This is a genomic window from Nocardia sp. NPDC050378, assembly GCF_040655675.1.
GTDB lineage: Bacteria > Actinomycetota > Actinomycetes > Mycobacteriales > Mycobacteriaceae > Nocardia > Nocardia coubleae.
Map to the genome: position 1 here is coordinate 287,435 of NZ_JBFAKI010000003.1, position 56,783 is coordinate 344,217.

55 protein-coding genes and 1 pseudogene (1 of these 56 cut by a window edge) are annotated in these 56,783 nt (G+C 67.5%); 36 read left to right on the forward strand and 20 right to left on the reverse strand.

The annotated features are described in order from the left end of the window. The first annotated feature begins 292 nt into the window (after window positions 1–292). The 13 genes from rpsJ (at window position 293) to AB0I35_RS09010 (ending at window position 6,231) form a co-directional block, all read left to right on the forward strand. Window positions 293–598, forward strand: coding sequence for a 30S ribosomal protein S10 (gene rpsJ, locus AB0I35_RS08950; protein WP_003938093.1), 306 nt, complete (start codon window positions 293–295; stop codon window positions 596–598). A 14-nt stretch (window positions 599–612) separates the two neighbouring features. Further along, entirely contained in the window at window positions 613–1,278 is a 666-nt protein-coding gene (gene rplC / locus AB0I35_RS08955) for a 50S ribosomal protein L3 (protein WP_067491154.1), read from the forward strand. Continuing rightward, window positions 1,275–1,964, forward strand: a complete 690-nt coding sequence (rplD, locus tag AB0I35_RS08960) for a 50S ribosomal protein L4 (RefSeq protein ID WP_225281835.1) — start codon at window positions 1,275–1,277, stop codon at window positions 1,962–1,964. Before rplC ends, rplD begins: the two co-directional genes overlap by 4 nt. Further along, window positions 1,961–2,266: a 50S ribosomal protein L23 gene (gene rplW, locus AB0I35_RS08965; protein ID WP_019045018.1), complete on the forward strand. Its 306-nt coding sequence runs from the start codon at window positions 1,961–1,963 to the stop codon at window positions 2,264–2,266. Before rplD ends, rplW begins: the two co-directional genes overlap by 4 nt. 33 nt (window positions 2,267–2,299) lie before the next feature. Beyond that, complete coding sequence (rplB, locus tag AB0I35_RS08970; RefSeq protein ID WP_067491152.1) at window positions 2,300–3,136, forward strand: 50S ribosomal protein L2; 837 nt, start codon at window positions 2,300–2,302, stop codon at window positions 3,134–3,136. 15 nt (window positions 3,137–3,151) lie between these two features. Next, window positions 3,152–3,433 carry a 30S ribosomal protein S19 gene (gene rpsS, locus AB0I35_RS08975; RefSeq protein ID WP_067491151.1) on the forward strand — a complete coding sequence of 94 codons (282 nt, stop codon included), beginning with the start codon at window positions 3,152–3,154 and terminating at the stop codon, window positions 3,431–3,433. After that, on the forward strand, window positions 3,430–3,831 hold the full coding sequence (rplV, locus tag AB0I35_RS08980) for a 50S ribosomal protein L22 (protein ID WP_357395247.1): 402 nt from the start codon (window positions 3,430–3,432) through the stop codon (window positions 3,829–3,831). Before rpsS ends, rplV begins: the two co-directional genes overlap by 4 nt. Further along, the gene (gene rpsC, locus AB0I35_RS08985; RefSeq protein WP_357395248.1) at window positions 3,832–4,626 is read left to right on the forward strand and encodes a 30S ribosomal protein S3; all 795 of its coding nucleotides are present in this window, start codon (window positions 3,832–3,834) and stop codon (window positions 4,624–4,626) included. A 3-nt stretch (window positions 4,627–4,629) separates the two neighbouring features. Then, window positions 4,630–5,046: a 50S ribosomal protein L16 gene (gene rplP, locus AB0I35_RS08990; protein ID WP_067491147.1), complete on the forward strand. Its 417-nt coding sequence runs from the start codon at window positions 4,630–4,632 to the stop codon at window positions 5,044–5,046. Beyond that, a complete protein-coding gene (gene rpmC / locus AB0I35_RS08995) occupies window positions 5,046–5,285 on the forward strand; it encodes a 50S ribosomal protein L29 (RefSeq protein WP_019045024.1) in 240 nt (79 codons plus the stop codon). The genes rplP and rpmC overlap by 1 nt, the downstream gene beginning before the upstream one ends. Next, window positions 5,282–5,551: a 30S ribosomal protein S17 gene (gene rpsQ / locus AB0I35_RS09000; RefSeq protein ID WP_067491145.1), complete on the forward strand. Its 270-nt coding sequence runs from the start codon at window positions 5,282–5,284 to the stop codon at window positions 5,549–5,551. Before rpmC ends, rpsQ begins: the two co-directional genes overlap by 4 nt. Before the next feature lie 111 nt (window positions 5,552–5,662). Continuing rightward, the gene (locus tag AB0I35_RS09005) at window positions 5,663–5,857 is read left to right on the forward strand and encodes a ribbon-helix-helix protein, CopG family (RefSeq protein WP_357395249.1); all 195 of its coding nucleotides are present in this window, start codon (window positions 5,663–5,665) and stop codon (window positions 5,855–5,857) included. Beyond that, window positions 5,854–6,231: a type II toxin-antitoxin system death-on-curing family toxin gene (locus AB0I35_RS09010; protein WP_357395250.1), complete on the forward strand. Its 378-nt coding sequence runs from the start codon at window positions 5,854–5,856 to the stop codon at window positions 6,229–6,231. Before AB0I35_RS09005 ends, AB0I35_RS09010 begins: the two co-directional genes overlap by 4 nt. A gap of 1 nt (window position 6,232) precedes the next feature. On the opposite strand, the gene AB0I35_RS09015 is transcribed toward AB0I35_RS09010, so the two are convergent. The 6 genes from AB0I35_RS09015 to AB0I35_RS09040 all read right to left on the reverse strand — a co-directional run bounded on the left by AB0I35_RS09015 (window position 6,233) and on the right by AB0I35_RS09040 (window position 11,966). Next, window positions 6,233–8,425 carry a hypothetical protein gene (locus tag AB0I35_RS09015; protein WP_357395251.1) on the reverse strand — a complete coding sequence of 731 codons (2,193 nt, stop codon included), beginning with the start codon at window positions 8,423–8,425 and terminating at the stop codon, window positions 6,233–6,235. Window positions 8,426–8,547: 122 nt separating this feature from the next. Then, window positions 8,548–9,384: an SDR family oxidoreductase gene (locus tag AB0I35_RS09020; RefSeq protein WP_357395252.1), complete on the reverse strand. Its 837-nt coding sequence runs from the start codon at window positions 9,382–9,384 to the stop codon at window positions 8,548–8,550. A 10-nt stretch (window positions 9,385–9,394) separates the two neighbouring features. Beyond that, window positions 9,395–10,123: a CPBP family intramembrane glutamic endopeptidase gene (locus AB0I35_RS09025; RefSeq protein WP_357395253.1), complete on the reverse strand. Its 729-nt coding sequence runs from the start codon at window positions 10,121–10,123 to the stop codon at window positions 9,395–9,397. Between the two features lie 46 nt (window positions 10,124–10,169). Next, window positions 10,170–11,111 (reverse strand): RluA family pseudouridine synthase, encoded by a 942-nt coding sequence (locus tag AB0I35_RS09030; protein WP_357395254.1) that lies wholly within the window; start codon window positions 11,109–11,111, stop codon window positions 10,170–10,172. A 49-nt stretch (window positions 11,112–11,160) separates the two neighbouring features. Continuing rightward, a complete protein-coding gene (locus tag AB0I35_RS09035; RefSeq protein ID WP_357395255.1) occupies window positions 11,161–11,739 on the reverse strand; it encodes a putative glycolipid-binding domain-containing protein in 579 nt (192 codons plus the stop codon). A gap of 35 nt (window positions 11,740–11,774) precedes the next feature. Continuing rightward, complete coding sequence (locus tag AB0I35_RS09040; protein WP_067491136.1) at window positions 11,775–11,966, reverse strand: hypothetical protein; 192 nt, start codon at window positions 11,964–11,966, stop codon at window positions 11,775–11,777. Window positions 11,967–12,147: 181 nt separating this feature from the next. Here AB0I35_RS09040 and AB0I35_RS09045 point away from each other — a divergent pair, with 181 nt between their 5' ends. Together AB0I35_RS09045 and AB0I35_RS09050 are read left to right on the forward strand one after the other, a co-directional pair. Next, window positions 12,148–13,986 carry an ABC transporter ATP-binding protein gene (locus AB0I35_RS09045; protein WP_357395256.1) on the forward strand — a complete coding sequence of 613 codons (1,839 nt, stop codon included), beginning with the start codon at window positions 12,148–12,150 and terminating at the stop codon, window positions 13,984–13,986. Further along, window positions 13,983–15,719: an ABC transporter ATP-binding protein gene (locus AB0I35_RS09050; protein ID WP_357395257.1), complete on the forward strand. Its 1,737-nt coding sequence runs from the start codon at window positions 13,983–13,985 to the stop codon at window positions 15,717–15,719. The genes AB0I35_RS09045 and AB0I35_RS09050 overlap by 4 nt, the downstream gene beginning before the upstream one ends. Window positions 15,720–15,733: 14 nt before the next feature. Here AB0I35_RS09050 and AB0I35_RS09055 read toward each other — a convergent pair whose 3' ends face one another. Continuing rightward, window positions 15,734–17,062, reverse strand: a complete 1,329-nt coding sequence (locus tag AB0I35_RS09055; protein ID WP_357395258.1) for a hypothetical protein — start codon at window positions 17,060–17,062, stop codon at window positions 15,734–15,736. A 125-nt stretch (window positions 17,063–17,187) separates the two neighbouring features. Beyond that, the gene (locus AB0I35_RS09060; protein ID WP_357395259.1) at window positions 17,188–17,895 is read right to left on the reverse strand and encodes a siderophore-interacting protein; all 708 of its coding nucleotides are present in this window, start codon (window positions 17,893–17,895) and stop codon (window positions 17,188–17,190) included. 105 nt (window positions 17,896–18,000) lie between these two features. On the opposite strand from AB0I35_RS09060, the gene AB0I35_RS09065 reads away from it, so the two are divergent. Next, window positions 18,001–19,275: a SidA/IucD/PvdA family monooxygenase gene (locus AB0I35_RS09065; protein WP_357395470.1), complete on the forward strand. Its 1,275-nt coding sequence runs from the start codon at window positions 18,001–18,003 to the stop codon at window positions 19,273–19,275. A gap of 174 nt (window positions 19,276–19,449) precedes the next feature. Here the strand turns inward: AB0I35_RS09065 and AB0I35_RS09070 are convergent, their stop codons facing one another. After that, window positions 19,450–20,133 (reverse strand): GNAT family N-acetyltransferase, encoded by a 684-nt coding sequence (locus AB0I35_RS09070; RefSeq protein ID WP_357395261.1) that lies wholly within the window; start codon window positions 20,131–20,133, stop codon window positions 19,450–19,452. A gap of 233 nt (window positions 20,134–20,366) precedes the next feature. Here AB0I35_RS09070 and AB0I35_RS09075 point away from each other — a divergent pair, with 233 nt between their 5' ends. The 7 genes from AB0I35_RS09075 to AB0I35_RS09105 all read left to right on the forward strand — a co-directional run bounded on the left by AB0I35_RS09075 (window position 20,367) and on the right by AB0I35_RS09105 (window position 37,344). Then, complete coding sequence (locus AB0I35_RS09075) at window positions 20,367–21,119, forward strand: alpha/beta fold hydrolase (protein ID WP_357395262.1); 753 nt, start codon at window positions 20,367–20,369, stop codon at window positions 21,117–21,119. Beyond that, window positions 21,116–22,429, forward strand: a complete 1,314-nt coding sequence (locus AB0I35_RS09080) for a polyketide synthase (protein ID WP_357395263.1) — start codon at window positions 21,116–21,118, stop codon at window positions 22,427–22,429. The genes AB0I35_RS09075 and AB0I35_RS09080 overlap by 4 nt, the downstream gene beginning before the upstream one ends. Further along, entirely contained in the window at window positions 22,422–25,709 is a 3,288-nt protein-coding gene (nbtC, locus tag AB0I35_RS09085; protein WP_357395264.1) for a nocobactin polyketide synthase NbtC, read from the forward strand. The genes AB0I35_RS09080 and nbtC overlap by 8 nt, the downstream gene beginning before the upstream one ends. 13 nt (window positions 25,710–25,722) lie before the next feature. Then, on the forward strand, window positions 25,723–30,978 hold the full coding sequence (locus AB0I35_RS09090) for an amino acid adenylation domain-containing protein (protein ID WP_357395265.1): 5,256 nt from the start codon (window positions 25,723–25,725) through the stop codon (window positions 30,976–30,978). Window positions 30,979–31,134: 156 nt separating this feature from the next. Continuing rightward, window positions 31,135–35,784, forward strand: a complete 4,650-nt coding sequence (locus AB0I35_RS09095) for an amino acid adenylation domain-containing protein (RefSeq protein ID WP_357395266.1) — start codon at window positions 31,135–31,137, stop codon at window positions 35,782–35,784. Between the two features lie 248 nt (window positions 35,785–36,032). Further along, entirely contained in the window at window positions 36,033–36,365 is a 333-nt protein-coding gene (locus AB0I35_RS09100; protein WP_357395267.1) for a VOC family protein, read from the forward strand. A 274-nt stretch (window positions 36,366–36,639) separates the two neighbouring features. Further along, window positions 36,640–37,344, forward strand: coding sequence for a histidine phosphatase family protein (locus AB0I35_RS09105; RefSeq protein WP_357395268.1), 705 nt, complete (start codon window positions 36,640–36,642; stop codon window positions 37,342–37,344). Between the two features lie 51 nt (window positions 37,345–37,395). Here the strand turns inward: AB0I35_RS09105 and AB0I35_RS09110 are convergent. The 9 genes and pseudogenes from AB0I35_RS09110 to AB0I35_RS09150 form a co-directional block, all read right to left on the reverse strand. Beyond that, a pseudogene (locus AB0I35_RS09110) lies at window positions 37,396–37,662 on the reverse strand (ESX secretion-associated protein EspG); the annotation flags it as partial. A gap of 165 nt (window positions 37,663–37,827) precedes the next feature. After that, window positions 37,828–39,207, reverse strand: a complete 1,380-nt coding sequence (locus AB0I35_RS09115; protein ID WP_357395270.1) for a hypothetical protein — start codon at window positions 39,205–39,207, stop codon at window positions 37,828–37,830. Then, the gene (locus tag AB0I35_RS09120) at window positions 39,207–39,611 is read right to left on the reverse strand and encodes a hypothetical protein (protein WP_357395271.1); all 405 of its coding nucleotides are present in this window, start codon (window positions 39,609–39,611) and stop codon (window positions 39,207–39,209) included. Before AB0I35_RS09120 ends, AB0I35_RS09115 begins: the two co-directional genes overlap by 1 nt. 1 nt (window position 39,612) lies before the next feature. Further along, on the reverse strand, window positions 39,613–40,161 hold the full coding sequence (locus AB0I35_RS09125; RefSeq protein ID WP_357395471.1) for a DUF3558 domain-containing protein: 549 nt from the start codon (window positions 40,159–40,161) through the stop codon (window positions 39,613–39,615). Between the two features lie 174 nt (window positions 40,162–40,335). Continuing rightward, a complete protein-coding gene (locus AB0I35_RS09130) occupies window positions 40,336–41,763 on the reverse strand; it encodes an ATP-binding protein (protein ID WP_357395272.1) in 1,428 nt (475 codons plus the stop codon). A 221-nt stretch (window positions 41,764–41,984) separates the two neighbouring features. Further along, window positions 41,985–43,334, reverse strand: coding sequence for a SagB family peptide dehydrogenase (locus AB0I35_RS09135; protein ID WP_357395273.1), 1,350 nt, complete (start codon window positions 43,332–43,334; stop codon window positions 41,985–41,987). Between the two features lie 27 nt (window positions 43,335–43,361). Continuing rightward, a complete protein-coding gene (locus tag AB0I35_RS09140; RefSeq protein ID WP_357395274.1) occupies window positions 43,362–44,339 on the reverse strand; it encodes an ABC transporter substrate-binding protein in 978 nt (325 codons plus the stop codon). 75 nt (window positions 44,340–44,414) lie between these two features. After that, entirely contained in the window at window positions 44,415–46,451 is a 2,037-nt protein-coding gene (locus AB0I35_RS09145; RefSeq protein ID WP_357395276.1) for a M13 family metallopeptidase, read from the reverse strand. 97 nt (window positions 46,452–46,548) lie between these two features. Beyond that, entirely contained in the window at window positions 46,549–46,968 is a 420-nt protein-coding gene (locus AB0I35_RS09150; RefSeq protein ID WP_357395277.1) for a hypothetical protein, read from the reverse strand. Window positions 46,969–47,268: 300 nt separating this feature from the next. On the opposite strand from AB0I35_RS09150, the gene rplN reads away from it, so the two are divergent. Genes rplN through AB0I35_RS09170 form a run of 4 tightly spaced genes read left to right on the forward strand, consistent with a single transcriptional unit; the run spans window position 47,269 to window position 48,711 of the window. After that, on the forward strand, window positions 47,269–47,637 hold the full coding sequence (gene rplN / locus AB0I35_RS09155; protein WP_019045060.1) for a 50S ribosomal protein L14: 369 nt from the start codon (window positions 47,269–47,271) through the stop codon (window positions 47,635–47,637). Window position 47,638: 1 nt separating this feature from the next. Next, window positions 47,639–47,956, forward strand: a complete 318-nt coding sequence (gene rplX, locus AB0I35_RS09160) for a 50S ribosomal protein L24 (protein WP_067491085.1) — start codon at window positions 47,639–47,641, stop codon at window positions 47,954–47,956. Window position 47,957: 1 nt separating this feature from the next. Then, a complete protein-coding gene (gene rplE, locus AB0I35_RS09165; protein WP_067491083.1) occupies window positions 47,958–48,521 on the forward strand; it encodes a 50S ribosomal protein L5 in 564 nt (187 codons plus the stop codon). Window positions 48,522–48,525: 4 nt separating this feature from the next. Beyond that, window positions 48,526–48,711 (forward strand): type Z 30S ribosomal protein S14, encoded by a 186-nt coding sequence (locus AB0I35_RS09170; protein ID WP_040731429.1) that lies wholly within the window; start codon window positions 48,526–48,528, stop codon window positions 48,709–48,711. Window positions 48,712–48,808: 97 nt separating this feature from the next. On the opposite strand, the gene AB0I35_RS09175 is transcribed toward AB0I35_RS09170, so the two are convergent. Both AB0I35_RS09175 and AB0I35_RS09180 read right to left on the reverse strand, forming a co-directional pair. Further along, window positions 48,809–49,462, reverse strand: a complete 654-nt coding sequence (locus tag AB0I35_RS09175) for a Uma2 family endonuclease (RefSeq protein ID WP_357395278.1) — start codon at window positions 49,460–49,462, stop codon at window positions 48,809–48,811. Between the two features lie 20 nt (window positions 49,463–49,482). Beyond that, on the reverse strand, window positions 49,483–51,054 hold the full coding sequence (locus AB0I35_RS09180) for an alpha/beta hydrolase (RefSeq protein WP_357395279.1): 1,572 nt from the start codon (window positions 51,052–51,054) through the stop codon (window positions 49,483–49,485). 395 nt (window positions 51,055–51,449) lie between these two features. Here AB0I35_RS09180 and AB0I35_RS09185 point away from each other — a divergent pair, with 395 nt between their 5' ends. The 9 genes from AB0I35_RS09185 to AB0I35_RS09225 all read left to right on the forward strand — a co-directional run. Continuing rightward, complete coding sequence (locus AB0I35_RS09185) at window positions 51,450–52,088, forward strand: YoaK family protein (RefSeq protein WP_357395280.1); 639 nt, start codon at window positions 51,450–51,452, stop codon at window positions 52,086–52,088. 240 nt (window positions 52,089–52,328) lie between these two features. Then, a complete protein-coding gene (gene rpsH / locus AB0I35_RS09190; protein ID WP_067491077.1) occupies window positions 52,329–52,727 on the forward strand; it encodes a 30S ribosomal protein S8 in 399 nt (132 codons plus the stop codon). A gap of 15 nt (window positions 52,728–52,742) precedes the next feature. After that, on the forward strand, window positions 52,743–53,282 hold the full coding sequence (gene rplF, locus AB0I35_RS09195; RefSeq protein WP_067491075.1) for a 50S ribosomal protein L6: 540 nt from the start codon (window positions 52,743–52,745) through the stop codon (window positions 53,280–53,282). A 2-nt stretch (window positions 53,283–53,284) separates the two neighbouring features. Further along, the gene (gene rplR / locus AB0I35_RS09200; RefSeq protein ID WP_067491072.1) at window positions 53,285–53,692 is read left to right on the forward strand and encodes a 50S ribosomal protein L18; all 408 of its coding nucleotides are present in this window, start codon (window positions 53,285–53,287) and stop codon (window positions 53,690–53,692) included. Window positions 53,693–53,723: 31 nt separating this feature from the next. Next, window positions 53,724–54,377: a 30S ribosomal protein S5 gene (gene rpsE, locus AB0I35_RS09205; RefSeq protein WP_067491070.1), complete on the forward strand. Its 654-nt coding sequence runs from the start codon at window positions 53,724–53,726 to the stop codon at window positions 54,375–54,377. Window position 54,378: 1 nt separating this feature from the next. Next, entirely contained in the window at window positions 54,379–54,558 is a 180-nt protein-coding gene (gene rpmD / locus AB0I35_RS09210) for a 50S ribosomal protein L30 (protein ID WP_067491217.1), read from the forward strand. A 1-nt stretch (window position 54,559) separates the two neighbouring features. After that, on the forward strand, window positions 54,560–55,003 hold the full coding sequence (rplO, locus tag AB0I35_RS09215; RefSeq protein WP_067491068.1) for a 50S ribosomal protein L15: 444 nt from the start codon (window positions 54,560–54,562) through the stop codon (window positions 55,001–55,003). Between the two features lie 166 nt (window positions 55,004–55,169). Further along, window positions 55,170–56,492 (forward strand): preprotein translocase subunit SecY, encoded by a 1,323-nt coding sequence (gene secY, locus AB0I35_RS09220; RefSeq protein WP_067491066.1) that lies wholly within the window; start codon window positions 55,170–55,172, stop codon window positions 56,490–56,492. Further along, window positions 56,489–56,783 carry the 5' portion of an adenylate kinase gene (locus tag AB0I35_RS09225; protein WP_067491064.1) on the forward strand. It continues 251 nt past the right edge of the window, so only the first 295 of its 546 coding nucleotides appear in the window; its start codon is at window positions 56,489–56,491; its stop codon lies off the right edge, out of view. The genes secY and AB0I35_RS09225 overlap by 4 nt, the downstream gene beginning before the upstream one ends.

Genomic DNA, 56,783 nt, shown 5'->3' on the forward strand with positions numbered 1-56,783 from the left:
GCCTTGCGCAGGATCGTCGCCCCCCCGGGGCCGACGGGTCGAGCAGGGCAGGCAGCAGTTGTGTATCCCACCGGTTCGCCGGTGTGGATACGTTCGGGACCACGTTGTAGCAAAAAGGGCGACACGCCCGACCGCGTGGACCGGAGAACCATGACAGATGAACAGCGGCGAGGACTGGGCGGTGCCCGGTGGCGATCTCGAAACCTCACGTGTGTTCGGGCTGTGCAAATGAGGGTGGTGCGGGAGCTTGCTCCTGTGACCACGAAGGAAAGCGGAGAAAAGGACACTTAGCGTGGCGGGACAAAAGATCCGCATCAGGCTCAAGGCCTATGACCACGAGGCGATCGATGCGTCTGCGCGCAAGATCGTGGAGACGGTGACCCGCACCGGCGCCCGTGTGGTCGGGCCTGTGCCGTTGCCCACCGAGAAGAACGTGTACTGCGTCATCCGTTCGCCGCACAAGTACAAGGACTCGCGCGAACACTTCGAGATGCGTACGCACAAGCGCCTCATCGACATCCTCGACCCGACGCCGAAGACGGTCGACGCGCTCATGCGCATCGACCTGCCGGCCAGCGTCGACGTCAACATTCAGTGACGGGGACTCGAGATATGACTGACAACAAGAACCGGCCCGCAGCCGGCATCCTGGGCACCAAGCTCGGCATGACCCAGGTCTTCGACGAGAAGAACCGCGTCGTCCCGGTCACCGTCATCAAGGCGGGCCCGAACGTGGTCACCCAGATCCGCACCGTGGAGCGCGACGGCTACTCGGCCGTCCAGATCGCTTTCGGCGCCATCGACCCGCGCAAGGTGAACAAGCCGGTTTCCGGCCAGTTCGCCAAGGCCGGGGTCACCCCGCGCCGCCACGTCACCGAGATCCGCGTCGCGGATGCCTCCACCTTCGAGGTCGGCCAGGAGCTTTCCGCCGACGTCTTCGAAGAGGGCACCTACGTCGACGTGACCGGAATCAGCAAGGGCAAGGGCTTCGCAGGCACCATGAAGCGTCACGGCTTCAAGGGCCAGGGCGCCTCGCACGGTGCGCAGGCTGTGCACCGTCGCCCGGGTTCCATCGGTGGCTGTGCCACTCCCGGCCGCGTGTTCAAGGGCATGCGCATGTCGGGCCGTATGGGTAACGACCGCGTGACCACGCAGAACCTGTCGGTTCACAAGGTCGACGCCGAGAACGGCCTGCTCCTGGTCAAGGGTGCTATCCCCGGCCGCAAGGGCAACGTCGTGATCGTCAAGAGCGCCGTGAAGGGTGGTGCGCACGCATGACCAGCTCCGCAGTTAACACGGAGAAGAAGGCCGCTAATCTCACGCTGACCGTTAAGGCTGCAGGCGGCAAGACCGAAGGCACCGTCGACCTCCCCGCGGAGATCTTCGACGTGACCGCCAACGTCGCGCTGATGCACCAGGTCGTCATCGCGCAGCTGGCCGCCGCTCGCCAGGGCACCCACGCCACGAAGACTCGTGGCCAGGTCTCCGGTGGCGGCAAGAAGCCTTACCGCCAGAAGGGCACCGGCCGCGCCCGCCAGGGTTCGACCCGTGCGCCGCAGTTCGCCGGCGGTGGCACCGTCCACGGCCCGCAGCCGCGTGACTACAGCCAGCGGACCCCCAAGAAGATGAAGGCCGCCGCCCTGCGCGGTGCCCTGTCCGACCGGGCCCGCAACGAGCGCATCCACGTGATCACCGAACTGGTCTCGGGTCAGACCCCGTCGACCAAGGCCGCGAAGAGCTTCCTGTCCGAGCTGTCGGACCGCAAGAAGTTCCTCGTCGTGGTCGGTCGCGAGGACGTCGCCGCGTGGAAGAGCGTGGCGAACCTGCAGAACGTGCTGCCGATCGCCCCGGACCAGCTCAACACCTACGACGTCCTCAACAGCGACGAACTGGTGTTCAGCGTCGAGGCCCTGAACGCGTTCGTTCACGGTCCCGCCGAGGCGGCCCAGGAGGAGAGCAAGTGAGCACCATCGCCGACCCCCGCGACATCCTGCTCGCACCGGTCATCTCGGAGAAGTCCTACGGACTGATCGAGGAAGGTACCTACACCTTCCTGGTGCACCCGGATTCGAACAAGACGCAGATCAAGATCGCCGTCGAGAAGGTTTTCGGCGTCAAGGTCACCAGCGTCAATACCGCCAACCGTCAGGGCAAGCGCAAGCGGACCCGCTTCGGTTACGGCAAGCGCAAGGACACCAAGCGCGCGCTCGTGACCATCTCGGCCGACAGCAAGCCCATCGAGATCTTCGGAGGACCGGTCGCGTAAGCGGCTGGCGATCCAGAAAGCAGAGAAGAACTCATGGCAATCCGTAAATACAAGCCGACTACACCGGGCCGTCGTGGCTCGAGTGTCTCGGACTTCGCCGAGATCACCCGGTCGACGCCGGAGAAGTCGCTGCTGCGCCCGCTCACCAAGTCCGGTGGTCGTAACGCGCACGGTCGCATCACCACGCGTCACCGCGGTGGCGGTCACAAGCGTGCCTACCGTGTCATCGACTTCCGTCGACTGGACAAGGACGGCATCCCGGCCAAGGTCGCGCACATCGAGTACGACCCCAACCGCACCGCCAACATCGCACTGCTGCACTTCGCCGACGGCGAGAAGCGCTACATCATCGCGCCGAAGGGCATCAAGCAGGGCAGCCCGATCGAGTCCGGCCCCACGGCCGACATCAAGCCGGGTAACAACCTGCCGCTGCGCAACATCCCGACCGGTACCACGATCCACAACGTGGAGCTGCGTCCGGGCGGCGGCGCCAAGATGGCCCGTGCCGCAGGCATGAGCATCCAGCTGCTGGGCAAGGAAGGGCCGTACGCGACCCTGCGTATGCCCTCCGGTGAAATCCGTCGCGTCGACGTGCGCTGCCGCGCCACCGTCGGCGAGGTCGGCAACGCCGAGCAGTCGAACATCAACTGGGGCAAGGCCGGCCGTATGCGCTGGAAGGGCCGCCGTCCTACCGTCCGTGGTGTCGTCATGAACCCGGTCGACCACCCGCACGGTGGTGGTGAGGGTAAGACCTCCGGTGGTCGCCACCCGGTCTCCCCGTGGGGCCAGCCTGAGGGCCGTACCCGCAAGCCGAACCGCCCGAGCGACAAGCTCATCGTCCGCCGTCGCAAGACCGGCAAGAAGCGCTAAAGGAGGAGGTAAGAAATGCCACGCAGCCTCAAGAAGGGCCCGTTCGTCGACGACCACCTCCTGAAGAAGGTGGACGTCCAGAACGAAAAAGGCACCAAGCAGGTCATCAAGACCTGGTCGCGTCGCTCGACCATCATCCCCGATTTCATCGGTCACACTTTCGCCGTCCACGACGGTCGCAAGCACGTCCCGGTGTTCGTCTCGGACAACATGGTCGGCCACAAGCTCGGTGAGTTCGCGCCGACCAGGACGTTCAAGAGCCACGTCAAGGACGACCGGAAGAGCAAGCGGCGATGACAGAAACTGTTCAGAACCCGACTGCCCGCGCTACCGCTAAGCACGTGCGGGTCACCCCGATGAAGGCGCGTCGCGTCGTGGACATGGTCCGCGGCCAGCGCGTCGAGGACGCCCTGGCGATCCTGAAGTTCGCGCCTCAGGCCGCGAGCGAGCCGGTCGCCAAGGTCGTGGCCTCGGCCGCGGCGAACGCCGAGAACAACCTCGGCCTCAACCCGGCCACCCTGGTCATCTCGACCGCGTTCGTCGACGAGGGTGCCACCATGAAGCGTTTCCAGCCGCGGGCCCAGGGCCGCGCGTTCCGGATTCGCAAGCGCACCAGCCACATCACCATCGAGGTCGAGAGCGTGCCCACTGCCGGCGCTGCCACTCGTAGCCGCCGGAAGGGAGGGGCAAAGTAAATGGGACAGAAAATCAACCCCCATGGCTTCCGCCTCGGTATCACCACCGACTGGAAGTCGCGTTGGTACGCGGACAAGCAGTACGCGGAATACGTGAAGGAAGACGTTCAGATCCGCAAGCTCCTCGCCACTGGCATGGAGCGGGCCGGCATCTCGAAGGTCGAGATCGAGCGCACCCGTGATCGCGTCCGTGTGGATATCCACACCGCGCGTCCCGGCATCGTGATCGGTCGCCGTGGCGCGGAGGCCGACCGCATCCGCGCCGAGCTGGAGAAGCTCACCAAGAAGCAGGTTCAGCTGAACATCCTCGAGGTCAAGAACCCCGAATCGGATGCGCAGCTGGTTGCTCAGGGTGTCGCCGAGCAGCTGTCCAACCGTGTGGCGTTCCGTCGCGCGATGCGTAAGGCCATTCAGTCGGCCATGCGTTCGCCGAACGTCAAGGGCATCCGTGTGCAGTGCTCGGGCCGCCTCGGTGGCGCCGAAATGTCGCGCTCGGAGTTCTACCGTGAGGGTCGCGTCCCGCTGCACACGCTGCGCGCGGACATCGACTACGGCCTCTACGAGGCCAAGACCACCTTCGGTCGCATCGGCGTGAAGGTCTGGATCTACAAGGGTGACATCGTCGGTGGTCGTCGTGAACTGACCGCCGCCGCTACTGCTCCGGAGCGCCCGCGTCGCGAGCGTCCGAGCCGCCCGCGTCGGTCCGGCGCCACCGGCACCACCGCGACCAGCACCGAGGTCGGGCGCGCCGCCACCGCAGTGGCGGAGGCTCCGGCAGAGAGTCAGGAGGGCTGACGCATGCTGATGCCCCGTAGGGTCAAGCACCGCAAGCAGCACCACCCCAGTCGCTCCGGCATGTCCAAGGGCGGCACCGCGGTGGCGTTCGGTGACTACGGCATCCAGGCTCTCGAGCCTGCCTACGTCACCAACCGTCAGATCGAGTCGGCGCGTATCGCGATGACCCGCCACATCAAGCGTGGCGGCAAGATCTGGATCAACATCTACCCCGACCGCCCGCTCACCAAGAAGCCTGCCGAGACCCGCATGGGTTCCGGTAAGGGTTCGCCGGAGTGGTGGGTCGCGAACGTGAAGCCCGGTCGGGTCATGTTCGAGATGTCTTACCCCAACGAGGAGACCGCTCGCGAGGCCCTGCGCCGCGCGATGCACAAGCTCCCCATGAAGTGCAGGATCGTGACCAGGGAGGAGCAGTTCTGATGGCTACCGGAACACCGGCCGCAGAGCTCCGCGAGCTCAACGAAGAAGAGCTCGTGGCCAAACTGCGCGAGTCGAAGGAAGAGCTGTTCAACCTGCGCTTCCAGATGGCGACGGGTCAGCTCGACAACAACCGTCGTCTGCGCGTCGTCCGCCACGAGATCGCGCGCATTTACACGGTCATGCGTGAGCGCGAGCTCGGCCTGGCCACGGCGCCCGCGGGCAAGGGAGATGCGGCATGAGCGAGAAGAAGGAAGAGCGCGGCAGCCGCAAGGTTCGTAGCGGCTACGTCGTCTCGGACAAGATGAACAAGACGATCGTCGTGGAGCTGGAAGACCGTCACCGGCACCCGCTCTACGGCAAGATCATTCGCACCACCTCCAAGGTGAAGGCGCATGACGAGAACGAGATCGCCGGTGTCGGCGACCGCGTTCAGCTGATGGAGACCCGTCCGCTGTCGGCCACCAAGCGCTGGCGTCTGGTCGAGGTCCTGGAGAAGGCCAAGTAAGGTCCCTCCTCGATCCATCGAGATCGTTGCCACGAAGGCCCGTTTCCCTCTGGGGAAGCGGGCCTTCGTCGTGGCGTTGGTCGAGTGATACCTGGCTGATACCATCGGATCATGGCGATGACACTGCGTCTCAACGGGGACGACGACCGGCGGTTGACCGAGTTGGCCGAACGCCTCGGACGAAGCAAACAGGACCTGGCTCAAGAGGCTGTTCACATGTATGTGACTCGGCAGGCGGAGGCATTCGGGTCTTTGATCGACTCGATCATGGACGAGCACGCCGAGCTGATGCGACGGCTTGCGTGATCTACCTCGATCTCGCTGAGGTCGTTGCCATTGCCCGTGCGGTGAACAAGACGCCGCACGCGGTTCGCGATATCGGCCTGCTGGCAGGTGCTGTCGAGCGTCCGAAGGCGACTGTCTTCGGCCAGGAAGCCTATCCCGGGCTGTTCCTCAAGGCAGCGGCTCTGCTGCATTCGATCGCCCGGAATCACGCGCTGATCGACGGCGACAAACGCACTGCGTTCGTCGCATCTGTCGCGATGCTCCGATTGAACGGATACCGTGTTCGTCCCCTCCCTGACGAGCAGGAGGAGTTGATGAACCGTATCGCGACCGGCGATGCCGAGGTTGCCGAGATAGCGCAGAGCTTGGAGTCGTGGTCCGACGGGATCGGGTAACTCAGCCGGTGAAGGCGTAGGGGTGGCGGATCTTTCGGGCGAATTCGACGACGTTGGTGACGGTTTTGCCGGGGACGCCTACCTCGGCGCCGATGCTGCGGGCTGACCAGGACTGGTCGGTGAGTTCGAGGATTTCCTCGATTTGTTCGAGGGTCAGGCGCAGGGGGCTGTGGTTGGCGATGCGGCGGGCGAGGGCGCGGACCTCGGTGTCGTCGTAGTCGAACTCGTCGACAGGGTGGTCTTCGAGGAGGTCGTCCTCTGGGGCGGATTCCTGCGCGGTGAGCGGTTCGTCGGCATCTGAGGTGTCCGTTGGCAGTGCGACCGGCGCAGTGGGCTCGGGTTCTTCGGCGGACGTCTCGGTCGGTGCGACCGGCTCAGATGTTCGGGCCGACGGTTCGACCCGTGCGATCGACTCGGATTTGCGGGTAGACGGGGTGGCCGGCGCGACGGTCTCGGTGACTGGGGTGGCCGGTGCCGTGGGCTCGGTGACTGCGGTGGCCGACGCGATCGGCTCGGTGACTGCGGTGACCGGTGCGACGGGCTTGGCGACCCGGGCGGGTTCGGGCTCCAGCAGCAGTTGCTCGGCGGGTTCCGTGGCGAAGGTGAGCTGTTCGGGCTCGTCGGCGGTGGCCGGTGAATTGTGTTGCGCTACCACCGGAGTGGGGGCAGACGTATCGCCGTTGTGGTCACGGGCGACGGTGCCGGCGTGCGCCGTCGCCTCGAGAACGGGGTCGGTGCCGGTCGCTTCGCCGGGGGTGGGCTGGGCGGCGGCGGTGACGGGTATTCGCCGCAACGAGGGAGTGGCGCCGTTGGTGTCGGCGTGGCCGTTGCGGCGGTGGTCGGCCGCGGCCCGGTGGATGAGTTCGAGAGTGCCTGGGGCGGCCGACTTTTCGGCGGAGGGGCGGCGGGTGATGTGCGGGCGCTTGGGGTTCGGGCGCTCGCCCAGCGCGGCGTCGTCAGATCCGGCGACCAGATCGTCCTCATCGCTACGCGGAACTTCGATATCGGGTGTGGCGTCGTTCCCGGTATTGCCGCCGCGTGCGAAGTCGCCGCCGATAGCGGCTTCGTTGTCCAGACCGGCGTTGCTGTCGAGGTTGGCGTTATCGACCTGCCCGGTCTCATTGCTGTGTGTGGCGCGGTCGGCCTGCAGGGCATGGTGGTTGACCCGTGCGCTGTCGCCGGCCCGAGTATCGAGGGAGGCGCCGACACCGTGTTGGGCGCGGACCGCGTGAACGGAATCCTCACCGACAACCGTCGCGACCGACTCAGCACGGACGGAATCAGCTGCCGGCCCGACGTGGTCGGAGACCGCGTCGGTGAGCGTCGCCGTGTCGACGGCGGACAAGCGCGCGCCATTGTCGATCGTCGGCAGCGGGTCCGGCTGAGCGACAGCAGAATCCACTCGTTCGGAGGGGGAGTAGCTCCCCGGCAGCTCGACCGAAGCCCCCTCGATCAACATCGCGTACCGCGCCGAGACCCAGGCGTGCAACCAGATCACGACACCGACCATCACGGGCGCGATGGAGAACTCGGCTGCCCGCCCCCACGCGCCGGAGGCCAGGTGGGGTCCGGCGTTGAGGGCGACGGTGGTGCCGAGGAGGGCGAGTTCGAACACGATGACCTTGCCGCGTTCGAGTTCACGTCCCCAGCGGGCGGCGGTGGTCGCGGCGATCATGATGACGATGATCGGGATGGAGATCATCGCTTCGATGCCGAAACTGAGCCAGTACAGCGGGTCGCTCATGTCCCCGCTCGGCACGAGGTTGTGCTGCACATTCACCCCGGCCCACACCATGCCGAGCAGCACCACACCGATCAGTGCGCGTGACGACCACTCGGCGCGCCGGTAGAGCTGAGCGAGCCGCGCGTCGGCACTCGATACGCGGCGGCGCGCGGCCAGTGCTTTGCGGTGCCAGCGGGCGTCGGCTTCGTCGGTACGCCGGATCAAAGCGCCGGTGCGACGGTCACGTTTGTCGGCGGCGAGTTCGTCGGCGACAGCGCGACGCCGCTGTTTGCGGCGCTGGGCCCGAATCCATTCGGCGAGTTCGCGTTCGGCGCGGATCTCCGCTTCCGAGAGGGCGTCGTAGAGTGCCGTGTCGTGCTGGAGCGGCAGCTTGCCCCTGGCGGTGGCGACCTGTTTGGCGAGGGCCGTGATCTCGGTATCGGCAGGGTCGATCGACCGATCGTCGGACATCTCGCGCCTTCCGCGTCACTCGAACATATGGACTATCGAACATATGTGTGATTGCAGAGAGCGTAAACGCCGACCGTTCCCGGGTCAACGATCATGGTGTGAAAATGGCGCGGAGAAAGCCCTCAAACCCCGGAATCGCCGTCGAGTAAGCGCTTTTCGTAAGTGGCCCGTGCGGACGAACCACTAACGGCCGCAAGCTGATTCGGGACAGTTCGCCGCAATATCAGATCCCGGGCCCACTGGGGAAGCACTCCGGCCCATCGCAGCATCGGCCCGAGCGATCCCGGTACCGTCACCTCGAAGCGTGGCCGCTGGATCACCTCGACAACGGCCCGCGCCACATCGACGGGCTGCAACAGCGGCGCCGCACCGGTGGACGTGCCCTTCGCGAGTTCGGTGTCGACGACCCCCGGCATGATCGCGCTCAATCGCACACCGCTGCCGCGCAGTTCCTCCCGCACGCCCGTCAGGTACCCGAGCACACCGTGTTTGGTCGCCGCGTAGGTCGCCTCCCCGGCGGGTGAGACCTTCGATGCCACCGAGGCGATGGTGACGATATGTCCCCGCCCCCGTGCGCGCATGGCGGGTGCCGCCAGCCGCACGCCCCGGATCACCCCGTGCAGATTCACCGCGAGCATCCGCGCGGTGGCACTGTCGGGTTCGTCGTCGAACGCCCCGACCCACATCACCCCGGCATTGTTGACCAGCACGTCCACCGGCCCGAGCAGCGCCTCGGTGACGGCGAGGAAGTCGTGGAACGACCGCTCCGAGGTCACATCGAGCTCGCACCCGTGCACCGTCCCCGGCAACTCGGCCGCCGCTGCCCGGGCCGCGTCACCGGACAGGTCCCCGATACACACCAAGGCCCCCGCGGCACCCAGTTCCCGGGCAATCTCCCGCCCGATCCCGGCCGCCCCACCGGTCACCGCTACTACCAATCCGACAAGCGCACGTTTCACCGGACCGATGCTAGGCCAGCGCGGTGTGCCAGACGAGGGCTGCGGCGAGGGCGCCTGCTCCGTTGAGGGACCAGTGCAGGGCGATGGGGGCGAGGAGGCTGCCGCTGCGGCGGCGGAGCCAGGTGAAGACGACGCCCGCGGCGGCGGTGGCGGCGACGGCGAGGGTGATGCCGATGATCTGGCCCGCGAGGCCGCCGCCGACGATGCCGGACAGGCCGGTGTTGCTCGCGGTGAGACCGAGGGAGGAGGCGATGTGCCAGAGGCCGAAGAGCAGTGAGCCCGCCGCGAACAGGCCGCGTACCCCGAGCACCCGTTCGAGGGTGCCGTGCAGGACGCCGCGGAAGGCGAGTTCCTCGGGGATCACGGTCTGCAACGGGATGACGATCATCGACGCGATCAGTGCGCCGGAGATGGTCGCGTACCGGTCGGCGAGGAAGAAAGGCCTGGTGATCGGCAGCAATGCCCCGATCGCGACAGCCGTGAGCACGATTCCCACCGCGCCGAGCGCGTATACCGTGCCACGTCGCCAGTGCCTGGGTGACAGTCCGAGTTCGGCCCAGCCGAGCCCGCGTTTGCGCATCAGGGCGAGCAGCAGAAAGGCCGCGACGGGCACGGTGACGATGTTGGCCCAGGCGGTGGTGAAGTGGGCGATCAGATTGGTTCCGGCGAGCACCACCACCACGACGGCGATATCGATATAGGCGTGCAGTCCGGGTCGGGGATCGGCGGAGACGGGCACCCGGTCGAGTGTACGGATTTATTACAGAAGGGAAACGGTCCGTGAGCTACTCGACAGCCGATCCGGACCAACCCGGCAAATCGTGCCACGCCTGCAGAGTTCGCCGCGATTCGAAGCGCCGGGGCACCCGACTGATCGGGTCGGTGAATTCGAGGGTGGCCGCGAGCAATTGCAATGGCCGGGTGTAGTCGTCGACGGATTTGTCGGTGACGACCGGATAGAAATCGTCGCCGAGGATCGGCACACCGAGGCTGTTCATATGCAGCCGCAGTTGATGGGTGCGCCCGGTGTGCGGCCGCAATCGGTACCGCCCGAGTCCGTCGCGGTGCTCCACGAGCTCCACCTGAGTTTCGGCATTGGGCACGCCGGGCACTTCCTGCGCGGCGAGCACATGTTTTTCCTTGATGATGCGGCTGCGCACGACCCGCGGCAGCTCCAATGCGGGATCGTAAGGCGCGATCGCCTCGTATTCCTTGCGCACGGTCCGGTGCCCGAACATCGTCTGATACGCCCCGCGCACGGCCGGATTCACCACGAACAGGATCAGCCCGGCGGTCACCCGGTCGAGGCGGTGCGCCGGGATCAGGTCGGGCAGGTCGAGTTCGCGCCGCAACCGGACCAGCGCGGTCTGCAGGATGTGCTGACCGCGCGGAATGGTCGCGAGGAAGTGCGGTTTGTCGACGACGAGGATGTCGTCGTCGCGGTGCACGATGCCGATCTCGAACGGCACCTCCCGCTCCACGGGCAGGTCACGATGGAACCAGACCGCACCGCCCGCGACGTACGGCGCGTCGGGCGCGAGCGGCCCGTCCAGGTCGACGATCTCGCCGGCGCGCAGCATCTCGTCGATGCGCGCCGGATCCACGCGCGGCAACCGCTCGACGAGGTGGTCGCGCACGGTCGCCCAGTGCCCGTCCTCCGGGAGCCGGAGCCGGGCTGGGTCGAGGCCGTGCCGCTTGGGCAGCGGCGGCTGCTGCCTGCGTCGCATACCGACAGTCTCGCCGCCGCACGACCCGGCCCCGCCACAGACCCCCGGTTCAGACCGTGCGTCGGGCCAGACCCGGGTAGTCGACGATCAACCCCGCATCGTCGTAGGACAGGGTGGCGCGGTAGTCGAAATCCGACGAGGTGTAGTCGAAGCGTGGCCCGTCGTCGCCGTCGGTGGCCCGGCGGTAGTGCTGCGGCAGCCGCACTGTCTTCAGGTCGGCGGCGCGGATGTAGACCGCGGGCGCGTCGGCGGAGTCGCCGACGTCGAGTGCCAGCCTGCGCACCGGGAGCGAGTTGGTGAACACCGATGCCTCGAGGTCGACGTCGAGGCACCCGTCCAGTTCGGGTGCGGTGGCGCCGTCGACCTGCCAGCGTCCGAGCCCGTCGGATTGCACGGTGAGCGTGCGCCTGCCGTCGGGGTAGCGTCCGGTGATCTGCGCCGAACGGGTATGCCAGCTGCCGTCGAGCCGCAGCCGGTAGTCGATCACCCAGACGGCGCCGTCCTCGGTTCCGGTGGCGCACCCTTCGACGAGCACGCCACGATCACCGTCGCGGAAATACGTCACTTCGAAACCGGTTCGCGCCTGGTGCTGTATCCAGGCGGCCGATGAGGGCAGGTGAGTGAACACGAAGGGGGCATGCCCCGAAATTCGGGTATCAATCCTCAGCCGGCGCGTTGATCCAGAACCATCAATTTCGCCTCGACGAGAATCTGGCGCGCACGCCGCCGCACCCGGCACAGGTCGACGCTGCATTCGAGGTGTATCTGCATGGCCCGATGCGCTTGTTCGGGTGTCATATTCCCGGGGTCGGTCCGGCAGTCCGCAATTGCCGAAATAATTGACGTGACAAACATTTTCGTACTCCCACCGCGTCGATGGATAACAAGGTAGGGAGCAAATTACGCCCGATTTCGCGCGATATCGCCGGGGTTGACTGGCAGTTCACGCAACCTTCCCCACCCGGCCACAACCACTCAACTTAGGCTAACCTACATCGGCAGAGCTTGCTGTGGACAGGTCGAGAGGGCAGAACGTATGACGGTGCAGGTAGCGCCGCCGCCGGGGGTGGAGTCGGGCAACCGGCTGTCCAAGGCGGCCGCGAAAGCGCAGAAGCAACGAGAAGCGCAGGCGCGCAAGGACATCCTGGCCCCGGTGGCCGGCATGCTCACGGCGGCGAGCCTGATCGTCGCGGTGGCTTCGGTGTGCAGCGTGGTCCCTTTCCTGCTGATCGTGCAGGCGTGCCGGGAGCTGCTCACGAGTCCCGTCGACACCGACCGGGTGTGGTGGCTGTTCGGCGCGGCCGTCGCGGTGCTCGTCCTGCGGGCGCTGCTGCAGGCCGTCGCGCTCACCTGGTCGCACGCGGCCGACGCCGGTTACCAGCTCACCCTGCGCCGCCTGCTCGCGGCCAAACTCACCCGGGTGCCGCTCGGCTGGTTCGGTGAGCGCAGCTCCGGCGAGGTGAAGACCTACCTGCGCGACGATGTGGAGGCACTGCACTATCTGGTCGCGCACGCGCGACTCGAGTTCGTCGGCGCGCTGGTGGTTCCGCTGGTCACCCTCGGGTACCTGTTCACCGTCGACTGGCGGCTCACCCTGGTGCTGCTGATCCCGCTGATCGCCTACTTCGTGCTGTTCGGCCGGATCATGGACCGCGACGGTCGCGACCGGCTCGCCGTCTACACCCGCTGGGAGCGGCGCACGGCCGAGGCGACCATCGAGTTCGTCGACGGCATCCAGGTGGTTCGCGCGTTCGGTCAGGCGGGCAAGGCGCACAGCGAGTTCCAGGCCGCCGTCGACGGTCAGGTGAATGCCGCGCACCGGTTGAAGATGCCGATCATCCGGGTGCAGTCGGCCTCCGACATCGTCGTCACGCCGGTGTTCGTGATGCTCGTCGTCGTGCTCGCCGGGCTGGCGTTCATCGGCGCTGGCTGGGTGGAACCGCTCGACCTGCTGCCGTTCCTGCTGGTCGGGCTCGGTATCGGCAGTTCGCTGCTCGGCCTCGGTTACGGGTCGCAGGCGTTGCGGGCCGGTGGCGCGGCGGCGCTGCGGCTGCACGAACTGCGCCAGACGCCGGAACTCGAGATCGCCGAGTCGACCGGTGAAGTACCGGTGGAGCGCGGTGTCGTCCGCTTCGAAGGTGTCGAATTCGGTTACCGCACAGGGCACAACGTGCTGCGCGGCATCGATCTGGAACTGACGCCGGGCACCATCACCGCGCTGGTCGGCCCGAGCGGTTCGGGCAAATCCACTCTCGCCAAACTGCTGCCGCGTTTCTACGACGTCGGTGCGGGACGGATCACCATCGACGGTCGCGATATCCGCGAGTTCAGCAGCGAAGCGCTGTATCGCACGGTCGGTTTCGTGTTCCAGGACGTCCGCCTGATCCGTGGTTCGATCCGCGAGAATCTCCTGCTCGCCCGACCCGGTGCCGACGACGCGGCCATCGAACGAGCCGCCCGCGCTGCCCAGATCCACGACCGCATCGTCGCGCTGCCACGCGGGTACGACTCCAAGATCGGTGTGGACGCCACCCTGTCCGGGGGTGAGGCACAACGTCTTTCGATCGCCCGCGCCCTGCTGGCCGACACCCCGGTCCTCGTCCTCGACGAGGCGACAGCCTTCGCCGACCCCGAGTCGGAGGCCGCCGTGCAGGACGCACTCGCCGCGCTGGTGGCGGGCCGCACCGTGCTCGTCATCGCGCACCGCCTGCACACCATCACCGGTGTCGACCGGATTCTGGTGCTGGACAACGGAACTCTCGTCGAACAGGGCACCCACGACGAACTGCGCTCCACGGGCGGGCTGTATCAGCGCCTGTGGGACATCAACGAGGCCGCGCTCGGCACGCTCGCCCTGGTGGAGGAAACAAGATGATCCGCAAGGTTTTCCGCCTCGTCCCCGGCGAGTTCGCGCCGCTGATCCCGCGCCTGCTCGCCGCCATCGTGCTGCAGGCCGTGTGCCAGGCGATCGCGTACCTGTTGCTCGTCCCGTTGCTCGAGGCCCTGTTCGCCGACGACCTGAGCGGCGCATGGACGTGGGCGCTCGGCATGACTGCCGCCGTGGTCGGCGTGGTGGTGTTCGGCTACCTGCAGGCCGTCATCGGTCTGCGCATCGGCCTCGGTATGCAGCGCGGACTGCAGACACGTCTGGGCGACAAGCTCAACGAACTGCCGCTCGGCTGGTTCGAAGGCCGTGAGGCGGGCCCGCTGTCGCGGGTGATGGTCGAGCAGGTGCGCGAGATGCAGGGCCTGATCGCCTATCTGCTCACCAAGGTGCTCACCGGTGTGATCGTTCCGCTGGTCGTCGCGCTCGGCATGTTGTTCATCGATTGGCGCATCGGTGTCGCGATGCTGCTGGCGGCGCCGGTGCTGTACCTGGTCAACGCGGTCGCCAACCGTGCCTACACCGGTGCCGACGCACGGCTGCACGAGGCGGCGGCCGAAGCCGATTCGCGGGTGGTCGAATTCGCACAGGCGCAACCGGTGCTCCGTGCGTTCGGCGCGGTCGGCACCGGCAACAAGGCGCTGGAGGCGGCGCTGGTCCGCCAGCGTGGCGCGGTGCGCAAGATGATGGTGGCCACGGTGCCCGGCCTGATCGTGTTCGCCCTGTTCGTGCAGGCGGTGTTCCTCGTGCTCGCCTACCTCGCGGTGGTGCAGGTGACCGACGGGGCCATCTCGGCCGCCGCCGCCATCGCCCTGATCGCGGTGAGTTCGCGGTTCATCGAGCCGGTGAACCAGGCCGCCCAACTCGGCGCCGCGCTGCGCTCGGCCGCTTCGGCCGCCGACCGCATCACCGAACTGCTTGCCGAACCGACCCTGCCGATGCCGACCGAGCCGGTCACGCCCGGTGCGCCCGCCGTCGTCTTCGACAAGGTGAGCTTCGGCTACCGCCCCGGCGAACCCGTGCTCAGCGACCTGACCTTCACTGTCCCGGCGGGCACGACCACCGCGATCGTCGGGCCGAGCGGCGCGGGCAAGACCACCCTGCTGCGCCTGGCCGCCCGCTTCTACGACGTGGATTCCGGCGCGGTCTCGGTGGGCGAACACGATGTGCGCGAACAACCTTCGAACACGCTGCTCGATCAGCTCGCCCTGGTCTTCCAGAACGTCTACCTGTTCAACCGCTCGGTGGCCGACAACATCCGCATCGGCAAGCCCGACGCGAGCCAGGACGAGGTGCTGCGCGCCGCACGTGCGGCGCGGGTCGACGAGATCGTCGACCGGCTGCCCGACGGCTTCGACACCATGGTCGGTGAGGGCGGCGCGTCGCTCTCGGGCGGTGAGCGTCAGCGGGTGTCGATCGCCCGCGCCTTGCTCAAGGACGCCCCGATCGTGCTGCTCGACGAGGCGACCAGCGCGCTCGACCCGCACAGCGAGGCCGTCGTGGTGCGCGGCATCCACGAACTGGCAAGAGACAAGACCGTTCTCGTGGTAGCGCACCGCTTGGCGACCATCGCCCACGCCGATCAGATCTTGTTCCTCGACGGCGGTCGCATCGTCGAACAGGGCACGCACGCGGAACTGCTGGCGCTCGACGGCCGGTACGCGGCGTTCTGGAACGAACGCGAGCGGGCCTCCGGTTGGCGGCTCGAGCCTGCGCCCGCCTGAACACCACCGGGTGGCTACCGCGCGGTGACACCCGGATGGCGCGCGGCCACCTGGGCGATCTCGGCGTGGCTGCCGAGCAGGAACGGCGTGAGGATGTCGTTGCAGAGGCGCTGGGTGTCGGTGGGTCCGCGCGACCCACCGACGAACAGCGATGCCACGAAACGCACCGGGGCGGAGACGAAGTGCGGTGCGTCGGTGAAACTGATGTGGTCGGCCTCGCCGATCTCGTAGCGGAACGAGGGTGCGCGCAGCCGTCGCAGCAGGTCGGCATTGCCGTCGAGGTAGCGGTCCGAGTGGCCGGTGATCTCGCGGTCGCTTTCCAGAATCAGCACCGGTCGGTCGATCGTGCGCTGGGGCAGGTCGTCGTAGGGGGTGCCGTCGAGATTGGCGGCGGCGGTGAGTCTTCGGTCCTCGGCGAGGGCGGACAAGGCCGCCGCGCCGCCGAAGGAGTGGCCGATGGCGGTGATGCGGGTCGGGTCGAGCCGGTCGGTGAGTGGGCCGAGGTCGGTGCCCCCGCTGATCTGGTCGAGGACGAACCGCAGGTCGGCCGTGCGGATCTCCTGACGTTCCGCCATGAAGCGCGGATCGTCGACGGGCATGGTCTCCACGGTGTGGGCGATGGTGCCGTCGGCGAGCTTTGTGACGGCCGCCTCGTAAGGGTGGTCCACGGCGACGACGATGAAACCCCGGCTGGCGAGGTCGGCGAGCAGCCCGGAGTAGAAGGCCCGAGGCGCGCCGTAACCGGGGGAGAACAGCACGACCGGCCAGCGCTGCTGTGCCTGCGACACCGGAACCTCGGCGTAGGCGTGGGTATCGATGCGGTCGTAGGCGCCCATGATCAGGCTCGGAACCATGGCGACCTGCGGCGGTAGATGGTCCTGGCCGTCGAGGTAGACCCAGCGCCGCCCGGAGGCGGACTCGGCCGGATACCACGCCTGCACAACCACATTGCGACGGTCGTCGGCATCGGTGCGTGGCTCGGGTCGCGCCTGGTCCACCCAGCGGAAGATCTCCGAACCGACGGCGTAGGGCCCGGTCGGTTCCGGCAGTTCGGGCACCGGCGGCACCAGCCACACCATCGCCGAGACCGCGGCGAGCACTCCGATGCCGATGCGTCCCAGCTTTTCCCGGCCGCTGGTCGCGACGAACACGAGCATCGCGACGAGCAGCAGGTACAGCGGCCACCACTGCCGATAGGGCTCGAGCAGCCACAGCACGGCGTGGCCGGTGATCAGCACCGGCACGGCGACAACGCCCACTCGCCTGCCGCGTCGCGGCGAGACGACCAGCAGGATCGCCACGGCCACGGGCGCGGCCAGCATCACGGCATCGATCACGGACACGGCGGCGCTCGTTTCGATCGGGCCGGGGCCACAATTCCCCGGCGTGCTCGAACCAGCGTGCCGCACGAGAACGTGCGACCGCATCAGCCGACGGGCGCACGCTCCTCATCCCGCAGGATGATCTCCTACTTCCAGTAGGCCTGGTACTTGATGGCGGTCTTGGGCAGCGCGTGCTGGCCCTTGAGCGTCTTCACGATCGAACGGGTGGTGTGCCCGTCGCAGGCCACCCACGCGAAAGCATCGGCGGGGCAGGTCATCTCGGTGGCGGCCTCGCGCAGCAGGCGACCGTCGTCGATGCGCTGCACCCAGGTGACCGTGTGGTGCGGCTTGTTGTGCACGGGGATCGTCTGATCGGATTCGTACTGCCATTCCAGCCACACTCGCGCGGGGGTGTCGCCGATGGCGTCCAGTAGCGAGTTGATAGCCGGAAGCGAGGCGGTGTCGCCGAAGACGACATACTCGCTGGGGGTCTGCTCGGGCAGCTGGAAGTCGGAGCCGAGGACGCTGGCGTCGAGCGGGTCGCCGGGCTTGGCGCGGCGCGCCCAATTGGCGGCGGGTCCGTCGTGCAGCGCGAAGTCGATGCAGACGGTGTCCTCGGCCGGGTTCTGGTTCACCAGGGTGTAGCCGCGGTGGTGCAGTTTGTCACTGTGCTCGTCGGGAATCCACAGGCGGATCCACTGCGTGGGGTGCACCGGGTTGTCGGCCAGCAGCCCGCCCGCGGTGAAACTGATCCGCACGAATTTGTCCGTGATCTGCTCGTTGGCAGTCACCGTGAGGCGGTAGTCCGAGCCACCCCAAGCCTTGACCATCAGGCCGTTGAATCCCTTACCCATGGACGTTAGGTTAGCCTAACGACACTTACTTGTCTGCCCCCGGTAGATAAATAAGGTAAGCCTATGCAACCATGGGCCGTGCTTGAGAGAGTGGAGAACGAACCGGTGCAAACCCTGCTGGTGGTCGGTGCGGGGCCGAAAGCCCTTGCGGTAGCGGCTAAATCGCATGTCCTGCGCTCACTCGGCCTGCCCGCGCCGCGCGTGGTCGTCGTCGAGGCGCACGCGGTGGGTGGCAACTGGTTGCCCACGGGTGGCTGGACCGACGGGCAGCACCGGCTCGGCACCAGCCCCGAGAAGGACATCGGGTTCCCCTACCACTCCACCTGGGCCCGCGGTCGCAATCGCGAGATCGATCGGGCCATGTCGGCATACAGCTGGACCTCGTTCCTCATCGAGCACGGCACCTACGCCGAGTGGATCGACCGTGGCAGGCCGAGCCCGCAGCACCACGTGTGGGCGAAATACCTGCAGTGGGTGGCCAAGTCCATCGACCTCGAGCTGGTGATCGGACGCGTCGAGCAGATCCGCCACGACGACCGCTGGCAGGTCCGCGTCGTCGACGCCGACGGCGCGGCCACCGAGCTGAGCGCCGACGGCCTGATGATCACCGGCCCCGGCCGCAGCAGCCGCGCGCTGGCCGAGCACCCGCGCGTGCTGAGCATCGCGAAGTTCTGGGATCTGGCGGGCAAGCGCAGTCTGCCCGCCGCCTCGCGGGCCGCGGTGATCGGCGGCGGCGAGACCGCGGGCTCGGCACTCGACGAACTCGTGCGCCACGAGATGCTCACCATCTCGGTGATCTCGCCCATGGCGACCATCTACACCCGTGGCGAAAGCTATTTCGAGAACTCGCTGTTCAGCGACCCGGTGAAGTGGAACGCGCTGAGCATCCAGGAGCGTCGCGACGTGATCCGGCGCACCGATCGCGGTGTGTTCTCGGTGCGCGTGCAGGAAAGCCTGCTCGGCGACAGTCGGGTTCACCATCTGCAGGGCAGGGTCACCAAGGTGGTGCCGGCCGGTGATTCGCTCGCGCTCACGCTGACCAACGAGTTGCGTGCCGATCAGGTGCACAACTTCGACCTCGTCGTCGACGCGACCGGTGGCCAGCCGCTGTGGTTCCTGGAGATGTTCGATCAGCAGACCGCCGATCAGCTGGAACTGGCGGTGGGCGGTCCGCTCACGCAGAACCGCATCGAATCGTCGATCGGCTACGACCTGGCCGTCAACGGGCTGGCGAGCAAGCTGTATCTGCCGAACATGGCCGCCATGGCGCAGGGCCCCGGCTTCCCGAACCTCAGTTGCCTGGGTGAGCTGTCCGACCGAGTGCTGCGCACGGTCCCGGCGCGCAGCCACGTTTCCGTAGCGCAAGCAGTCTCACGCTGACCCGTGCGGTGAGTCGCTCGCCCGCCTCCCCGCGAAATCGGGCCGGACTCAGGTGCGGGGGGACCTGCGTCGGCGGCCAGGCCAGGTAATGGATCACGGCAGCCCGTTCCCGGCGAGTTACCCATGTTCTCGCGAAACAAGTGGGTAACTCGCCGCTCGGGCGTCCACGAGCAATCAGTAGGGGACCGGGAGATCTGCGGGGGTGCGCGGGACCGTGTAGAGGAAGATGCGGCGGTCCGGGCGGACGTCGAACTCGCCGATGCTCTGCCAGCCCGACTTCTCGAGGCTGCGCCGGATCGGCTCGTTGCGATGATCGGGATCGCCCATCATGCGCCGGCAGTCGGGATTGGCCGCGAACACGGCGGCGGGCAGGATCGAGATCCAGGCCGACATGATGCCCTTGCCGATCACGGCGGTCTCGGCGGTGGCGATGTGGAAGGCGATGTCACCGGCGTCGGCGTGGTAGAGCTTGCCGATCTCGTCCTTGGCGGCGCGGTAGAACTCGATGTAGGCGACATCGACCACGCCTTTCTCCGGCTGACCGATCACCGCGAAGTCGAGGCTGAGAATGCAGGGGCGTGAATAGGTTCCGGCCAGCTGGGTGCGGAAATTCTCGCGACGGCGCTGCGCGTCCCAGTCCTGTTCCCAGGACTCGAGCAGGTGCGGGCGGGCCATCCACTCTTCGAGCATGTCGGGGTCGGTACCGTCGGGATCGGCCATCCGCAGAGAGAAGGGCGCCTCGAACACCGGCAGGTTCGGCGCGGGGGCGGCGGCTACGTCGGCGGGCAGGTCTGTCTGCTCGCGGGGTAGCGCGGTGGGGGTCCCGGCGGGGTTCATCTGCTGGGTGCTCCATTCCATCGTTACCTTGGTCACCTCGATTGGTAAGGCTAGCCTATACTAATGGGTTGATGCTACTGTTGCCCGACCGATCGCCCGGTGGTTGCCGGAGCGCGCCCGGAGCTGGTTCGGGCTCGGCGGCAACAACATTCGCCCCGGTCCCGGACGACTGCGCCGGGTAGGCCCGTGTCCGGGCCCGGCGAGAGATAGTGCGAAACGGCCGCAGCTGGACGCGGTCGGTGAGGGAGAGCGACATGGCAAGAGAACTCGGCTGGATCAGGCAATTCCAGGCCCCCCGGACCGACTCCCTACCGCCACTGATCGTCTTCCCGCACGCGGGCGCGGGCGCATCGGCCTACCGGGTGTTCGCCAAGCGTATGGCGCAGGACTTCGACACCGTGATCGTGCAATACCCCGGCCGCCAGGACCGCCTGCGCGAACCGGCCGCCGAGACACTGCCCGAACTGGCCCGCGGCGCCTTCGAGGCCTTCCGCGACTCCGCACGCAACACCGGCGCCCCGATCACCGTGTTCGGCCACAGCATGGGTTCCATCGTGGCCTTCGAATTCACCCGGCTCGCCGAGGCCGCCGGGTTGTCCGTGCGTTTGCTGGTGGTTTCCGCGGCCGCCGCACCGCAGCGGATCGCCGAGCTACCTGGTCATCCGACCGAGGACGAGGAATTGCTCGACCACATGGCCGCCCTCAACGGAACCGGCGCCGATGTGATGGCCAGTCGCGAGGTGATGCGCATGGCGCTGCCCGTGCTCAAGGCCGACTACCGCGCTTTCGACGCCTACTCCTGCGATGCCGGCGTGCGCGTCGCCGCACCCGTGCTCGTGCTCGGCGGTGACGACGACCCCTTCGTCGGCCCGCGCGACCTCTACGGCTGGGACCAGGCCACCTCGGGCGAGGTGGAGGTGAACCTCTTCGCGGGCGGGCACTTCTACGTCGACGAGAACATCGACGGCATCGCCGAGGTGCTGGCCGGACAGGCGCTGACCCGATGAGCGTGGATCCCGTCGTCATCGTCGGTATGGGCGTCGAGGCCCCCGGTGGCATCGAAACCCTGCCGGACTTCTGGTCCGCGCTCGCGGGCGGCCGGGAACTGATCGGCCCGTTCCCGCGCGACCGTGACTGGCCACTGGCCGAACTGTTCGCCCTCGGCAGGCTCGACGGTTGGGCGCCGGTTCGAGACGCCGGTGGATTCCTGGACGGTGCGACGGAATTCGACGCGCAGTTCTTCGGCATCACCCCGCGTGAGGCGGTCGCGATGGACCCGCAGCAGCGGGTGGCCATGCGGGTGGCGTGGCGCGCGCTCGAGCACGCGGGCATCAATCCCGGTGCGCTCGACGGTGATCCGGCCGGTGTCTTCATGGGTGTGTCGATCACCGAATACGGTCCGCGCGCGGCGGGTGTCAACGAGTACAGCGGATACCGGGGCACCGGCACCGCGCTCGGTGCGGTCGCCGGGCGGATCTCGCACGGGCTCGGCCTGGTCGGTCCGTCGATCAGCGTGGACACCGCGTGCGCGTCGTCGCTCACCGCCGTGCATCAGGCCGCGTCGGCGATCCGGGCGGGGGAGTGCGACTGGGCGCTGGCGGGCGGGGTGTGCGTGATGGGTACGCCCGGCGCGTTCTACGAGTTCTCCAAGAACAACGCGCTGGCCACCGACGGACACTGCCGTTCCTATGCCGCCGACCCGACCGGCACCCTGTGGGGTGAGGGCGCGGGCGTGATCGTGCTGGAACGAGAGTCGCGCGCGAAAGCGCTCGGCCATCGGATCTACGGGCAGCTGCTCGGTTCCCGGGTGAACCACAACGGCGCCGGTGCGCCGATCGCCGTACCGAGCGCGGACGCACAGCGGCGACTGATCGAGGCGACCGTGGCCGCCGCGGGGGTGAGCGTCGACGATATCGGCCTGATCGAAGGCCACGGCACCGGAACGGCCGTCGGCGATCCGCTCGAATTGACCGCGCTCGCAGCCACTTACGGCAACCCCGATCGCTCCGATGCGCCGTTGCTCGGCTCGGTGAAGTCGAATGCCGGTCACGCGCAGGCGGCCTCGGGCATGCTCGGGCTCATCAAGGTGCTGCTGTGCGGCGAGCACGGCACCATCGCGCCGAGCCTGTGGGCGGATCGGCCGACCACCGATATCGACTGGAGCGCGACCACTTTGCGTTTGGCGGCCGAGGCGACCGAGTGGAAGCCGCGCCCCGACGGGCTGCGCTACGCCGCGGTGTCGTCGTTCGGTGTCGCGGGAACCAACGCGCACGCCATTGTCGGCCTGCCGGTGCTGGAGGAAACCAATCATGGCTGAGTACCGTCTGCCCGACGGCAGCGTTCCCGTTCTGCTGTCCTCCGACAGTGCCGACGGGCTGCGCGCCGAGGCCGCCGCCCTGCGCGACTACGTCGACGCGCACCCCGCGGTGACACCGGAACGGCTGGCCGACATGCTGTTCCGCACCCGGATGCCGCGCCGTCGGCGGGCGCTGATCCTGGCCCGGCCCACTGCCGTCGGCGGCGCGGGCGACCAGGGTGCCGGGCCCGGAAACGGTGCTGAGTCGTCGAGTGAGCTGCGTGCCGCGCTGAATGCGATCGCGACCGGCGTCGAGCACGACACCGTTGTTGTCGGTGACGTCCCCGCGAGCTCTCGCCGCATCGGTTTCGTCTTTCCCGGTCAGGGCAGCCAGCGACCCGGCATGGGTGCGCTGTTCTACGCGCGATCGCAGGCCTACCGCACCGTCGTCGACGAGTGCGCCGCCATCCACCTCGAACGGTTCGGTCACTCCCAGCCGCTGCGCTATCTGCTCGGCGACGAGGGACAGTACGAGGACACGGTGTGGGAAGTGCAGCCCGCCCTGATGTTCCACATGACCGGCCTGGCCGCGCTGTGGCGGGCCGCGGGCGTGGCACCGCAGGCGACGATCGGGCACAGCCAGGGCGAGCTCGCGGCCGGTGCGGTGTCGGGTGTGATGACCCTGCGCGACGCGGTCCTCGCCGTCACCCACCGCGCCCGCCTGGTCGAGCGCATCTCCCCGCGCGGCTACTCGATGGCCGTGCTCGGCATGGACCGCGAGTCCTGCGAGGCGTTGCTGGCCAGGCATTCGGGCTGGGCCGAGCTGTCGGTGGTCAACTCGCCGCACATCCTTGCCATCTCCGGTGACCGCGAGACCATCGTCGACCTGGTCGCCACCGCGACCGAGCGTGGGCAGTTCGCCCGCGAGATTCGCGTGGCCTACCCCGCGCACACCTCCATCGTGGCCGAACTGCGCGCCGATTTCGTGGACATGCTCGGCGACGAGATGAGTGGCACGCACTTCACCGAATCCGGGATCGATTGTTACGGAGCGACTCTCGGCGCGAAGATCGGCTCGGATCTGAGCCACCAGGACTACTGGTACTGGAACCTGCGCAACCGGGTGCGTTTCGACAAGGCCGTGATCGCGGCGGGCAGCGACGGCGTGGACCTGCTGATCGAGGTCGCCGAACACCCCGTGTTGCAGCTGGCCCTCCAGGAGAACCTCGGCCTCGTGCCGTCGCGTCCAGGTCTGCCGCAGCGCGACTTCCGTGTCCTCGGAACGTCGCTGCGCACCGCCGAGGGGCTCTCGGAGTTCACCCGCAACCTCGCCCAGGTCGCGGTGCTCGATGCCGGGTACCGCTGGGACGCGCTGCGGGTGGACGACACCGTCACGTTGCCGCTGCGCGATTTCCCGCACACCGTCACTGCGCCGAAGCGGCTCTGGGCCGCCCCCGACGAGTCGGCAACCCCGCCCGAACTCGTGGCCACCACGCCGAAACCTCAACGGCTGGTCGAACAATGGACCCCGCTTCAGCGCCGCGCGCTGACCGCCCCGCGCAGCCTGCTCGTCGTGGACCACACAGGTGAGTGTGCGGCTCTGGCCGTCGCCCTGGTGAACGCCGCGGACCGTCACGGTGCCGAGGCTCGTGTGCTCGGCCCGGCCGAACTGAAACCGGCTGTCGGCGCGGGCGCCGAGGCGAACGATCGAGGATCCGCCGCCGATGCGATGAGCTCCGCCGCACCCGGCGGAGAGCATGCCGTGCCCGGCGCCGCGCGCGGCCTGCCCGACTCGGTGCGTATGCAGCGGTTCGATTCCGTCGTTGTCCTGCTGCCACCTTCGGTGTCCGACGACACCGCGACGGCTGTCGCCGCCCTGATCTCCTTTTACGCCGAAGGAGGCTGGACCCCAGCGCTTTCCGTGCTGCGTCCGGGCGGGGAGTGTTGGTTGCTGACCGTCGGTGGCGAGGCTGTGCACGAGAGCGATCCGATTCCCGGTCTGTTCCAGGCCGGCGTCGCGGCCGGGTTCCGCAGCGTCGGGATCGAACATCCTGGCACCTTGTTCCGCCATCTCGACCTCGCCGCGAACGAGGATCCGATCGCGCAGGCGGCCCGGATCGTCGGCGCAGTGCATTCCAGCGGTGAGGCGGAGCTGGCGCTGCGCGCGGGCAAGCTCTTCGTCAAGCGATTGGTGGTCGACGAGACCGCCGAAACCGGTTCGCTCGCCGAGGGTCTCGATCACGTGGTGATCGTCGGTGGTACCGGTCAGCTCGGTCTCCGTTTCACCGATCACCTCGCGCGCACGGGCACCGGCCGCGTCACCCTGCTCAGCCGCAGTGGCGAAACCCCGGGGCTGGCAACGGAACTGGCGCGTCTGCGTGGCCTCGGCGCCACCGAGATCGTCGTGCGGTCCTGCGATGTGAGCGATCCGGAATCGGCGAAGGCCTTCGCTGCCGAGATCGTCGATCGCCCGGCCGATCTGGTGATCCACGCCGCCGTGAACTACGTCGACGCCGAACTCGACCAGGTCAGCGCCGAGGCCGTCCACACCGCCGCCCGCGCCAAGCTGCACGGCCTCGACACCCTGATCGACACCGTGCCGCTGACCACCGACTGCCGTGTCCTGCTGTGCTCCTCGATGGCCGCGACCATCGGCGGACGGGGCCAGATCCTGTACGCGGTCACCAACCGCATGCTCGATGTCGCCGCTCGCGGGCTGCGCGCCCGTGGCATCGCCGCGGCCAGCCTGCAGTGGGGGCTGTGGAGCGTGGCGGGTCCGCTCGACGACGCCGGGTTCGCCCGCGTGGAAGAGGCAGGCGTGTTCCCGATGGTTCCCGCCGACGCCGTCGAGGCGGGCTTCGCCGCGCCGGTGCGCGACGGCATGATCATCGCCGCCGACTGGGACTTCCTGCGCGAGGTGCTCGGCGCTTTCGGTCAAGACAGTGTCCTCACCGGTCTCGCCTCGAGAACCCCCGATTCTGTTGCCACCCGATCTGTTTCGGTCACCGCAGTGCCGGATGTGGTGGACGAGGCGGCGCAGACGCCGGTACAGCCCGACAGCTCTCCGCTCGACTTACGCGTGCGCAGCGAACTGCTGAAGGTGATCGGAGGCGACAGCGCCGAATCCATCGACGCGACCATGCCGTTGGTCGCGCTCGGCCTGGACTCGCTGCAGGCCTTGGACTTCCGCAAGCGCGTGAAGGCGGAGCTGGACCGGGATCTGCCGGTCGCGGCGATTCTCGGCGGCGCGTCGCTCGACGACGTCGTGCAGCTGATGGCACAGAACACCAACCAGGGCTAGGGGCCGAAAGAACATGTCAGACACCGAAGCCACCCTGTCCGTCGCGGAACGCCGCAAGCAGCTGTTACAGCAGAAGCTGCGCGAGCGCGGCATGGCCACGTCCACCGCGCCCGTCGCCGTGCCGCGCATCGCGGCGGGGGAGCGCCGCCCGCTCACGCCGGGCCAACGCCGCATGTGGTTCCTGCAGACCCGCGACCCGCAGGACACGGCCCTCAACATCTGCGTGGCCTACCGTCTCACCGGCCCGCTCGACGCCGAGCGCCTGCACACCGCGTTCGACGCCGTCGTGGCCCGCCACGACATCCTGCGCACCACCTACGGTGTGGACGCCGAGGGCGAACCGTTCCAGGTGTTCACCACCGACGCCCGCGCCGAGTGGACCACCCACGACCTGACCGACCTCGCCGAATCCGGCCGTGACCTGCGGGTGGAGGTGCTGGCGCGGCGCGAGTTCAGCCGCCCCTTCGCCCTCGGCACCGAGCTGCCGTTGCGCGCCACCCTGATCCGCACCGGCGCCGACCAGCACGTGGTGCTGTTCACCATCCACCACATCTGCTGGGACGACGACTCCTGGGCGGTGTTCTTCACCGAGCTCAATGCCGCCTACCGCACCGTCGCGGGAGCCCGGTCGGCCGCAGGCGCAGCGGGTTCCACACCTGCGCTCGGGCAGGCTGCGACCTCGGCCGATGACACTGTGCAATTCGCCGCCATCGCGCCGACGGCCGAACCCGCCGAGACCGATGTCGCCTACTGGCGTGACGCCCTGCGCCCGCTCCCCGAACCCCTCGAACTCCCCGGCTCCGCCGCCGCGAACGCGAGCAGGCGGGCCGAGCGCCGCACCCACCGCCTCGCGGCCGATCTCGTCACCCGCACCGAACAGTTCGCGCGCGAACACGCCGCGACCCCGTTCATGGTGCTGCTGGCCGGTTTCGACGCCCTCGTGCACCGCTACACCGCCGCCGACGACTTCCTCGTCTCCATTCCCGTCACCGACCGCCCGGCGGGCACCGAGCAGCTCATCGGCTACTTCGGCAACACCCTGCTGCTGCGCGCGGGCATCGGTACCGGCGACGACTTCACCACCCTCGTCGCGGCCGTCCGCGAAACCTGCACCGGTGCGTTCGCCCGGCGCGGCGTCGGTATCGATCGGGTCGTGCGCGAAACCAACCCGGACCGCGTCGCGGGGCGGGACGGCCTCGACCAGCTGGTTCGCCTCGGCTTCAGCGTGCGCAAGAGCGCCGACGGTTTCGCTGTCGACGGCGTCACCTCCACCCTGCTCGAACTCGGCGCCGTGAGCGCGCAGGTGCCGCTGGCCTTCGCCGTGGTGCTCGACGCCGACGGCACCGCCGTCGTCGAGGCCGAATACCAGACCGATGTGCTCTCCGACGCTCTCGTCGACCAGCTGCTCGGTCACTTCGGTGTGCTCCTCGACAACGCGCTGCGCGAACCGTCGCGCAGGCTGCGTGATCTCGAGCTGCTCGCCGCCGACGAACGCAGCGCCCTGCTCGAGCGCTCCCACGGCCTGCTCGTCGACCAGCCGCCGACCACCCTCGTCGCGCTGTTCGAAGCGGCCGCCGCCGCGTCGCCCGATGCGCCCGCCCTGCTCGCCGATACCGCCGAACTCACCTACGCCGAACTGCACACCCGCGCGAATCGCCTGGCGCACTGGCTGATCGGTCAGGGCATCGGCACCGAGGACATCGTCGGCCTTCGCCTTGGCACCTCGGTGGAGTTCATCGTCGCCGTGCTCGCCGTGCTGAAGGCCGGTGGTGCGTACCTGCCGATCGATCCGGCCTACCCGGAAGACCGCATCGAATACCTCGTCGAGGACGCGAACCCCCGATTGCTGCTCGGCGCGGTCGAATTGGCCGCCGCCGAGGAGACGGCGGCCGGACTGCCCGGCTCGGCGCCGACCGATGCCGACCGGTTGCGCCCGCTGCGCCCGGCCAACCTCGCCTACGTCATCTACACCTCCGGCTCCACCGGCAAGCCCAAGGGCGTTCCGGTGCCGCACAACGCGATCGCCGAACACATCGTGTGCTTCTCCGCCGAGTGGGACATGACGCCCGCCGACCGGATGATGCAGTCGTCGTCGGTGAGTTTCGACGCCTCGCTCGCCGACATCGCCATCCCGCTGTCGGTCGGTGCGCAGATCGTGGTGCCGAAACCCAAGCCGTTCCGCGACATCCGCTACGTCGCCGACCTCATCACGCGGCGTCAGGTGACCGTGCTGCACATGGTCCCGTCGATGCTGAGTACCTTCCTGCTGCTGCCCGAGGTGAGCGAATGGCGTTCGCTGCGTCAGGTTCCCGTGGGCGGCGAGGCGCTGCCCGGCGAGGTGGCCGACCGCTTCGCCAACACCCTGGAAGCCGAACTGCGCAACCACTACGGGCCAACCGAGGCCGTGGTCTGCTCGACCTACATGCCGGTGCACGGGCCGCAAGGCGCAGGCGTGGTGCCGATCGGCGTGCCCAACCGCAATGTCTACACCTACGTGCTCGACGAGGCGCTGCACTTGGTGCCCGACGGTGTGGTCGGTGAGCTCTACCTCGGCGGCGACCAGCTCGCCCGCGGTTACCTCGACCGCCCCGCGCTGAGCGCGCAGCGTTTCGTCGCCGATCCGTTCGCCCCCGGTGCCCGGCTGTATCGGTCCGGTGACCTGGTGCGCCGCAACAGCTTCGGTGAACTCGAGTTCGTCGGCCGCGCCGACGAGCAGGTGAAGGTGCGTGGTTTCCGCATCGAGCTCGGTGAGGTGGAAGCCGCCATCGCCGCGCACCCGTCGGTCGCCCAGTGCGTGGTCGTCGTCACCGAGGACCCGGCCATCGGCGCCATGCTCGCCGCCTATGTGGTGCCCGCCGAGGGGTTCATCGACCTCGAGCAGATCCAGGCGTTCGCCGCGGCCGGTCTGCCGGATTTCATGGTGCCCAGCGCGTTCGCGGTGATCCCGGAGGTCCCGCTGACGGTCAACGGCAAGCTCGACAAGCGCGCCCTGCCCGCCGCCACCCCGGCCGCCGCCCGCACCCACCGGGCGCCCGCCACGGCCACCGAACGCAAGATGTGCGCGCTGTTCGGCGCCCTGTTCAACCTCGACAATGTCAGCGCCGACGACTCGTTCTTCGAGCTCGGCGGTCACTCGCTGCTCGCCGCCCGCCTGGTCGCCCAGGTCCGCGCGGAATTCGGCATCGAACTCGACGTCCGCGTCATCTTCGACAGCCCGACACCCGCCGCGCTCGCCGCGAACCTGGTCGCCCGCTTCCTCGCCGAGTTCGACATGGATCTCGACGCGGTCGACTCCGACTTCGACGAGGCAGCCGACCCGGCCACCACCGACCCGGCAATCGAGGCCGACGCGACGGCACGTGCTGGGGCGGCGACTGCTTCAGGCGCAGGGACCGGCACGATGGCGGTGCCTGCTTCGGCCGCGGGGACTGGCGCGGCTGCCGTGATCGCTGCCGACGGCCCGTCCCGGGTCGCCGATTCGCGATTCGCCTCGCCGCGCACCACCCGCCCGGCGATCGGCGGACGCCCGCGCGGCGAACGCATCCCGCTGTCGTACTCGCAGCTGGCGATGTGGTTCCAGTACCGCATGGAAGGTGCCGGTTCGGTCGGCAACCTCCCGCTGGCGATGCGCTTCGACGGCCCGCTCGATATCGCCGCACTGCGCGCCGCGCTCGGTGATGTCGTGGCCCGTCACGAATCCCTGCGCAGCACGTTCCCCGAGCACGAGGGTGTGCCCTACCAGGTGATCCACCCTGCGGGCGAGGTGGCGCTGCCGGTGCGCGAGGTCGCCGCCGATCGGCTCTCGGCGGAGCTGGCCGAGATCGCGCGCTACGCCTTCACCCTCGACGGTGAACCGCTGCTGCGCGCCGAACTCCTCGTCATCGACGCGAACACCCACGTGCTGTCGCTGCTGGTGCACCACATCGTCGCCGACCACGCCTCCTTCGGTGTACTGCTCGACGATCTGACCACCGCCTACCGCGCACGCAGCGAGCAGGGCACGGCCCCCGCGTGGGAGCCGCTGCCCATCCAGTTCGCCGACTACGCCCTGTGGCAGCGCGAGCTGTTCGACCAGACGTCACCGAGCGAGTTCGCGCAGGCCCAGATCGACTACTGGCGCAGCGCGCTGGCCGGGGTCCCCGACGAGACCTCGGTGGCCCACGACCGCCCGCGTCCGCCGGTGCTCGGCAAGCGCGGCGAAGTCGTCACCTTCGAATTGCCCGCGAGCGTCCGTTCGGGCCTCGAGTCCCTGGCCAAGCGCAGTGGCGCAACCGAATTCATGGTGTGCGAGGCCGCGGTCGCGACCCTGCTGCACACGCTCGGCGGCGGCACCGACATCACCCTCGGCACGCCCGTCGCGGCCCGCACCGATCCGGCCACCACGAACCTGATCGGCCTGTTCGCCAATATGGTCGTGCTCCGCAACGACCTGTCGGGCGCAACCACCTTGCGCGACACCGTGATCCGCGCCCGCGATGTGGTGCTGGACGCCAACGCGCACCAGGAACTGCCGATCGAGCGCCTCGTCGAGGCCCTCAACCCGCGCCGTTCCCGGTCGCGGAACCCGCTGTTCCAGAGCATGATCCACTTCCGTGGCGCGGACTGGGCACCGACCACCCTGCCGTTCGCGTCTTCAGGGGAAAGCACTGTCACCGTGCTGCCCGCCGACTTCGACGTCTCGTTCCTGGATCTGAACCTGAGCCTGAACGTGACCGCCGAGGGCGGCATGGACGTGCGCGTGGTCGTCAACGCCGACCTGTACGAACCGGCCACCGCCGCGCTCATCGCCGACGCCCTGGCCGCCACCCTGCGCGCCTTCGCCGACAACCCGGACCAGCCCATCGCCGACCTACGGGTACTGCCGCAGGCCGACCTCGACCGGCTGCTCGCCGTCCCCGTCCCGGTCACCGTGACGGCCGCTGCCGGAGGCACGGCCGATTCGGACACCGAGCGCACCCTGATCGCCCTGATCGAGGAGCTGCTGGAGATCGACGACGTCACCGGCGACGACAACTTCTTCGCCCTCGGCGGCGACAGCGTCATCTCCATCCAGTGGTCGGCCCGCGCGGCCGCCCAGGGGCTGCCGCTGACTCCGCAGATGGTGTTCGAATGCGCGACCATCACCGAACTGGCCGCCGCCGTCGACGCCGCTCCCCGCGAGGCGGAAACCGCAGAGCCCGAACAGGTCACGCACGCACCGATGAGCGCGTCCGGCCTCGACTCCGATGCCCTGTCGGCCCTCACCGCGGCGTGGTCCGCACAGGGATGAGCAACCCGACAGCTCCGCCGCACCTGCCGGCTCCCCGCCCGGCACGGTGCGGCGCCGCATGTCGACCCCAGGAAAGGACGCACCCGTGAGCGGTCAGCGCCCGAAAAAGGCAGCCCGCGTCACGCAGGGTGCCCGAGCACGCAGAAAGGTCACCGCATGAGTGCGCCGCAGATCGAAGACGTACTCGCGTTGAGCCCCCTGCAAGAGGGGTTGTTCTCCCTGTCGCGGATGGCCGGGGCCGAGATCGACCTCTACACGATGCAGTTCGTCGTTGACATCGACGGCCCGCTCGACGCCGCCCTGCTGCGTCGCAGTGCCCAAGCCATGCTCGACCGCCACCCGAACCTGCGCGCCGCGTTCTGGGACACCGACGTCCCCAAGCCGGTGCAGATCATTCCGTCCCACGCCGAGCTGCCGTGGGCCGAACGTGACGCGGCGACAACCGAATTCGACTCCATCGCCGAGTCGGAGCGGCGCGTCCCGTTCACACTGAGCCGTGGTCCGGCCCTGCGGATCCTGCTGCTGAACGTCACCGACGCGCCGCAGCCACGCAGGCGGATGATCCTCACCGCCCACCACATCCTGATGGACGGCTGGGCGGTCGCGGTGTTCTTCACCGAGCTGCTCGCCGTGTACCAGGCCGGCGGCAGCCTCGACGGGTTGCCCGCCCCGCGCCCGTACCGCGACTACATCGGCTGGCTCGGTGCCCAGGACCACGACGCCGCCGCGCGTCGCTGGGCCGAGTACCTGGGGCAGGTGAGTGCCCCGCTGGTGCTGGCCGACGGTACCGGTTCGCGCGATTCCTCGGTGCCCGAGACCACGCGACTTCGCTTGTCCACCGGCGAAACCGAAGCCTTGCAGCAGTGGGCGCGCGCCAACGGTATGACGCTCAATACCGCCGTGCAGTTCGCCTGGACGGTGCTGCTCGGCCGGATCACCGACCGCACGGATGTCGTCTACGGCACCACCATCAGCGGCCGCCCCGAAAAGCTGGCCGGTGTCGAGGGCATGGTCGGGCTGTTCATCAACACCGTCCCCGTCGTGCACCGGCTCGCGGCGACCGAACCGGTCGTCGCACAGTGCGCTCGGCTGCAACGTGATTCGTCGACCATGCGCGATATCGGCTACCTGAGCCTGTCGACCCTGCAGCGTGCGGCAGGCCACGGCGCCCTGTTCGACACCCTGTTCGTGTTCGAGAACGCCCCCATCGACGACGCGATCAAGACCGTCACCGCCGCCGACGGCGCCCAGTTCCGGCCCATCGAGATGGAAAGCCTCGCCCACTACCCGCTCACCGTGGTCTCGCACATGAGCGAAGGCGAACTGCTCGTCCTCGTCGAGGCGGTGCCAGCCCTGCTCGGCCACCTCGACCCCGCCGACCTCGGCGCCCGCCTGGTCACCATCCTGCGCACCCTGCCCACCCTCGACGCCGAGGCGACCCTCGACGCCATCGACCTGCTCACCCCCGCCGAGCATGCCGAACTGGCGGGCGCTGCCCAGGATCTCGCGTCCACGCCCGCCTACACGCCCTGGGAGCTGTTCGAGCAGCAGGCCGCCGCGACGCCGGATGCCACGGCCCTCACCACCACTTCGGGTGAGCACTTCACCTACCGCGAGCTGCACGATCGCGCCTGCCGCCTGGGCGCCGAATTCGCCGCACACGGTGTCGGCCCGGAAACCGTTGTCGCCCTGATGCTCCCGCGCGGTACGGACGCGATCGTCACCATCCTCGCCACATTCGCCGCCGGTGCGTCCTATGTCCCGGTCGACATCACCCTGCCCGCCGGTCGCATCGAAGCCATTCTGCGCCAGTCGAACCCGGTGCTCGCCGTTGTTCTCGGCAAGGATCGTCACCTGCTCGACGAGGGTGCGCCGCAGGGCCCAACGTCGGCGAGCACAGGGGCGGGTTCCGGTTCCCGATCGGCCTCGCTCGATACCCCGACCGACGCGGAGTTGTCGGCTGCTGCCTCGGTCGGTCCGCGCGGTCTGTCCGTGCTCGCCCTGGATGACGCCGAGGTTGTCGACCGGATCGCGAACCGCCCCGCGCGAGCCCCCGCCGTCCGCCGCGAACCCGACCACGCCGCCTACATCATTTTCACCTCCGGCTCCACCGGCGAGCCCAAGGGTGTCGTCGGCACGAACGCCGCGCTGGCCGGGTACTTCGCCGACCATCTCGAGCGGTTCTACCGCCCGGCGATGGCGAAACTCGGCCGCCCGCTGCGCATCGCGCACGCCTGGTCCCTCGGGTTCGATGCCTCCTGGCAGCCGATGGTCGGCTTCTTCGCGGGCCAGGCCCTGCACCTCTTCGATGCCGACGAGATGCGCGACGCACACCGAATCGTCTCGGGCATGGCCGAATTCGACATCGACATGATCGACACGACCCCCTCGATGCTGGCCCAGCTGGCGGCGGCGGGCTTACTCGATCGTGAGCTGTCCGTCCTCGCGCTCGGTGGTGAGGCCATCGACACCGCCCTGTGGGCACGTTTGCGCGCGCTCCCGGGGACGGCTGTGTACAACTGCTACGGGCCGACCGAGACGACCGTCGAAGCCGTCGTCGCCCCGGTCGCCACCTCGGAAATCCCGACGATCGGCACCGCCAACGGCGGCATGGTCGGCTACGTCCTCGACTCACGGCTGTGCCCGGTTCCGCAGGGGATCGTCGGTGAGCTGTACCTGTCCGGCGTGCAGCTGGCCCGCGGTTACCTGGGCAAACCCGCCATCACCGCCGACCGGTTCGTCGCCGACCCGGCCCGCCCGGGGCAGCGCATGTACCGCACCGGTGACCTCGTCCGCCGGCTGCCGGGTGGTCGCTTCGGTTACCTCGGCCGTGCCGACGCGCAGGTGAAGGTGCGCGGATACCGCATCGAGGTCGGCGAGATCGAGACCGCGCTGCGCCGCTCGGCCGATATCGACACCGCCGCGGTCACCGTGGTCCGTCGTGCCGGTGGTGCGTCGCTGGTCGGTTTCGTCGTAGGCAAGGCCGGGCGTGCTGTCGTGGTGAGCCGGCTGCGCGCCGACCTCGCCCAGCGCCTGCCCGCGTACATGATCCCCGCGCGCATCGTCGTCCTCGACCGGTTGCCGGTGAACGTCAACGGCAAACTCGACGGGCACGCGCTGAACGAGCTCGCCGGACAAGCACTGTCGTCGGCCGACAGCAATGCCGCCGCCGAGACGCCGACCGAGATCGCGCTCAGCGAGGTCTTCGCCGAACTCTTCGACGGCCGTGCTCCCGGTATCGACGCCGACTTCTACGAACTCGGTGTCGACTCCATCGTCGCCATCTCCCTGGTGAACAAGGCCCGTCGCCGCGGCCTCGCGCTCAACCCGCGCATGGTCCTGGCCTGCCCGACCATCCGCGAACTCGCCGCCGCCGTCGACGACGCGCCCGCCGCCGCACAGGCAGGCGCCGACTCCTACGGTGTGGTTCCGCCGCTACCGGTGGTGTCGTGGATGTACGAGTACGGCAACTACCGCCGCTTCACCCAGACCGCCCTGCTCCGCCTGCCCGCCGGAATCGACCGCGCCGGATTGGAATCCACGCTGCAGGCTTTGCTCGACGCGCACGACACCTTGCGCGCCGTGCTCACCGATACCCCCGACGGGCCACGCCTGGTCACCCGTGCGCCGGGTGCCGTTTCCGCGAGCGATGTGGTGATCGAAGCGCCACGCGGGCTCGTCGGTGCCGAATTGGATTCGGCTGTCACCGAATTCGCGCGGATCGCCAACGATGCGATCGACCCGAGGTCGGGTGAGATGGTGCGCGCGGTGTGGTTCTCGGCCGCGGACGGCCCCGATGCTTCGGGCGACATCCTCCTGCTCGCCGTGCACCACCTGGCTGTCGATGTGGTGTCCTGGCACATCATGATCGACGGACTCGCCGCCGCCTGGCAGCAGATCCAGTCCGGCGTCACCCCGAAGATGCTGCCCGAGTTCACCTCCTATCGGCAGTGGTCCGAGGCGATGTGGCAGCGCGCCAGCACACCGGAAGTACTCGCCCAGCGCGACTATTGGGCCGCGCAGGTACGCGAAGCCGACGCGCCCCTCGGCACCCGGCATCCCGCACCCGCCTCCGACACCTGGTCGACCCTGCGCGTGCGTACGGTAGCCACACCCGTCGAGGTGACCGAACGCCTCCTGGCCCGCATCGGCAAGGACGAGGGCGTCCGCGAGTTCCTGCTCACCGCCCTCACCATGGCCATGGCATCGCTCCACGCCGACAACGGAAACGACCCGGCCGCAGGCGCGTTGATCGCGCTCGAAGGTCACGGCCGCGCCGACGCCGAACTCGGCACCGACACCGCCAACACCCTCGGCTGGTTCACCAGCGTGTTCCCCGTCCGCCTCGGCGTCGGAGAGCGGTGCGTGGATGTCGCACGGGCCCAAGCTGATCCGGGTTCGGCCCGGTCACTGCTCGACTCCGTCAACCGACACCTTCGTGAAATCCCCAACCAGGGACTCGATTACGGCCTGCTCCGCTACGTCGACCGGGTCCCCGAGCTCCGCAACGCCGCTGAACCGCAGGTGGAATTCAACTACCTCGGCCGAATCGACCTCAGCGGCAACGACAACAATCCATGGTCGCTGCTCGTCGGCGCCCACGACACCGCCCTCCCACTCGACCCCGAACCCGACCTCCCCCTGCGCTACGCGGTAGACGTCATCGCAGGAATCGGCACCGCCCCCGAAGGCCCCGCCCTGACAACCAACTTCCGCTGGAGCACGGCCCTGTTCACAGAAACACAAGCGAACCGCTTCGCCGAACTGTGGGCCCAGGCCGTCGAAACCCTGGCCGCCGCACTCTGAAAGTCGAACGCGGGCAACCTCGACCGCCCGCGTTCGATATGTCCTGCCCCGGTCGCTTCGCTGCTACCGGCCGGGCCGTTGAAGTCGGCGGACCAATTGCCACGGGAGGAACGTGGTGCGCGTAGTCGCGGGTGTGCTGGCTTTGCCCCCAGGGGGCAGTAGATCCGCGAATTCCGCGTTATGGCTGGTTACGCTGTTCTCGACCTTCTCCATTCGACGCAGTATCGCTGTTCTTCGAAAGGAAGCTCATGAGCACCGCTGTCGGCGCAGTCGTCATCCCCGTCTCAGACCTGGAAGCCGCCAAGAAGGTCTACACGGCGCTCTACGGCCCACCCCACACCGACCAGCCCTACTACGTCGGCTATTCGGTGAACGGCTTCGAAATCAGCCTCAACCCCCAGGGAGACCGCACCGCAGGCCCCGTCGCGATGACCGACGTCGACGACCTCGACGCCACCCGAACCGCGCTGCTCGCAGCAGGCGCCACCGAGAAATCCGGACCCCAGACCGTCGCCCCCGACACCCGGATCTGCACCCTCGCCGACCCCGACGGCAACCCCTTCGGCCTGCGCGGCAAATAGGTCACCGACGCGCTTCGATGCCGTCGAGCACCTGCTCGAGGCCGGCGTCGAGCAGCCAGGTCAGCCGATCGCCGACCGGTGTCTACGAACGCCTCCCGGCGCCGTTCGTCGGCCGCTGGCAATGCGTCCTCGTCCACCGGGTGCTCACAAAAAGTAGATAACGTGCCGTTCATCGGGAGACGACGTGGCGGCCGGTCCGGCGCGAACCTACCGTCCGGATCGGGTCGCATTCATGCACCAGCATGGGCCCACACCGGTTACTCGAGGAGTCCCTATGCCCCAGATCGCGTCACGTCTGTCCGTGGTCATCGCCGCGGTTGCCATGATCACCGCCGGCGGCGGTAGTGCGGCCGCCGCACCGCAGACAGGTGAAATGACCCTCACCTTCGTCCGCCACGCCGAATCGGCCGGCAACGCATCAGGCCTGATCGACACGTCCGTCCCCGGCCCCGACCTCACCGACAAAGGCTGGGAGCAAGCCGCCGCGGCCGCGCTGCGCCTGGCCGACTGCAAGTTCGACGGTGTCTACGCCTCGACAATGGTGCGGACACAGCAGACCGCACTGCCCACTTCGGAACTGTGCGACCGCCCCGTTGTCGTCGAGGAGGGCTTCCACGAAATCGAAGCCGGGATCTACGAAGGCACACCCGAGCAGGACGCGATGGCGAACTACTTCGCCGCACCGGTCCAGTGGATGCAGGGCAACCTCGACGCCCGAATCCCCGGCTCGATCAACGGCCACGAATTCAAAAAGCGCATGGACGACTCGATCCAGGACATCCAGGACCGCGGCAACAAGCGCGCCACGATCTTCTCCCACGGCGGCTCCATCATGGTCTGGACCCTCATGACCGTCAGCAACCCCGACATGACCAAACTCCAGTCCGACCCCATCCGCAACACCGGCCGCGTAGTCGTCAAGGGCAGCCCCGCGAAGGGCTGGAAACTCGTCACCTGGGACGGCACCCCCGCCGCCTGACCCGCGCGGCCCCCGGCTGACCGGCCGCGTCGAATCCGATCGACGGTGGGTTCATCTGCGATCGGTGAAGATGGCTATGTGCCTGGAGAGACGATGCTCCAACTCGGCGGGTGGGCCGGGGATCACCGTGAAATTGTCGGTGTCGTGGTGTTGCAGGAGGTAGCGGCCGTCGTCGGGGTAGTCGAGCCAGAGGAACGCCTTGCCGTCGGAAGTGGGCCGGGAATCGACCTGGAACCCAGGGAAAACGGTGATCTCGCCCGTGCCGATTCGGGCGCGCCGGAAGAAGCGTTGCGTGTGCTCGACCGGGGACAGGCGGGTGGGGTGGCGAGCGAAGGTCGCCGTCTCGAGATCGCTGCGCCTGCAACTCGGGCCGAAAGGTCAGCGGGTACGGCATCCGATCCCGACCGTGCGCTTCCAGCCCGATGGCGAAGGCATGTGGATCGAGCACCCACGTGTGATCAAGGGTCGGCGCTTGGGGTCGGCTCATGCGCCGATCACCCCGCCCGGCGGCAGCGTCGGCGGCAGCTGCCCGATGAGTTCGTGCTCGCGATCATGGACGAGGTAATCCGGGGTGGTGTGCTCGTTCTCGTCGTCACGCCCACCGCCCCTTCCGCCGCCGCCCATCATGCCGGGCATCCCGCTCATTCCGCGCGCACCCGCCGCCGACGCCGCCGCACGAGCGCCGGAGTTCTGCGCCCCCGCGGCTCCCGGTGTTCCCGCGACGGAGCGTCCCGCGGCCGGTACTCCGGCACCGCCGGGCACGCCTGAGCCGGGCGACCCCGACCCCGGCGATCCTGAGCCGGGAGACCCGGCGCCAGGAGACCCGAGTTTGCTGTCGCCGGGTGCGGCTGGTGTCGTCGTCGGCGTCGTAGCAGGCGTTGTGGCCGGTGACTCGGTGCTTGCCGGGCTGGTCGAGTCGTCGTCGGTGTCGTCGTCCGCTTGATCATCACCGGGAGTGGCCGACTGCGGTGTCTCGGCCGTCGGATTCTCGGGCGTACCAGCAGGATTCGTCGACGCACCGCCACCGTTGTCGGTGTTGTTGCCCCCACCGTTCGCATCTCCCGTCGAACCGTCGCCCGGCACTCCGCCGCCCGGATCCGTGACATTGTTCTGGGGGAGCGGCAGTACGGGGGTTTGTTGGTCGACGGTGAGCGCACCCGGCTGATAGGTGCCGATCATGAACAGCCGAGCGTCTGCCTCCGCTTCGTTCGCCCGATGCTGAGCGGCCTTGACCACACCGTTGCCCGGGATATGGCCGACGAACTCGTCGAAAGCGCTCACCTCTTCCGGTTTCGGAATGGCGATTTTCGCCTGTCCGAGAAGGCCTTCCATGTAGTCGATACCGTTGGCGACCATTTGGAAGGTGGTCGGCAACTTGGCCGCCTCGGTGGTGTAACTCTTCACCGCCTCGATCGCCGCGGAACCCGAGGCACCGGACCACTTTTCGGTCAACACTCGTTCGAAGTCGGTGCGGTAGTTGTCGACAGCGGTTTCGGTGCCGGTGGTGAGTCGACGCCAACCATCGGCCGTCGCGTTGATCTGCCCGGCATCGACCCCGCCCTGACCGTCCTTGCCCTGCAAGGCCTCCCAGATCTGCTGATGCGGCCAGGCGCTGAACGGCTCGGGATCCTTCACCGCGGCCTCCTGCATGGTGACATCCGCGCCCGCACGCAACCGCGCCCACTCGTCGCCGATGATGGTGCGGTCGCCCTCCCACGCCTGCTTGCCCTGGTCATCGAGGGCGCGGCGTTGTTCGTCGGCGTTATCGGAACGGTCATGGTTGTCGATCACCTTGAAGATTCCGAGTGTGCCGACGTGGAAGACACCCATGCCGATCGACTCGAGGGGATCCCAGAACGCCATCAGATATTCGCCCCCGCATTGCCGATCGCACCCGCGGACTGCTGATCGACAGCCTGTAGCTTGCCGATGGCGGCGAGGAAGGTGTCGCGCTGGTCGCGGGCGATGGCGATGTGTTGATCCAGGCGTTTCACGGCGGAGTCGTCGGGGTCGTGTGAGCCGCCGGCTACTGCTTTGTTCTCGTATTTGCCGCGGATCGCGTCGGCGGAGGGGAGGCTTCCCCAGCCGGTCAGGCGAACGAGAGAACGAGCGAAGTCCCGCTGCCGCTCGAGATCGGTCACGTACTGATCGACCACAGCGGCGAGAGCTTGCCCCAAATCTTCCTCGAGTTTGAACTCCCCGTTGATAGCCTGGGTCTTCATGGTCTGCCAGTAATTGGCGTGGTCCTGTGTCATCTGCGCCCCCAACTTACTTCGGCAAGTGCGGCTCGAGTGCCGCCGCGTATTTTTCCGACATCTCACACAGATCCCCGACCCGGGGGCCTTCAGTACTCAACCAGGAGGTGCGGACCTCGAACATGCCCTGTTCGGCCTCGAAGGACACAAAGCAGGCATCGGGGTCGCTCGACTCCTTGGACACCAGTCCCGCTCGCTCGTTGACAGAGGTCTCGCGGATGACCACAGCGCTGGTCTTCTTCCGCGCGTCATCCAGTGTGTGACTGGTCGAGAACACACCGACCGTGCGCTTTCCCGAGCCGTAGCGATCATCGAGCGGGATCCAATTGCAGACGCGCCAAGCCGAAACACCAGTCGGCGGGTCGGTCAACACGCCTTTGGTCGACGGGTCGAGACCGACGCTGGTGAGCACCTCATCCGACAACGCCCCCCGGCACGGGTTGAACACCTCGATCGTGTCCGGATCCGGCACGGTCGTAGTCGGCCCGGCTGGCCCTTCAGTACTCTCCCCACACCCGGCAAGCACCGCCGCCCCGACCGCACCACACAGCACGGCCCGCATCACCCCAACGCTACGCACAGCACTCCTACCTGATCGCCCACGGCCGAATCCCACCGCTACAAACTTAGACGCACCCCACCGCCACCCGGTTCCCTCGATCAACCGGCAGCCCCCGCCCTCTATTTGTCTTCGGTCCCGGGAACCCCCTGACCGAGCCGGAGCGAAGTCGAACCCTCATCGTCCTCCGGGCGGCTGCCAGGCCGCGAGCAGATCCGCAGGACCGAAGCCGGCCGCGAGGTGGTCCGTGGCGAACCCGGAACGGCTGACAGCGATCAGCGGGACCGCCGCATCGGTCAACCGAAACCGGTGGTTCTGTAGGTCAGTGAGGTCATGGACGTCGAAAGGGGAGTTCTCGAGCCATTTGATGGAGCCGAGGAACGCCAACTCCTGGGCGACAGGCTCCCGGTCGGCGCCGACGATATCGATCTCCACGTCGTTGGTCCGGGTCCAGTACCCGCCGATCACGGGGACGGCCGGTACGCCCTCGGCCGGTAGGAGCCGGGAGAGCGACTCGCGAATCAGCGGCTCCACCGCGCGCCCACGCCAACTCGACCAGCCCCGGCGAATCCTGTGCAGAGTGAGATCGGCGCGCAGGCGGTCCAGTTCGGGAAGGTAGGGACCGAGGAATGTCAGCCAGAATCGCAGATAAGAGTCGGTAATCCGGTAACGGCGGTCTTTCGATGGAGTCAAGCTGACGGGCAGCTCGGCGGCGACAATACCTTTGTTCACCAAGAGGTTCAGCGCGCGCGTCAGGCTCGTCGCTGCCAGGCCCCCTGCTGCTCGGGCGATATTGGCGAACGTGCGTTCCCCGCTTCCGATCGCCGAAAGAACCTGTCGTGCCAGCGTGTGCTCGGGAAATTCGGCGGCCAACGACAGTTGCGCCGAGACGACCAGCGGACTGACCGGGTCGGCCAGCTCGCGCTGCAGAAAGTCCCACATATCCTCACCGGTCCGCCACCGAGCGCAGATGATGGGGAGCCCGCCGGTGATCAGGGTGGCGTCGAAGGCCGCCGCAGCGTCGGCCCCGGTCATGGTCGCGACGTCCGCGGGATTGAGCGGGCCGAGGCGCATCTCGGTGCCGCGCTGATGAAACGGGCGACCGTACGAGGTGAGCGCCTGCATCATGGCGAGGTCGGAGCCGATCAGGATCAACAGCACCGGCTTGCGGCACAGCTCGCGGTCCCATGCTCGCTGAAGGACGCTCTCGAATGCGCCGGATTCGTCCATCAGGTACGGCAACTCGTCGAGGACAACGATGCTCGGCTGATCGTCGGGCAGAATGCCCGCGAGTTGCCGCAGCGCGGCGGTCCAGTTCGCCGGCAGTGCCTCCGCGAAGATGTCGGCATCGGGAAGCGAGGAGCGCGCCACGGTGTCGGAGAATTCGATGAGCGGATCAGTCCCGACACCGATCTCGCTGGTGTAGAACATATTCGGCACACCGCTGCGCTGAGTGAACTCCTCCACCAGAGCGGACTTCCCGATCCGCCGACGGCCACGCAGGATGAGGCAGCGCCCCGGTTTCGCGCTGCCGATCGAGGCACGAACCCCGTCCAACGCCTCATCGAGGGTCCGCAACTCACGCCATCGACCGACGAAGTCCACGACTACCCCTATCATTGATGTTAGTAACATTGATGATACTACCGGTGTCGGGTGGTTCTATGGAGTTGGGCAGGCCGCTAGGCTCTCGATCCCCACATCGCGAGCGCAACCTGTGCACTTTGCTCGGCGGTCCTGGATGGCGTCGGCGATGGCCACCATGCCGGTGCCGAGCTGCGTGGTGGCCGGGCCGGTGATCGCGTAGCTCTCGCAGGAGGGTGTCCTCAGCGCACAGGCGAGCCGACGATGATGCTGCCGACGTTGCATTCCTCGAGTTCGTCGATGCCGGTGGCGGTGGCGAAGGCGGAGGTGTCGGAGAAGCCCTGGGCGACTACGCCGAGGTTCATGGCGGTGGCCGAGAGGTAGACGGTCTGCATGAAGACGCCGACGTGCTTGAGGATATTGGCGTAGGCGACCTGTTCGTAGCTCCACATCACCCGGCCCGCGCGGGCCGAAACCAGCAGGACCACTTGGGGTTCCGCGCCACCGGCCAGGGTGGCCGAGGTGGACTTCACCAGTTTCTGGACGGCGGGGGAGTCGAAGGGGGCCACGTGGCGCAGGGCGTGATCGACCGAATCGTAGTGGTACATCCCGCTTTCCAGGCCCGCCACACTGCGCACCACGGGGTAGACCTCGAGCTCATAGGCGCCGCCGCCGGAGGGGTAGGGGCGGGAGCCGTCCTCGCGGGTGCGGGCGCTGCGGAAGAGCAGCTCGCCCAGCTGGGCGGCGGTGACGGGGGCGCTGTCGTCGAAGGCGCGGGTGGAGACGCGGTCCTCGAGGGCGGCCGACAGGCTCGGGTCACCGACGCGAAGCGCGACCAGGTCGGGCTTGGGCAGGAAGATCGGGTCACCGGCGAAAGGCGCTCGGCGAGCGGGTAATTCGGGGAACTTGCCCTCGGCCCAGCGGGTCGGCCCGAAATCGTCCCAGGTGACCGTGCGGGCGCCGAGCGTGCTGCGCCGGTGGAACCACAGGTCGGGCGCGTTCCAGGAGCGGGTGGTGAACTCGTGCTCCTCCTCGTCACCGTCGACGAGGAACCCGCACCACTGCAGATCCGCCATGAACTGCGACTTCACCGCGGCGGCCACCGGCGAGTCGGCGGCGAGCGGGCCGTCGAGCAGGGCGAGCAGGCGCGGATCGTGGATGCGCAGATCGCACCACGAGCGCGGATGCTCGAGCACGAAACCCTGCGCGTCGCGGTGCAGCACGGCGAACTTCGACAGCGTGGCCGACCAGGTCGGCAACGCGACCTCGGGCCGGGGCGCGGGCTGGGCGAACGGGCGGATGCTGTAGAGATCGCGGCCGCCGTCGCGCACGGTCACCGCGAGCCAGCCGCCGTCGGTGAGCTTGCGCATCAGGCCGGTGATGTCGTCACCGGCGGCTGCGGTCGCCATCTCGGCGGCCGTCGCCGGGCCCTGGTTCAGGGTTTTCAGTGCCTGCAGTGCCCCCGCGCCCAGACCGGTCAGCTTCTCGTTGCGCGGCGGATTGAGCAGCACCGCACCGGCCGGCGTGGTCAAACAGGTGACGCCCGCGCGGAGGGCGAACCGAGTCTGGGCGGGATAGGGGGAGGCAAGCACGGTGAATCCTCGAGTTGTGGGTGGAGCTTATTTCGCGGCGGCGGCGAACGCGGGTTCGAGCTTGTCGAGCATGTAGGGCACCGACAGGGCACTCGGCTGGTTGATCGCGCTGATCTCCTGCGTGGTCAGGAACACCACCGAACCCTTGCGCACCGACGGCAGATCCGCGTAACCCGGCAGCTGCCGGTACTTCTCGTCGAGACCGGGGGAGTAGCCGGCCAGCAGCAGATCGGCGGTGAGCTCGTCGACGCGCTCCGGCGACAAAGCCAGCCGGCCCTGGTTGGCGGGCTGCGCGGTGAGGTTCGCCGGGATCGACATGCCGAGCTGGGTGAACACCTTGGCCGAACCGTCGTCGGGGTCGGTGAGCACCATCAACTGGGCGGGGCTGGCCAGCCAGGTGCTGGCGAAGGTCTTGCCCTTCAGACCCGGGTTGGCGGTGGTGATGGCGGCGATCTTGTCGTCGACCTTCTTGATCGTCGCGGTCGCGTCGGACTCCTTGTGCAGCACCTTGCCGAGGGCCGTGACCTGGTCCTGCCACGGCGTGACGGCGTCCTTGGTGAGCGCGGGAATGGTCGGCGCCACCTTCGACAGGTCGTCGTAGGTCTTCTGATCGGCGATGAACGGGTCGGCCAGGATCAGGTCGGGTTCCAGCGCGGCGACCTGCTCGGCGACGCTGCCCTGGGTGTTGAGCGCGGTCGCGGATTTCAGGCTGTCGGGCGTCCACGGCGGGGTGCTCTTGGACAGCGCGGAGACGTTGTCGATGTAGCCGACGGGCACCACGCCGAGCGCCAGCGTGGAATCGAGCCACTGATTGCCGAGGGCGACAATCTTTTTCGGCGTCCCGGTGACGGTGGTCTCGCCGCGGGCGTGGGTGATGGTCACCGCTTCGCCCGAGCCCGCCTCGTCCTCGGTGGAACCACAGGCGACGACACCGAAGGCGAGCGCACCGGCGAGCGCGGCCACGGCGGCGCGCCGCCAGCCGCGTGAAGTCCGAACTGACGTCATGAGCGCATCCTCCATCGAGCAGGTTTAGGTCAGCCTAGGCTAACCTACGGCGAATCGGGAGGGTGCAAGCCCCGTCTACAGAGCGACGCGCTGGTCGGCGGGCATGAACAGCTTGTCGCCTTCCTTCACATCGAAGGTCGTGTAGAACTCGTTGATATTGCGCACCACCTGGTTGCAGCGGAATTCGTTGGGGGAGTGGGTGTCCTGCAGGCCCTGCAGGGTGGCCTCGACGGTCTGCTTGTCGCGCCACTGCCGCGCCCACGACAGGAACACCGAGCGGAAATCGGGCGTCTCGCCGGACCGCTGCGCCACCTTCTTGTACGCCTCGAGCGCGATCTGCAGGCCGCGCAGGTCGGCGAGGTTCTCGCCGACGGTCAGCGCGCCGTTCACGTGCTGCCCCTCCGGTGCGCCCTCGGGGACGAGCACGTCGTACTGCGCGATGATCTGCTGGGTCTTGGCGTCGAACGCGGCGCGATCCTCCGGCTGCCACCAGTCGCGGCGGTTGCCGTCACCGTCGTATTTGGAGCCCTGATCGTCGAAGCCGTGGCCGATCTCGTGGCTGATCGTCGAGCCGACCGCGCCGTAGTTCACCGCGTCGGTGGCGTCCTTGTCGAAGAACGGCGGCTGCAGGTAGGCGGCGGGGAAGACGATCTGGTTGGTCGTCGCGCTGTAGTAGGCGTTCACCGTCTGCGGCGACATGCCCCACTCCGAGCGGTCGACCTCGGTGCCGAGCCGGGCGAACGCGCGCTTGGACTCGAAAGCGTTGATCGCGAGCAGGGATTCGATCAGCTTGCCGCGCTTGATCTGCACCGAGGAGTAGTCGACCCACTTGTCGGGGTAGCCGATCTGGGCGACGATCTTGTCCAGCTTGGCGATCGAGGCCTGCCGTGTGGCCTGCGACATCCAGGTGGAATCGGTGAAGTTGTCGCGCCACGCGGCGGTGACATCGGCGACCATCTCCTTGGCGCGTTCCTTCGCCGAGGGCGGAAAGTGCTTGTCCACGTACAGCTTTCCGAGCGGCTCGCCCAGGTTGTCGTCGACGACGCCCACCGCGGAGCGCCACATCTCCGGCTTCTCCTCCAGCCCGGCCATCACCCGCCCCACGAATTCGAAGCGCGCGTCGGCGATCGCCTTGGGCAGGAACCGTGCGTAGGTGTCGGCGACGTGCAGCTTGAGGTAATCGCGCCACAGGGCGATGTCCACCTCGCTCCACAGCTGCGCGGCCGCGGTGACGAACGACGGCTGCCCGACGACCATCTTGTCGAACAGCGACTTGGGCCGCTCGGTCATGCCCGAAAGCCAGGGGTCCCAGTCGAACTGCGGTCCCAGCTTGGTGAGCTCGTCCCAGCTCATCAGGTTGTAGGTGGCGTCGGTGTCGCGCAGCCGCACGCTGTCCCAGTGCGCTGCCGCGATGCGCTTCTCCAGGTCGAGCACGCGCTGGGCCACCCCGGCCGGGTCGGGCAGGCCGATGCCCTGCGCCAGTTTCTCCAGGTACACCTGGTAGCCCGCCAGCTGCTCGGCGAACTCCGGCTTGCGGTAGTACTGCTCGCCGAGCATCAGGCCCGACTGGCCGACGCTGGGGATATAGGCCTTGGAGTTCTTCCGGTCGATGCCGATACCCATCCCGATCAGGCCCGCGATCGGCGCGATGGCCATCTCCTTGGCCAGCTCGGGTTTGCCCGGCGCCTTGTCGATCGCGGCGAACAATCCGGCCAGTGGCGTGATGCCGAGGCGCTCGATCTCGTCGAGGTCCAGGCGCGCGTCGTAGAGATCCTTGATCTGCTGCGCCTCCGAACCCGGCTCGGGATCGGAGATGGATTCGATGATCGCGCGCAGCTGATCGAGGGTCCGGTCGTTGGCGTCGGTGATCGCGCCGACCGAGGCCTTGTCCGGCGGCAGCTGGTAGTCGCGCAGCCAGGCGCCGTTGACATGGCGGTACAGGTCGTCCTGCGGGCGGATCGCCGGATCGCCCCCGCTCAGATCCACACCGTTCAACTGCGCCGCGGGTGCGTCGGACGAGCACGATGCCAGGGCGACGGCCACCGGCACCAACCCGAGGGCGGCCAGGAATGCGCGGCGGTCGACAACCGACGGACGGCCGGACTGTGTCACAGGACTTCCTTCCCCGATGCGGCAACCGCACCCGTGCTCGTTCGCGATCCAGCTCGCACAGGCTACCGGCGCGGCGCCGTCTCGGGGGCTGTGGCGATCAGGAAGAGCTGCCCGCGCTGCCCGTCACCAGGTCACAGGCCAAACCGCTGCCCGCGTTGATGATTCGCATGACCGTCGGCACGCGCTTGGAGACCAGCGGCATGCCGGTGGCGTGCAGCAGCGCCGTCAACTGCACGTCGACCTCGGATTCCACGTGGTAGAACGCGGTGGCCTTGGCAACGGTGACGCCGCCGACGGTGACCTCGAGGTCGACGGTGTCGCTGGCGAAGAACTTGCCGTTGGCGACGAAGTCGACCTGGGCGCCGACGTAGTCGTCGAGGCCGACGACGTCGATCTTCGAGGTGCAACCGACGGTCATCGTGTCGGTGAGCATGTCGATGACGGGCCCGGCGGCGGCCTGCGGTGCGAACACCGTGAGGACGGCGGCGAAGGCGGTGCACGCTTGGGTGAGTTTCATGGTGGCTCCTCGTCGGCTCGTCCCCGCGACGAGCAGGGGGACCGTAACAACGGGGCACACTCGCGCACGGCAGTTTGAAACATATTCACTTCAAATTGGCCGACGACCCCCGATTTGGGTCGACCTGGGGGTTCACCTACACTAGACCGGTTGCCTGCGGGAGCTCTGCCCTCGCAATCCGGCCGTGAACCCCCAGTGGTGGACAAACCGCTGGCAGGCGCGCGTCTGGTGGGTGACTGACCATGTGCGTCGGGTCGGCAATCCGGCGTACGTATACATCCAGGTCCAGGAGGTGCTGAAGTGATTCAGCAGGAGTCGCGACTGCGCGTCGCCGACAACACCGGGGCGAAGGAAATCCTTTGCATCCGCGTGCTCGGTGGCTCGTCGCGTCGCTATGCCGGTATCGGTGACATCATCGTCGCCACCGTCAAGGACGCCATCCCCGGCGCGAACGTCAAGAAGGGCGACGTCGTCAAGGCTGTCGTCGTGCGCACCGTCAAGGAGCGCCGCCGTCCGGACGGTTCCTACATCAAGTTCGACGAGAACGCCGCTGTGCTGATCAAGGCGGACAACGATCCGCGCGGCACCCGCATCTTCGGCCCCGTCGGCCGTGAGCTGCGCGACAAGCGTTTCATGAAGATCGTTTCGCTGGCCCCGGAGGTGCTCTGACATGAAGGTGCACAAGGGTGACACCGTGCTCGTCATCTCGGGCAAGGACAAGGGCGCCAAGGGCAAGGTCATCCAGGCCTACCCGGCGACCGGCAAGGTTCTCGTCGAAGGCGTGAACCGCATCAAGAAGCACGTCGCGGATTCCGCCAACCAGCGTGGCGCCTCCTCGGGTGGCATCGTGACCCAGGAAGCCCCCATCCAGGTTTCCAACGTGATGGTCGTCGACTCCGACGGAAACCCGACTCGCGTCGGCTACCGCACCGACGAAACCACCGGCAAGCGGGTTCGGATCTCCCGTAAGAACGGGAAGGACATCTGACATGACCACCTCTGAGCAGACTCAGCCCCGGCTGAAGGCGCGCTACCGCGCCGAGATCAAGGACGCGCTGAACAGCGAGTTCGAGTACGCCAACGTGATGCAGATCCCCGGCGTGGTCAAGGTCGTCGTCAACATGGGTGTCGGCGACGCCGCCCGTGACGCGAAGCTGATCAACGGTGCCGTCAAGGACCTCGAGCTGATCACCGGCCAGAAGCCGGAGATCCGCAAGGCCACCAAGTCGATCGCGCAGTTCAAGCTCCGTGAGGGCATGCCGATCGGCGCCAAGGTCACCCTTCGTGGCGACCGCATGTGGGAGTTCCTGGACCGTCTGGTCTCCATCGCGCTGCCCCGTATCCGCGACTTCCGCGGCCTGTCGCCGAAGCAGTTCGACGGCAACGGCAACTACACGTTCGGCCTGAGCGAGCAGTCGATGTTCCACGAGATCGACGTGGATTCCATCGACCGCCCGCGCGGTATGGACATCACCGTGGTGACCACGGCGACCAACAACGAAGAAGGCCGCGCGCTGCTGAAGCACCTCGGCTTCCCGTTCAAGGAGAACTGAGCACATGGCTAAGAAAGCACTGCGCATCAAGGCGGAGGCCAAGCCGAAGTTCGCCGTCCGCGCCTACACCCGCTGCCAGCGTTGCGGCCGCCCCCACGCGGTCTACCGCAAGTTCGGCCTGTGCCGCGTGTGCCTGCGCGAAATGGCCCACCGCGGTGAGCTCCCGGGCGTGCACAAGAGCTCCTGGTGACCCCGCGCTCCTCGTGAGCGCAGCCACCTAGGCGAATATCGTACGAAGGCACGGACTTCCGACCGAAGTCCGTGCCTTCGCGCGTTTCCAACTCTGCTCAGAGCGCCAGATCTCGCCACAAAATGGTGATCGGGAACGGGAAGCCGATGGTGATCTCGGTGGAATCGCCCGGCGACCATGCGCCGACCAAGATGTAGTTGGCCTTGTGCAGCGGTGATACACCCGCGGGCAAGGGACCGGTACCGGATTCGAGGCCGAATGCCTGCACGTAGGCGATTTCACTGCGCCGCGGATGCAGGGTGACTTCCCAGTACCAGGGAATTCCCGCTGCCGCGTATTTGGCCTTCTTGGCTTCCATTTCGGCGGCGGTGTTCGATGGGGAGAGGACCTCGCCGACCAGCAGCGCGTCGTCCGCGCGGACGTAGGCGTAAGGCTCGTCCAGGCATCGGTGGACCATGAAATCCGGTGTTACGAAGTCGGATTTGCCCTCCCGGCCGAAGAAGACGTTGGTCTCGGTGCGAACCTGCCAGCACTCGTCGGGTCTGCTGTCCATCGCGTACTCGGCGTCGCGCCGAAGAGCGCTCCACAACAGGTTGCTCGCTTCCTGATGCTCGCCTGGTCCACGTCGCGTCCAGACCACACGACCGTTCCACAGTTCGATGTGCGAGGCGATTTCCTCGGGCTGCTGCTCGAGTTCCTCCCACGTCATATATTCGGGCAGCTGCGGGCGCTGGTCGTGCGCGTTCGTCATGGCGCAAGGATAGGTACGGGTCAGGGGAAGGGGGAGTGGTCGGTGCCGCAGCGCAAGTCGTCGGGTGGGAGTTGGCCGGTGAACAAGTAGTCGCGTTTGGCTTGTTCGGCGCAGGTGCTGGGGACGTACATGCTGCTGTGGCCGGTGCCTTCGATCACCAGGACTCGGGCGGTGGCGAGTTGCGCGGCGCCCGCGTAGGCGCCGTGCAGTGGGGTCGCGGGGTCGTAGCGGCTGTTCATGACCAGGATGGGGGCGGCCGTCTGCCGGTTCCACGGGCCGGTGTAGCGGTCGGCGTCGCGGGCCGGCCAGAACGCGCAGGGCATGGCGTTGAAGACGGCGGTGCGGCCGAAGTACGGGTTGTGCAGGTCTTCGACGGCGGCGACGCGACTGTAGGCCGCGGGTTCGGTCGGGACCATGCTGTCTGAGCACTGGATGGCGTAGAACGCTTCGGCCCGGTTGGCGGGGTAGGCGGGGTCGAACAGCGAGTCGGGGACGAGGGCGGGGGCGCTGGTCGCCGCGTCGAACAGCTGCTGCAGCAGGGTCGCCAGATCGGCGTAGGTTTCGGGGCGCGACAGGCTGCCCGCGGTGGTCACCACCTGCGAGAACGTCCATGGTGTTCCGTCGAGCACGATGGGGGCGTGGCGGGCCCGTTCGGCCAACGCGATCCACTTCAGCTTCGGATCGCCCGCGGCGAACGCGCAGCGCGGGCCGGCCGCCGAGCATTCGCGCAGGAACGCGTCGAAGGTCTCGGCGATGCCGACCGCGACACCCTGCCTGGTGTCGAGGGGAAGGTGGGTGCCCTCCGCGCCGTGCCCGTCGGCATTGCCCTCGAAGTCGAGCGAACCGTCGAACACCATCGCGCGTACCCGGCGCGGAAACATGTTCGCGTAGACCGCGCCGACCTGGGTGCCGTAGGAGATGCCGTGATACGTCAGCGCGTTGTCGCCGACCGCGCGGCGCAGCAGCTCCAGGTCACGGGCGGTGTTGGCGGTGGACGCGTGATTCAGGACCGGGCCCGCCACCTGGCCGCAGCGTGCGGCGAGATCGGCCGAACGCGCGAAGAAGTCCGCTTCCTGACCCGGGTCGGTGGGTGTCCCCGGGAAGGTGCCGAAGTATTCGGCCTGTTCCTCGGCCGTGGCGAAGCAGTGCACACCCGCACTGCGTGAGACCCCGCGCGGGTCCCACGACACCAGATCGAAGCGCGCGCGAAGCTCCTCGGAGAACAGCCACGGCCAGCGCGCCCGTTCCCGCAATCGGTCGACGCCCGAGGGCCCCGGACCGCCGAAGTTCACGAACAAGGTGCCGAGGCGCCTGCTCGGATCGCTCGCGGGAAGCCGGATGGTGGCCAGCTCGAGCTGCGCACCCGCCGGTTCGTTGTAATCAAGGGGGACGCGCGCCAACGCGCACTGGAAACCCTCGTCGCAGTCCGACCAGCTCAACTCGGGAGTCGCCGCCGATTCGGCGAGCCGGTCGACATAGGCGTCGGCGGCGCGAGCGGGGGAGGGAAACGCGAATGTACCGACACCGAGCAGAACAGCCAGCGCGTAGAAGCCGCCTCGGCGAGTTCCACGGCGCACCGAGCGCGAAAACACCTGCCGAGCCTCCTGCGCAGATCCGACGAACTCCGTGAAGCTACCACACCCCCACCTGGGGAAATCGGTTGTCGCCGAACCTGTTTCGACGCCACACCGTGTAGTGCGGTGGATTCATAAAAGTCACACAGAATTCATCGGGAATTTCCGGGTTACCTGTGTATTACCGGAACCTGATAATCCTGTGTCTTCTCCGAGAATGTGATCCGAGCAATGGCCGCCAATTCCACTTCTCGCTACGGTCGGGGTTGTCACGACAGCGGGAAGGGTCAAAGTCGATCCCCGATTCGATTCGATGCGAAGGATGTGGGATTGTGACTGCGACCACAGTAAAAAGAGCACGTGACCTGGGTAACCGCCAGCCGCTGCGGGGTATACCGGCAGGGGCGACGACAATGGTGGCGTTTCTTTCGATATTGGCGGGATTTATCGGCGCAGCGGCCTATACACATTCCGCCGGATACTTCGTGACATTCATGACCGGGAATACCGAACGCGCGCTCCTCGGCTGGTTCGACGGCGACTATCTGCTGGCCATCGGGGCGATATCGCTGCTGTTCGCCTTCGGACTCGGCGTCTTCGTGGCCTCGTTGCTGCGACGTCGGCTGTGGCGCAACGGCCACTACGGCGCCTCGGTGGTGACCACGGTCGCCCTGGCCGCCGCGGTGGTGGTCGACTACGTGGTGAGCCGAACCGGCGGGCAGGAGCTGGGTTTCGTCCCGATCATGTTCGTCGCGTTCGCGGTCGGCGCGCTCAACACCGCGTTCGTCAAGAACGGTGAGGTCAGCGTCCCGCTCAGTTACGTCACCGGAACGGTGGTGAAATTGGGCCAGGGCATCGAGAGTCACGTCAGCGGCGGCAGTGTGCGGGATTGGCTCGGTTACGGCCTGCAGTACGCCGCCTTCGCGACGGGCGCGCTGCTCGGTGGCGTGATGAGCATGCTGGTCGGTGGTGAGATGATGCTGATCGTGGCCACCGGTGTCTCGGCATCGGCGATCCTGGCCACCTCGCGATCGAACGAGCCCGCGTCCTGACCCCGGATTTTGTCCTGACCACGGCGTTGCCTACACTAGAGCGGTTGCCTGGGCAGATCTGTGTCCGCTCCACGCTCGACGTGGGTGGATCGTGCCGGGCGCCGAGCGCTCGTGAAGAGTACTCATCCGGTCGGTAAGTGCCGCCCGGACCAGCCGAATTGTTGTAGGCCCACGGTCGCCTCGCGAAAGCGGGGAGATGCTGCATGGGAACCGCAGCGAGAAAGGTGTCGAGGTCTAACCATGACCATGACTGATCCGATCGCAGACTTCTTGACGCGTCTGCGCAACGCCAACTCGGCGTACCACGATCAGGTGAAGGCTCCGCACTCCAAGCTCAAGGCGAACATCGCCGAGATCCTGAAGCGCGAGGGTTACATCGCCGATTACCGCACCGAAGACGCGCCGGTGGGCAAGGCCCTCGTCGTCGATCTGAAGTACGGCCCGAGCCGTGAGCGCAGCCTGCAGGGCCTGCGTCGCGTCTCGAAGCCGGGTCTGCGTGTGTACGCGAAGTCCACCAACCTGCCCAAGGTCCTCGGCGGCCTCGGCGTGGCGATCATCTCCACGTCGACCGGCCTGCTCACCGACCGGCAAGCGGCCAAACAGGGCGTCGGGGGCGAAGTCCTCGCCTACGTCTGGTAAGGGAGGTCTGGACTAATGTCGCGTATTGGTAAAAACCCCATCGCAATCCCGGCCGGTGTCGACGTCAGCATCGACGGCCAGGTCGTCACGGTGAAGGGTCCCAAGGGCACCCTGTCGCACACCGTCGCCGAGCCGATCACCGTCAGCAAAGACGAAGCCAACCAGCTCGTGGTCGCCCGTCCCAACGACGAGCGCGCCAACCGTTCGCTGCACGGCCTGAGCCGCACCCTGATCGCCAACATGATCGAGGGTGTCACCAAGGGCTACGAGAAGAAGATGGAAATCTTCGGCGTCGGTTACCGCGTTCAGGCCAAGGGTTCGAACCTCGAGTTCGCCCTCGGCTACAGCCACCCGGTGCCGATCGAGGCCCCGGAGGGCATCACCTTCGCGGTGGAATCGCCCACCAAGTTCTCGGTTTCCGGGATCGACAAGCAGAAGGTCGGCCAGATCTCCGCTGTGATCCACGGACTGCGTAAGCCCGACCCGTACAAGGGCAAGGGCATCCGCTACGCCGGCGAGGTCGTTCGCCGCAAGGTCGGAAAGACGGGTAAGTGATCATGGCGCAAACTGCTAACCAGAAGGCCAAGCGGATTCCGCTGGGCAAGGACGCATCGACGAAGCGTCGTCTGTCGAAGACCCGCCGTCACTTCCGTCTGCGTAAGAAGGTCGTCGGCACCACCGAGCGTCCCCGCTTGGTCGTCAACCGTTCCTCGCGGCACCTGCACGCTCAGCTCGTCGACGATTCGGTCGGCAAGACCATCGCCGCCGCGTCCTCGATCGAGGCCGATGTGCGTGCGCTGGAGGGCGACAAGTCCGCCAAGGGCGCCAAGGTCGGTCAGCTGATCGCCGAGCGCGCCAAGGCTGCCGGTATCGAGTCGGTCGTGTTCGACCGTGGTGGTCACGACTACCACGGCCGCATCGCGGCGCTGGCCGATGCCGCTCGTGAAGGTGGGCTGAAGTTCTGATGACTGAATTTTCGAACGGAAGGAACGTCTGATGCCGGGACGTCAGCGGCGTGACGGCGGCAACGGACCCGCCGGACAGAACAACAACAACCCCAGCGGTGGCCCCGAGGGCAACCGTCGCGGTGGCGGCGATCGTCGCGGCGGCGGCGACCGTCGGGACAACGCGGCCGAGAAGAACCAGCTCGAGCGCGTAGTCGCGATCAACCGCGTCTCCAAGGTCGTGAAGGGTGGTCGTCGCTTCAGCTTCACCGCCCTCGTGATCGTCGGTGACGGCAACGGTCTGGTCGGCGTCGGCTACGGCAAGGCCAAGGAAGTTCCCGCGGCCATCCAGAAGGGTGTCGAGGAGGCTCGCAAGAGCTTCTTCCGCGTCCCGATGATCGGCTCGACCATCACCCACCCGGTTCAGGGTGAGGCGGCGGCCGGTGTGGTCATGCTGCGTCCGGCTTCGCCCGGTACCGGTGTGATCGCCGGTGGTGCGGCGCGTGCCGTGCTCGAATGCGCTGGCATTCACGACATTCTGGCCAAGTCGCTCGGTAGCGACAATGCGATCAACGTCGTTCACGCGACGGTTGCCGCGCTCAAGATGCTCCAGCGTCCCGAAGAGGTTGCCGCGCGTCGCGGTCTGCCGATCGAGGACGTCGCTCCGGCGGGCATGCTGCGTGCGCGTGCGGGACAGGGAGCCTGACATGGCAGATCTCAAGGTGACCCAGATCAAGAGCACGATCGGTGCCAAGGCGAACCAGCGCGCGAGCCTGCGTACCCTCGGCCTGCGGAAGATCCGCCAGTCGGTGGTTCGTGAGGACAACGCTCAGAACCGCGGTCTGATCAATGTCGTGCGCCACCTCGTAACAGTTGAGGAGGTCTGACATGACCATCAAATTGCACCACCTGCGTCCTGCGCCGGGTTCCAAGACCGAGAAGACCCGGGTGGGTCGCGGTGAGGGTTCCAAGGGCAAGACCGCCGGTCGTGGTACCAAGGGCACCAAGGCCCGCAAGAACGTCCCCGCGGCGTTCGAGGGTGGCCAGATGCCGCTGCACATGCGCCTGCCGAAGCTGAAGGGCTTCACCAACCGCTTCCGCGTGGAGTACCAGGTTGTGAACGTGGGCCGCATCGCGGAGTTGTTCCCCGAAGGCGGCACGGTCGGTAAGGCCGAGCTCGTCGCGGCCGGCGCCGTTCGCAAGAACGAGCTGGTGAAGGTCCTCGGTGACGGCGACATCTCCGTCGCCGTGCAGGTGACCGCCGACAAGGTGACCGGCTCCGCCAAGGAGAAGATCACCGCTGCCGGTGGCACCGTCACCGAACTGGCCTGACGGTACTGTAGTCACAGCGACACCGGACGAGTCGAGCACTCGTCCGGTGTCACTGTAGAGTCTCAACAAGTGTTGTCTGCCAAGCTCGTCATCGGCTGACGTCTCCACCACGACGCCGTGTTGGTTCAGTCGCATGGCATGACCATGTCGTTCGCCAGGAGGATCTGTGCTTTCCGCCTTCGTATCGGCCTTCCGGACTCCGGACTTACGGCGGAAGATTCTCTTCACGCTGGGGTTGATCGTGCTGTACCGGTTGGGTGCCGCGCTGCCGTCCCCCGGCGTCAACTATCAGAACGTCCAGGAATGCGTGAAGCTGGTCTCCGGTGGCGAATCCGCCGGTATCTACCAGCTCATCAATCTGTTCTCCGGTGGTGCGCTACTGCAGCTTTCGGTGTTCGCGATCGGCATCATGCCGTACATCACCGCGAGCATCATCATCCAGCTGCTGACCGTGGTCATCCCGCGCTTCGAGGAGTTGCGCAAGGAAGGCCAAGCCGGCCAGACCAAGATGACGCAGTACACCCGCTACCTCTCGATCGCCCTGGCGATCCTGCAGGCCACGGGTCTCGTCGCGCTCGCCGCTCGCGGTCAGCTGCTGCAGGGCTGCCAGGAAGACATCCTCGAGGACACCGGCATCTTCGGCATGATCGTCATCGTGCTGGTGATGACCGCCGGTGCGGCCCTGGTGATGTGGTTCGGCGAGCAGATCACCGAGCGCGGTGTCGGTAACGGCATGTCGCTGCTGATCTTCGCCGGTATCGCCGCGCGTATCCCGCTCGACGGCAAGGCCATTCTCGATACCCGTGGCGCCATGATCTTCAGCCTCGTGTGTGTTGGTGTGCTGCTGATCATCGTCGCGGTGGTCTTCGTCGAACAGGGTCAGCGCCGGATCCCGGTGCAGTACGCCAAGCGCGTCGTCGGCCGCAAGATGTACGGCGGCTCCTCGACCTATCTGCCGCTGAAGGTCAACCAGGCCGGTGTGATCCCGGTGATCTTCGCGTCTTCGCTGCTCTACCTGCCCAACCTGATTTCGCAGCTCACCTCGTCGAGCACCGCGACGGACCCGAGCTGGTGGCAGGAGATCATCCAGAAGTACCTGGTCGATCCGACCAACCCGGTCTACATCGCCGTCTACTTCGGTTTGATCGTGTTCTTCACCTACTTCTACGTCGCGATCACCTTCAACCCGGAGGAACGCGCGGACGAGATGAAGAAGTTCGGTGGCTTCATTCCGGGCTACCGCCCCGGTAAGCCGACCGCCGACTACCTCAATTATGTTCTGAGCCGCATCACCCTGCCCGGCTCGATCTACCTCGGCGCGGTCACCGTCCTGCCGAGTATCGCCCTCGGCAGCGGCAGCACGGGCCAGTCGGCGAACATGTCCTTCGGCGGTGCCGCGGTGCTCATCATGGTCAGCGTGGGTCTCGACACGGTCAAGCAGATCGAGAGCCAGCTGATGAATCGAAATTACGAAGGGTTCCTCAAGTGAGAGTTGTTCTGCTCGGTCCGCCGGGTGCCGGCAAAGGTACTCAGGCCGTCCTGCTGTCGGAAAAGCTGGGCGTTCCGCACATCTCCACCGGAGACCTCTTCCGCGCGAACATCAGCCAGCAGACCGCCCTCGGTCGCGAGGCGCAGAAGTACATGGACGCCGGTGACCTGGTCCCCAGCGACGTCACCAACCGCATGGTCGAAGCCCGCGTCGCCGAACCGGACGCCGCGAACGGTTTCGTCCTCGACGGTTACCCGCGCACGGTCGACCAGGCCGACGCGCTGAAGAAGA

What these genes read in the sequence shown, in the direction of transcription:
- AB0I35_RS09040 (WP_067491136.1), bottom strand. Translation starts at nt 11,966, where the DNA reads ATGTTTGTCACGTCAATTATTTCGGCAATTGCGGACTGCCGGACCGAC.
- rpmD (WP_067491217.1), top strand. Translation starts at nt 54,379, where the DNA reads ATGGCAGATCTCAAGGTGACCCAGATCAAGAGCACGATCGGTGCCAAG.
- rplP (WP_067491147.1), top strand. Translation starts at nt 4,630, where the DNA reads ATGCTGATGCCCCGTAGGGTCAAGCACCGCAAGCAGCACCACCCCAGT.
- rplV (WP_357395247.1), top strand. Translation starts at nt 3,430, where the DNA reads ATGACAGAAACTGTTCAGAACCCGACTGCCCGCGCTACCGCTAAGCAC.
- AB0I35_RS09075 (WP_357395262.1), top strand. Translation starts at nt 20,367, where the DNA reads ATGGCAAGAGAACTCGGCTGGATCAGGCAATTCCAGGCCCCCCGGACC.
- rpmC (WP_019045024.1), top strand. Translation starts at nt 5,046, where the DNA reads ATGGCTACCGGAACACCGGCCGCAGAGCTCCGCGAGCTCAACGAAGAA.
- AB0I35_RS09125 (WP_357395471.1), bottom strand. Translation starts at nt 40,161, where the DNA reads ATGCGGGCCGTGCTGTGTGGTGCGGTCGGGGCGGCGGTGCTTGCCGGG.
- AB0I35_RS09100 (WP_357395267.1), top strand. Translation starts at nt 36,033, where the DNA reads ATGAGCACCGCTGTCGGCGCAGTCGTCATCCCCGTCTCAGACCTGGAA.
- AB0I35_RS09015 (WP_357395251.1), bottom strand. Translation starts at nt 8,425, where the DNA reads ATGTCCGACGATCGGTCGATCGACCCTGCCGATACCGAGATCACGGCC.
- AB0I35_RS09005 (WP_357395249.1), top strand. Translation starts at nt 5,663, where the DNA reads ATGGCGATGACACTGCGTCTCAACGGGGACGACGACCGGCGGTTGACC.
- rplO (WP_067491068.1), top strand. Translation starts at nt 54,560, where the DNA reads ATGACCATCAAATTGCACCACCTGCGTCCTGCGCCGGGTTCCAAGACC.
- rplC (WP_067491154.1), top strand. Translation starts at nt 613, where the DNA reads ATGACTGACAACAAGAACCGGCCCGCAGCCGGCATCCTGGGCACCAAG.
- AB0I35_RS09095 (WP_357395266.1), top strand. Translation starts at nt 31,135, where the DNA reads ATGAGTGCGCCGCAGATCGAAGACGTACTCGCGTTGAGCCCCCTGCAA.
- AB0I35_RS09050 (WP_357395257.1), top strand. Translation starts at nt 13,983, where the DNA reads ATGATCCGCAAGGTTTTCCGCCTCGTCCCCGGCGAGTTCGCGCCGCTG.
- AB0I35_RS09070 (WP_357395261.1), bottom strand. Translation starts at nt 20,133, where the DNA reads ATGGAATGGAGCACCCAGCAGATGAACCCCGCCGGGACCCCCACCGCG.
- rpsH (WP_067491077.1), top strand. Translation starts at nt 52,329, where the DNA reads ATGACCATGACTGATCCGATCGCAGACTTCTTGACGCGTCTGCGCAAC.
- AB0I35_RS09175 (WP_357395278.1), bottom strand. Translation starts at nt 49,462, where the DNA reads ATGACGAACGCGCACGACCAGCGCCCGCAGCTGCCCGAATATATGACG.
- rplX (WP_067491085.1), top strand. Translation starts at nt 47,639, where the DNA reads ATGAAGGTGCACAAGGGTGACACCGTGCTCGTCATCTCGGGCAAGGAC.
- rpsC (WP_357395248.1), top strand. Translation starts at nt 3,832, where the DNA reads ATGGGACAGAAAATCAACCCCCATGGCTTCCGCCTCGGTATCACCACC.
- AB0I35_RS09140 (WP_357395274.1), bottom strand. Translation starts at nt 44,339, where the DNA reads ATGACGTCAGTTCGGACTTCACGCGGCTGGCGGCGCGCCGCCGTGGCC.
- rplD (WP_225281835.1), top strand. Translation starts at nt 1,275, where the DNA reads ATGACCAGCTCCGCAGTTAACACGGAGAAGAAGGCCGCTAATCTCACG.
- AB0I35_RS09080 (WP_357395263.1), top strand. Translation starts at nt 21,116, where the DNA reads ATGAGCGTGGATCCCGTCGTCATCGTCGGTATGGGCGTCGAGGCCCCC.
- AB0I35_RS09170 (WP_040731429.1), top strand. Translation starts at nt 48,526, where the DNA reads ATGGCTAAGAAAGCACTGCGCATCAAGGCGGAGGCCAAGCCGAAGTTC.
- rplB (WP_067491152.1), top strand. Translation starts at nt 2,300, where the DNA reads ATGGCAATCCGTAAATACAAGCCGACTACACCGGGCCGTCGTGGCTCG.
- AB0I35_RS09045 (WP_357395256.1), top strand. Translation starts at nt 12,148, where the DNA reads ATGACGGTGCAGGTAGCGCCGCCGCCGGGGGTGGAGTCGGGCAACCGG.
- AB0I35_RS09105 (WP_357395268.1), top strand. Translation starts at nt 36,640, where the DNA reads ATGCCCCAGATCGCGTCACGTCTGTCCGTGGTCATCGCCGCGGTTGCC.
- AB0I35_RS09185 (WP_357395280.1), top strand. Translation starts at nt 51,450, where the DNA reads ATGGTGGCGTTTCTTTCGATATTGGCGGGATTTATCGGCGCAGCGGCC.
- nbtC (WP_357395264.1), top strand. Translation starts at nt 22,422, where the DNA reads ATGGCTGAGTACCGTCTGCCCGACGGCAGCGTTCCCGTTCTGCTGTCC.
- rpsE (WP_067491070.1), top strand. Translation starts at nt 53,724, where the DNA reads ATGCCGGGACGTCAGCGGCGTGACGGCGGCAACGGACCCGCCGGACAG.
- AB0I35_RS09115 (WP_357395270.1), bottom strand. Translation starts at nt 39,207, where the DNA reads ATGGCGTTCTGGGATCCCCTCGAGTCGATCGGCATGGGTGTCTTCCAC.
- AB0I35_RS09030 (WP_357395254.1), bottom strand. Translation starts at nt 11,111, where the DNA reads ATGCGACGCAGGCAGCAGCCGCCGCTGCCCAAGCGGCACGGCCTCGAC.
- rpsS (WP_067491151.1), top strand. Translation starts at nt 3,152, where the DNA reads ATGCCACGCAGCCTCAAGAAGGGCCCGTTCGTCGACGACCACCTCCTG.
- AB0I35_RS09150 (WP_357395277.1), bottom strand. Translation starts at nt 46,968, where the DNA reads ATGAAACTCACCCAAGCGTGCACCGCCTTCGCCGCCGTCCTCACGGTG.
- AB0I35_RS09090 (WP_357395265.1), top strand. Translation starts at nt 25,723, where the DNA reads ATGTCAGACACCGAAGCCACCCTGTCCGTCGCGGAACGCCGCAAGCAG.
- AB0I35_RS09060 (WP_357395259.1), bottom strand. Translation starts at nt 17,895, where the DNA reads ATGGGTAAGGGATTCAACGGCCTGATGGTCAAGGCTTGGGGTGGCTCG.
- rplF (WP_067491075.1), top strand. Translation starts at nt 52,743, where the DNA reads ATGTCGCGTATTGGTAAAAACCCCATCGCAATCCCGGCCGGTGTCGAC.
- rplE (WP_067491083.1), top strand. Translation starts at nt 47,958, where the DNA reads ATGACCACCTCTGAGCAGACTCAGCCCCGGCTGAAGGCGCGCTACCGC.
- rpsQ (WP_067491145.1), top strand. Translation starts at nt 5,282, where the DNA reads ATGAGCGAGAAGAAGGAAGAGCGCGGCAGCCGCAAGGTTCGTAGCGGC.
- rplR (WP_067491072.1), top strand. Translation starts at nt 53,285, where the DNA reads ATGGCGCAAACTGCTAACCAGAAGGCCAAGCGGATTCCGCTGGGCAAG.